This is a genomic window from Burkholderia sp. ABCPW 11 (assembly GCF_001523445.1).
In the GTDB taxonomy this organism is placed as follows: Bacteria; Pseudomonadota; Gammaproteobacteria; order Burkholderiales; family Burkholderiaceae; genus Burkholderia.
Genome location: NZ_LOVM01000073.1, coordinates 1 through 56,772, shown reverse-complemented (window position 1 = coordinate 56,772; position 56,772 = coordinate 1). Strand labels below are relative to the sequence as shown.

The 56,772-nt window shown below is 66.4% G+C and carries 50 protein-coding genes and 1 pseudogene; 35 read left to right on the top strand and 16 right to left on the bottom strand.

Features of this window, described 5'->3' with window-relative positions; all coding sequences use genetic code 11:
- Positions 1–92: 92 nt before the first annotated feature.
- The 5 genes from WS61_RS24170 to WS61_RS24150 all read left to right on the top strand — a co-directional run bounded on the left by WS61_RS24170 (position 93) and on the right by WS61_RS24150 (position 8,347).
- A complete protein-coding gene (locus WS61_RS24170) occupies positions 93–1,406 on the top strand; it encodes a TolC family protein (RefSeq protein ID WP_059504181.1) in 1,314 nt (437 codons plus the stop codon).
- 26 nt (positions 1,407–1,432) lie between these two features.
- Complete coding sequence (locus tag WS61_RS24165) at positions 1,433–2,902, top strand: efflux RND transporter periplasmic adaptor subunit (RefSeq protein WP_059504179.1); 1,470 nt, start codon at positions 1,433–1,435, stop codon at positions 2,900–2,902.
- Positions 2,903–3,030: 128 nt separating this feature from the next.
- On the top strand, positions 3,031–6,243 hold the full coding sequence (locus WS61_RS24160) for an efflux RND transporter permease subunit (protein WP_059504177.1): 3,213 nt from the start codon (positions 3,031–3,033) through the stop codon (positions 6,241–6,243).
- Entirely contained in the window at positions 6,243–6,926 is a 684-nt protein-coding gene (gene irlR / locus WS61_RS24155) for a heavy metal response regulator transcription factor IrlR (RefSeq protein ID WP_034205392.1), read from the top strand. Before WS61_RS24160 ends, irlR begins: the two co-directional genes overlap by 1 nt.
- Positions 6,923–8,347, top strand: coding sequence for a heavy metal sensor histidine kinase (locus tag WS61_RS24150; protein ID WP_059504174.1), 1,425 nt, complete (start codon positions 6,923–6,925; stop codon positions 8,345–8,347). Before irlR ends, WS61_RS24150 begins: the two co-directional genes overlap by 4 nt.
- Before the next feature lie 79 nt (positions 8,348–8,426).
- Here the strand turns inward: WS61_RS24150 and WS61_RS24145 are convergent, their stop codons facing one another.
- Positions 8,427–8,714 carry a DUF4148 domain-containing protein gene (locus tag WS61_RS24145; protein ID WP_059504172.1) on the bottom strand — a complete coding sequence of 96 codons (288 nt, stop codon included), beginning with the start codon at positions 8,712–8,714 and terminating at the stop codon, positions 8,427–8,429.
- Positions 8,715–8,854: 140 nt separating this feature from the next.
- Here WS61_RS24145 and WS61_RS24140 point away from each other — a divergent pair, with 140 nt between their 5' ends.
- From WS61_RS24140 to WS61_RS24130, 3 genes are all read left to right on the top strand, one after another.
- Positions 8,855–9,253: a hypothetical protein gene (locus WS61_RS24140; protein ID WP_257127356.1), complete on the top strand. Its 399-nt coding sequence runs from the start codon at positions 8,855–8,857 to the stop codon at positions 9,251–9,253.
- Between the two features lie 289 nt (positions 9,254–9,542).
- On the top strand, positions 9,543–9,818 hold the full coding sequence (locus WS61_RS24135; RefSeq protein WP_059504170.1) for a DUF4148 domain-containing protein: 276 nt from the start codon (positions 9,543–9,545) through the stop codon (positions 9,816–9,818).
- 22 nt (positions 9,819–9,840) lie between these two features.
- Complete coding sequence (locus WS61_RS24130) at positions 9,841–10,344, top strand: hypothetical protein (RefSeq protein ID WP_059504167.1); 504 nt, start codon at positions 9,841–9,843, stop codon at positions 10,342–10,344.
- Between the two features lie 30 nt (positions 10,345–10,374).
- On the opposite strand, the gene WS61_RS24125 is transcribed toward WS61_RS24130, so the two are convergent.
- Both WS61_RS24125 and WS61_RS24120 read right to left on the bottom strand, forming a co-directional pair.
- A complete protein-coding gene (locus WS61_RS24125; protein ID WP_059504166.1) occupies positions 10,375–11,100 on the bottom strand; it encodes a hypothetical protein in 726 nt (241 codons plus the stop codon).
- 162 nt (positions 11,101–11,262) lie between these two features.
- On the bottom strand, positions 11,263–12,558 hold the full coding sequence (locus WS61_RS24120) for an O-acetylhomoserine aminocarboxypropyltransferase/cysteine synthase family protein (protein ID WP_059504164.1): 1,296 nt from the start codon (positions 12,556–12,558) through the stop codon (positions 11,263–11,265).
- A gap of 146 nt (positions 12,559–12,704) precedes the next feature.
- Between WS61_RS24120 and WS61_RS24115 the strand changes: the two genes are divergently transcribed.
- Positions 12,705–13,376, top strand: coding sequence for an O-methyltransferase (locus WS61_RS24115; RefSeq protein WP_059504163.1), 672 nt, complete (start codon positions 12,705–12,707; stop codon positions 13,374–13,376).
- Positions 13,377–13,385: 9 nt separating this feature from the next.
- Here the strand turns inward: WS61_RS24115 and WS61_RS24110 are convergent, their stop codons facing one another.
- The 3 genes from WS61_RS24110 to WS61_RS24100 form a co-directional block, all read right to left on the bottom strand.
- Positions 13,386–14,537: a DUF1176 domain-containing protein gene (locus tag WS61_RS24110; RefSeq protein WP_179949703.1), complete on the bottom strand. Its 1,152-nt coding sequence runs from the start codon at positions 14,535–14,537 to the stop codon at positions 13,386–13,388.
- A gap of 326 nt (positions 14,538–14,863) precedes the next feature.
- Positions 14,864–15,616 carry a bifunctional 2-polyprenyl-6-hydroxyphenol methylase/3-demethylubiquinol 3-O-methyltransferase UbiG gene (locus WS61_RS24105; RefSeq protein WP_059504158.1) on the bottom strand — a complete coding sequence of 251 codons (753 nt, stop codon included), beginning with the start codon at positions 15,614–15,616 and terminating at the stop codon, positions 14,864–14,866.
- Between the two features lie 13 nt (positions 15,617–15,629).
- Complete coding sequence (locus tag WS61_RS24100) at positions 15,630–16,256, bottom strand: LysE family translocator (RefSeq protein ID WP_059504156.1); 627 nt, start codon at positions 16,254–16,256, stop codon at positions 15,630–15,632.
- A 165-nt stretch (positions 16,257–16,421) separates the two neighbouring features.
- On the opposite strand from WS61_RS24100, the gene WS61_RS24095 reads away from it, so the two are divergent.
- The 3 genes from WS61_RS24095 (at position 16,422) to WS61_RS24085 (ending at position 18,865) form a co-directional block, all read left to right on the top strand.
- Positions 16,422–17,222, top strand: a complete 801-nt coding sequence (locus WS61_RS24095) for a helix-turn-helix domain-containing protein (RefSeq protein ID WP_059504154.1) — start codon at positions 16,422–16,424, stop codon at positions 17,220–17,222.
- 120 nt (positions 17,223–17,342) lie between these two features.
- On the top strand, positions 17,343–17,762 hold the full coding sequence (locus WS61_RS24090; RefSeq protein WP_059504152.1) for a hypothetical protein: 420 nt from the start codon (positions 17,343–17,345) through the stop codon (positions 17,760–17,762).
- A gap of 101 nt (positions 17,763–17,863) precedes the next feature.
- The gene (locus tag WS61_RS24085; protein WP_059504150.1) at positions 17,864–18,865 is read left to right on the top strand and encodes a LysR family transcriptional regulator; all 1,002 of its coding nucleotides are present in this window, start codon (positions 17,864–17,866) and stop codon (positions 18,863–18,865) included.
- A gap of 261 nt (positions 18,866–19,126) precedes the next feature.
- Here WS61_RS24085 and argG read toward each other — a convergent pair whose 3' ends face one another.
- From argG to WS61_RS24070, 3 genes are all read right to left on the bottom strand, one after another.
- Positions 19,127–20,464, bottom strand: a complete 1,338-nt coding sequence (argG, locus tag WS61_RS24080; RefSeq protein ID WP_006496064.1) for an argininosuccinate synthase — start codon at positions 20,462–20,464, stop codon at positions 19,127–19,129.
- A gap of 317 nt (positions 20,465–20,781) precedes the next feature.
- Positions 20,782–21,852, bottom strand: a complete 1,071-nt coding sequence (locus WS61_RS24075; protein WP_059504148.1) for an FUSC family protein — start codon at positions 21,850–21,852, stop codon at positions 20,782–20,784.
- Between the two features lie 203 nt (positions 21,853–22,055).
- Positions 22,056–23,588: a sensor domain-containing diguanylate cyclase gene (locus WS61_RS24070; RefSeq protein WP_059504146.1), complete on the bottom strand. Its 1,533-nt coding sequence runs from the start codon at positions 23,586–23,588 to the stop codon at positions 22,056–22,058.
- A gap of 579 nt (positions 23,589–24,167) precedes the next feature.
- On the opposite strand from WS61_RS24070, the gene WS61_RS24065 reads away from it, so the two are divergent.
- The 4 genes from WS61_RS24065 to WS61_RS24050 all read left to right on the top strand — a co-directional run bounded on the left by WS61_RS24065 (position 24,168) and on the right by WS61_RS24050 (position 28,209).
- Positions 24,168–25,703 (top strand): amino acid permease, encoded by a 1,536-nt coding sequence (locus tag WS61_RS24065; RefSeq protein WP_059504144.1) that lies wholly within the window; start codon positions 24,168–24,170, stop codon positions 25,701–25,703.
- A 262-nt stretch (positions 25,704–25,965) separates the two neighbouring features.
- Positions 25,966–26,211 (top strand): DUF3717 domain-containing protein, encoded by a 246-nt coding sequence (locus WS61_RS24060; RefSeq protein ID WP_034205373.1) that lies wholly within the window; start codon positions 25,966–25,968, stop codon positions 26,209–26,211.
- A 167-nt stretch (positions 26,212–26,378) separates the two neighbouring features.
- Positions 26,379–27,296 carry a LysR family transcriptional regulator gene (locus WS61_RS24055; protein WP_059504142.1) on the top strand — a complete coding sequence of 306 codons (918 nt, stop codon included), beginning with the start codon at positions 26,379–26,381 and terminating at the stop codon, positions 27,294–27,296.
- 109 nt (positions 27,297–27,405) lie between these two features.
- Complete coding sequence (locus tag WS61_RS24050; protein ID WP_059504140.1) at positions 27,406–28,209, top strand: alpha/beta fold hydrolase; 804 nt, start codon at positions 27,406–27,408, stop codon at positions 28,207–28,209.
- Positions 28,210–28,249: 40 nt separating this feature from the next.
- Here WS61_RS24050 and WS61_RS24045 read toward each other — a convergent pair whose 3' ends face one another.
- The gene (locus WS61_RS24045; RefSeq protein WP_059504137.1) at positions 28,250–28,603 is read right to left on the bottom strand and encodes a hypothetical protein; all 354 of its coding nucleotides are present in this window, start codon (positions 28,601–28,603) and stop codon (positions 28,250–28,252) included.
- 276 nt (positions 28,604–28,879) lie between these two features.
- Positions 28,880–29,500, bottom strand: coding sequence for a TetR/AcrR family transcriptional regulator (locus tag WS61_RS24040; RefSeq protein WP_059504135.1), 621 nt, complete (start codon positions 29,498–29,500; stop codon positions 28,880–28,882).
- 95 nt (positions 29,501–29,595) lie between these two features.
- On the opposite strand from WS61_RS24040, the gene WS61_RS24035 reads away from it, so the two are divergent.
- Positions 29,596–30,837 (top strand): glycosyltransferase, encoded by a 1,242-nt coding sequence (locus WS61_RS24035; protein ID WP_059504132.1) that lies wholly within the window; start codon positions 29,596–29,598, stop codon positions 30,835–30,837.
- 15 nt (positions 30,838–30,852) lie between these two features.
- Here WS61_RS24035 and hutC read toward each other — a convergent pair whose 3' ends face one another.
- Positions 30,853–31,548 carry a histidine utilization repressor gene (hutC, locus tag WS61_RS24030; RefSeq protein ID WP_034205366.1) on the bottom strand — a complete coding sequence of 232 codons (696 nt, stop codon included), beginning with the start codon at positions 31,546–31,548 and terminating at the stop codon, positions 30,853–30,855.
- A 201-nt stretch (positions 31,549–31,749) separates the two neighbouring features.
- Positions 31,750–31,930 (bottom strand): annotated as a pseudogene (locus WS61_RS35795) (porin); the annotation flags it as partial.
- 425 nt (positions 31,931–32,355) lie between these two features.
- Between WS61_RS35795 and WS61_RS24020 the strand changes: the two are divergent.
- From WS61_RS24020 to WS61_RS24005, 4 genes are all read left to right on the top strand, one after another.
- On the top strand, positions 32,356–33,129 hold the full coding sequence (locus tag WS61_RS24020) for an ABC transporter substrate-binding protein (protein ID WP_059504128.1): 774 nt from the start codon (positions 32,356–32,358) through the stop codon (positions 33,127–33,129).
- Positions 33,130–33,302: 173 nt separating this feature from the next.
- On the top strand, positions 33,303–33,992 hold the full coding sequence (locus tag WS61_RS24015; RefSeq protein WP_059504127.1) for an ABC transporter permease: 690 nt from the start codon (positions 33,303–33,305) through the stop codon (positions 33,990–33,992).
- Positions 33,989–34,702 (top strand): ABC transporter permease, encoded by a 714-nt coding sequence (locus WS61_RS24010; protein WP_059504125.1) that lies wholly within the window; start codon positions 33,989–33,991, stop codon positions 34,700–34,702. The genes WS61_RS24015 and WS61_RS24010 overlap by 4 nt, the downstream gene beginning before the upstream one ends.
- A 33-nt stretch (positions 34,703–34,735) precedes the next feature.
- On the top strand, positions 34,736–35,503 hold the full coding sequence (locus WS61_RS24005) for an ABC transporter ATP-binding protein (RefSeq protein ID WP_059504123.1): 768 nt from the start codon (positions 34,736–34,738) through the stop codon (positions 35,501–35,503).
- A 70-nt stretch (positions 35,504–35,573) separates the two neighbouring features.
- Here WS61_RS24005 and WS61_RS24000 read toward each other — a convergent pair whose 3' ends face one another.
- Together WS61_RS24000 and WS61_RS23995 are read right to left on the bottom strand one after the other, a co-directional pair.
- Positions 35,574–37,895 carry a PA14 domain-containing protein gene (locus tag WS61_RS24000; RefSeq protein WP_059504121.1) on the bottom strand — a complete coding sequence of 774 codons (2,322 nt, stop codon included), beginning with the start codon at positions 37,893–37,895 and terminating at the stop codon, positions 35,574–35,576.
- Positions 37,896–38,277: 382 nt separating this feature from the next.
- Entirely contained in the window at positions 38,278–39,318 is a 1,041-nt protein-coding gene (locus WS61_RS23995) for a LacI family DNA-binding transcriptional regulator (protein ID WP_059504119.1), read from the bottom strand.
- A gap of 314 nt (positions 39,319–39,632) precedes the next feature.
- On the opposite strand from WS61_RS23995, the gene WS61_RS23990 reads away from it, so the two are divergent.
- The 8 genes from WS61_RS23990 to WS61_RS23960 all read left to right on the top strand — a co-directional run bounded on the left by WS61_RS23990 (position 39,633) and on the right by WS61_RS23960 (position 46,803).
- On the top strand, positions 39,633–40,550 hold the full coding sequence (locus WS61_RS23990) for an aldose 1-epimerase (RefSeq protein ID WP_059504117.1): 918 nt from the start codon (positions 39,633–39,635) through the stop codon (positions 40,548–40,550).
- A 133-nt stretch (positions 40,551–40,683) separates the two neighbouring features.
- Positions 40,684–41,712, top strand: coding sequence for an ABC transporter substrate-binding protein (locus WS61_RS23985; protein ID WP_080681277.1), 1,029 nt, complete (start codon positions 40,684–40,686; stop codon positions 41,710–41,712).
- A gap of 58 nt (positions 41,713–41,770) precedes the next feature.
- The gene (locus tag WS61_RS23980; RefSeq protein ID WP_059504115.1) at positions 41,771–43,327 is read left to right on the top strand and encodes a sugar ABC transporter ATP-binding protein; all 1,557 of its coding nucleotides are present in this window, start codon (positions 41,771–41,773) and stop codon (positions 43,325–43,327) included.
- 33 nt (positions 43,328–43,360) lie between these two features.
- Positions 43,361–44,338, top strand: a complete 978-nt coding sequence (locus tag WS61_RS23975; RefSeq protein WP_095211826.1) for an ABC transporter permease — start codon at positions 43,361–43,363, stop codon at positions 44,336–44,338.
- A 1-nt stretch (position 44,339) separates the two neighbouring features.
- Positions 44,340–45,335: an ABC transporter permease gene (locus WS61_RS23970; RefSeq protein ID WP_034205352.1), complete on the top strand. Its 996-nt coding sequence runs from the start codon at positions 44,340–44,342 to the stop codon at positions 45,333–45,335.
- Positions 45,336–45,414: 79 nt separating this feature from the next.
- Positions 45,415–45,849, top strand: coding sequence for a cupin domain-containing protein (locus WS61_RS23965; RefSeq protein ID WP_059504112.1), 435 nt, complete (start codon positions 45,415–45,417; stop codon positions 45,847–45,849).
- A gap of 292 nt (positions 45,850–46,141) precedes the next feature.
- A complete protein-coding gene (locus WS61_RS35300; RefSeq protein ID WP_175883728.1) occupies positions 46,142–46,279 on the top strand; it encodes an HHHH-motif protein in 138 nt (45 codons plus the stop codon).
- 62 nt (positions 46,280–46,341) lie between these two features.
- Entirely contained in the window at positions 46,342–46,803 is a 462-nt protein-coding gene (locus WS61_RS23960; RefSeq protein WP_059504110.1) for a DUF3761 domain-containing protein, read from the top strand.
- 107 nt (positions 46,804–46,910) lie between these two features.
- Here WS61_RS23960 and WS61_RS23955 read toward each other — a convergent pair whose 3' ends face one another.
- On the bottom strand, positions 46,911–48,266 hold the full coding sequence (locus tag WS61_RS23955; RefSeq protein ID WP_059504108.1) for a polyhydroxyalkanoate depolymerase: 1,356 nt from the start codon (positions 48,264–48,266) through the stop codon (positions 46,911–46,913).
- Positions 48,267–48,552: 286 nt separating this feature from the next.
- Here WS61_RS23955 and WS61_RS23950 point away from each other — a divergent pair, with 286 nt between their 5' ends.
- The 6 genes from WS61_RS23950 (at position 48,553) to WS61_RS35030 (ending at position 56,641) form a co-directional block, all read left to right on the top strand.
- A complete protein-coding gene (locus WS61_RS23950) occupies positions 48,553–49,215 on the top strand; it encodes a glutathione S-transferase family protein (protein ID WP_059504106.1) in 663 nt (220 codons plus the stop codon).
- 238 nt (positions 49,216–49,453) lie between these two features.
- A complete protein-coding gene (locus WS61_RS23945; RefSeq protein ID WP_059504104.1) occupies positions 49,454–50,701 on the top strand; it encodes a cyclic nucleotide-binding domain-containing protein in 1,248 nt (415 codons plus the stop codon).
- Between the two features lie 12 nt (positions 50,702–50,713).
- Positions 50,714–51,478 carry a flagellar motor protein gene (locus WS61_RS23940; protein WP_059504102.1) on the top strand — a complete coding sequence of 255 codons (765 nt, stop codon included), beginning with the start codon at positions 50,714–50,716 and terminating at the stop codon, positions 51,476–51,478.
- 68 nt (positions 51,479–51,546) lie between these two features.
- Entirely contained in the window at positions 51,547–52,215 is a 669-nt protein-coding gene (locus tag WS61_RS23935) for an OmpA family protein (protein ID WP_059504101.1), read from the top strand.
- Between the two features lie 171 nt (positions 52,216–52,386).
- Complete coding sequence (locus tag WS61_RS23930; RefSeq protein ID WP_059504099.1) at positions 52,387–54,249, top strand: methyl-accepting chemotaxis protein; 1,863 nt, start codon at positions 52,387–52,389, stop codon at positions 54,247–54,249.
- 520 nt (positions 54,250–54,769) lie between these two features.
- Entirely contained in the window at positions 54,770–56,641 is a 1,872-nt protein-coding gene (locus tag WS61_RS35030; RefSeq protein ID WP_157692782.1) for an ATP-binding protein, read from the top strand.
- Positions 56,642–56,772: the final 131 nt, after the last annotated feature.

The window sequence follows — 56,772 nt, the reverse complement described above, 5'->3', positions numbered from 1 at the left end:
CACCCGACATGACGGAAATATCATCTTCGCCTCATGTTCGCACTGCGGCCGGTCCGTAGCATCGGTCGCGAACCGTTACCGCAGAACCGAACATGCTCAAGCTCAACCTCGCCGCGGCCATCGTCTTCGCGATGGCCGCGACGGCTCATGCACAGCCGTCGCCGACGCCGGGGCCGGCCACGACCGCAGCCGGCAGCGCGACGCCGATCGGCGCACCGCCATCCGGCGCGCTTCCTGCGCCGTCATTGACGCTGTCCGATGCGCTCGCGGTCGCGGCGCGGAACAATCCGGCGCTGCGCGGCGCGCGCGCGGACGTCGATGCATCGGCCGGCGCGTTGATGCAGGCCGGCGCGCGCCCGAATCCCGAAGTGTCGTTCCTGCAGGAAGGCTTCAGCCGCGCCGAACGCACGTCCACCGCGATGATCGGCCAGGCCATCGAACTGGGCGGCAAGCGCCGCGCACGGCTCGATGTCGCGTCGTACGGCCGCGAGGCGGCGAGCGCCTCGCTCGACGAGCAGGGCGCCGCGGTGCGCGCCGACGTGATCGCCGCGTTCTACGGGCTGCTCGCCGCACAGCGCCAGCTACAGGTGACCGAGGAATCGGCCGCGATCGCCGCGCGCTCCGCGGATCTCGCGGCGCGCCGCGCGCAGGCCGGCAAGGTGTCGCCGGTCGAGGCGACCAAGGCGCAGGTCGCGGCGGCCGGCGTGCAGATCGAAGCGGTGACCGCGCGCGGCCGTGTCGAGGTTGCGCGCGAGAAGCTGAACGCCGTGATGGGCGAAGCGCGCAGCGACCGGCTCGCGGTGCGCGGCGACCTGGAAAACGTGCCGCCGGTCGAGCCGCTGTCCGCGTTGACCGCGCAGCTCGACGACGCACCGCTCGCGCGGGTCGCGCGCGCCGAGCTGCTGCGCGCGAATGCGGCCGTGTCGCTCGAACGCGCGCGCCGCGTTCCGGACGTGACGGTTAGCGCGGGCGTGAAGCGCGTGACCACAGGCGGCGTGCCCGACAACCAGGCCGTGGTCGGCATATCGATCCCGATTCCGCTGTTCAACACGAACCGGGGTGCGCTGCTCGAGGCGACGCACAAGGCCGAGCGCGCGAACGCCGATCTCGATCGCGAACGCACGCGCCTGCGGCTGGAGCTCGCGCAGGCGTACGCGAATTTCGAGGCCGCCGAGCAGGAAGCGCAGCGGCTGAAATCCGACATCCTGCCGGCCGCGCGTCTTGCGCTCGACGCGATGTCGCGCGGCTACGAGCTCGGGAAGTTCAGCTTCCTCGACGTGCTCGACGCGCAGCGCACGCTGTTCCTGGGGCAGTCGCAATACGTCCGTGCGCTCGCCGGCGCCCATGCGGCTCGCGCCGATATCGGCCGGCTCGTCGGCACGCCGCTCGCGGCCGTCGCGCGCTAAGCGCCGCTCTCACCGGAAGGATCATCATGTCACGCAGCAGAATCTTCGTTATGGCGGCCGCCGTGCTCGGTGGCGCAGGGATCGTGATCGGCGCGCTCGCCGTCGCGCGGGGCGGCAGCAGCGCATCGGCGCCGACGGCCGCCGAAGCCACGCAGCCGGCCGAGGGCGCCGGCGCGCGCGGCGGTGTCGTGCTCGAGCGCGGCAAGCTGTCGGTCGAGATCGTGATGACGGAAAAGCCCGGCGACGCGCGGCTCGTCGTCTATCCATTCGTCGACGGCAAGCCTGCGATCGACGGCGTGACCGTGTCCGGCACGCTGGTGCGGTACGACCGTACGCGCGAACCGTTGCGGTTCGACGCGGCCGGCCGGAAGTTCGTGTCGGCGCAGTCGATCGCGAAGCCGCACGTGTTCGATGCGACGATCGACGTGAAGGCTGGCAACGATGCGGCATCGTTCCCGTTCGCGCGCACCGACGGTGCGATCGCGCTGAGCGACGCGCAACTCGCGACGTCGAGGATCGCGCTTGCGAAGGCCGGCCCCGCGCAGATCGCGACGCCGTTCCAGTTGCCGGGCGAAATCAAGTTCAACGAGGATCGCACCGCGCACGTGGTGCCGCGCGTGGCCGGCATCGTCGAGCAGGTGTCGGTGTCGCTCGGGCAGAACGTCGCGAAGGGGCAGGTGCTCGCGGTGATCGCGAGCACCGATCTGGCCGACCGCCGCAGCGAGTTGCTGACGGCCGAGCGCCGTCTGGCAGGGGCGCGCGCGACCTACGAGCGCGAACGCACGTTGTGGCAGGAACGGATTTCGGCCGAACAGGATTACCAGCAGGCCCAGGTGCAGTTGCGCGAGGCCGAGATCGCCGTGCAGAACGCGCGGCAGAAGCTCGCCGCGCTGAACGCGCCAGTCGGCGCGGGCGCGCTGAACCGTTACGAACTGCGCGCGCCGTTCGCGGGCACGATCGTCGAGAAACATGCGACGCCCGGCGAGGCGATCGCCGCCGACGCGAGCATGTTCGTGATTTCCGACCTGTCCACCGTGTGGGCCGAGATGGCGGTGCCCGCGCAGCGGCTCGGCGACGTACGCGTCGGCCGCGACGCGACGGTGATCGCGACCGCGTTCGAATCGCGTTCGAGCGGCCCGATCGCGTACGTGGGGTCGCTGCTCGGCGAGCAGACGCGCACCGCGCCGGCGCGCGTCGTGCTGCCGAATCCGGACCGCGTGTGGCGCCCGGGGATGTTCGTGAACGTGTCGGTCGATGCGGGTGCGCAGGGCGTGCTGCTCGCGGTCGCGAGCGACGCGCTGCAGGACGTCGACGGTGTGCCGTCGGTGTTCGTGCGCTCGCCGAAAGGCTTCGTCGCGCAGGCCGTCGAGACGGGGCGGCGCGACGAACGCGCGACGGAAGTGCTGAAGGGGCTCCAGCCCGGCCAGGAATACGCGGCGTCGAACAGCTTCGTGCTGAAGGCGGAACTCGGCAAGGGGAGCGCGGAACATGAATGAGCGGCAATACGCATGCGCCGTGGCGAGGCTGGCGGCTCTTCATGCGGCTTGCTTTCCGAGCGGCCGGTCGACCGGCCGCTCGGCCCGTCCGGTGCGGGCCACCGTGCTCCGCTTCAAGGAATCCCGACATGTTTGAGCGTCTGATCCGCTTTGCGATTGCGCACCGCTGGCTCGTGATGCTGGCGATCGCGGCCGTGGCCGCGCTGGGCGTGTTCAGCTACCAGCGCCTGCCGATCGACGCGGTGCCCGACATCACCAACGTGCAGGTGCAGATCAACACGTCCGCGCCCGGCTACTCGCCGCTCGAGGCCGAGCAGCGCATCACCTATCCGGTCGAGACCGCGATGGCCGGGCTGCCGGGGCTGGAGCAGACGCGCTCGATCTCGCGCTACGGGCTGTCGCAGGTCACCGTGATCTTCAAGGACGGCACCGACATCTACTTCGCGCGGCAGCTCGTCAACGAGCGCATTCAGGAAGCGAAGGACAAGCTGCCGGCCGGCATCGCGCCCGCGATGGGGCCGACGTCGACGGGCCTCGGCGAGATCTACCTGTGGACCGTCGAGGCCGACGCCAACGCGCGCAAGCCCGACGGCACGCGCTATACGGCGGCCGACCTGCGCGAGCTGCAGGACTGGGTCGTGCGGCCGCAGTTGCGCAACGTGCGCGGCGTGACCGAGGTCAACTCGATCGGTGGCTACGTGAAGGAGTACCGCGTCGCGCCGAATCCGGCGAAGCTGATGTCGTACGGGCTGACGCTCGCCGACGTCGTGCGCGCGCTGGAGCGCAACAACGACAACGTCGGCGCCGGCTACATCGAAAAGCGCGGCGAGCAGTATCTCGTGCGCGTGCCGGGCCAGGCGCGCACCGTCGACGACATCGCGAACATCGTGCTGACCAACGTCGGCGGCGTGCCGGTGCGGATGAAGGACGTCGGCGCGGTCGACATCGGCCGCGAACTGCGCACCGGCGCCGCGACGTCGAACGGCGAGGAAGTCGTGCTCGGCACGGTGTTCATGCTGATGGGCGAGAACAGCCGGACGGTGTCGAAGGCCGTCGCTGCGAAGATGGAGGACGTGAACCGCACGCTGCCGGCCGGCGTGAGAGCGATTCCGGTGTACGACCGCACGGTGCTCGTCGAGAAGGCCGTCGCGACGGTGAAGAAGAACCTGCTCGAAGGCGCGGTGCTCGTGATAGCTGTGCTGTTCCTGTTCCTCGGCAACATCCGCGCGGCGCTGATCACCGCGCTCGTGATTCCGCTGTCGATGCTGATGACCTTCACCGGGATGGTCAACGCGAAGGTGAGCGCCAACCTGATGAGCCTCGGCGCGCTCGATTTCGGGATCATCGTAGACGGCGCGGTGGTGATCGTCGAGAACTGCGTGCGGCGGCTCGCGCATGCGCAGGCGGCGGCCGGGCGGCCGCTCACGCGCGCCGAGCGTTTTGCCGAAGTGTTCGGCGCCTCGCAGGAGGCGCGCCGCGCGCTGATCTTCGGGCAACTGATCATCATGGTGGTGTACCTGCCGATCTTCGCGCTGACCGGCGTTGAAGGCAAGATGTTCCACCCGATGGCGACGACCGTCGTGATGGCGCTCGCCGCCGCGATGGTGCTGACCGTCACGTTCATTCCGGCGGCCGTCGCATTGTTCATCGGCGAGCGGGTCGAGGAGAAGGAAAACCGGCTGATGGGCTGGGCGCGGCGCGCGTACGAACCGGTGCTCGCCGCGTTCATGACGCGCCCGGCGCGCGTGATGACCGGGGCGGGTGCGATCGTGCTGGTCACGCTGGGGCTGGCGACGCGCCTCGGCAGCGAGTTCATCCCGAGCCTGAACGAGGGCGATCTGGCCGTGTCCGCGCTGCGGATTCCCGGCACGAGCCTGTCGCAGTCGGTCGAGATGCAGAAGTCGATCGAGAAGACGCTGAAGGCACGCTTCCCCGAGATCGAGCGCGTGTTCGCACGCACCGGCACGGCCGAGATCGCGGCCGACCCGATGCCGCCGAACCTGTCGGACGGCTACATCATGCTGAAGCCGGCCGACACGTGGCCCGATCCGAAGAAGCCGCGCGACCGGCTCGTGCGCGAGATCGAGGACGCGCTCGCCGAGCTGCCGGGCAACGCGTACGAGTTCTCGCAGCCGATCCAGCTGCGCTTCAACGAGCTGATCTCGGGTGTGCGCAGCGACGTCGCCGTGAAGCTCTTCGGCGACGACATGGCCGTGTTGAACCGGACGGGCGAGCAGATCGCGGCTGCACTGCAGAAGGTGCCGGGCGCGTCGGAGGTGAAGGTCGAGCAGACCACGGGCCTGGCGGTGCTGACCGTCAACCTCGACCGCGACAAGCTCGCGCGCTACGGCGTGAGCGTCGCCGACCTGCAGGATTCGGTGGCCGCGGCCGTCGGCGGGCGGAAGGCCGGCACGCTGTTCCAGGGCGACCGCCGCTTCGACATCGTCGTGCGGTTGCCCGACGAGCTGCGCTCCGACATCGAGGCGATCAAGCGGCTGCCGATCGCGCTGCCCGCGCCGGCCGCGGGCGCCAGCGCGCCGCTCGCGGCGGCGCCGTACGTGCCGCTCGCGGAGCTCGCGACGATCGACGTGGCGCCGGGCCCGAACCAGATCAGCCGCGAGGACGGCAAGCGGCGGGTGGTGGTCAGCGCGAACGTGCGCGGCCGCGACGTCGGCTCGTTCGTCGCCGATGCGCGCGAGCAGTTGCAGCAGGATGTGCGTGTGCCGGCCGGGTACTGGGTGTCGTGGGGCGGGCAATTCGAGCAGCTGCAAAGCGCGAGCGAGCGCCTGAAGCTCGTCGTGCCGCTCGCGCTGTTCATGGTGTTCGTGTTGCTGTTCGTGATGTTCAACAACGTGAAGGACGGGCTGCTGGTGTTCACCGGCATTCCGTTCGCGCTGAGCGGGGGCGTCGTGTCGCTGTGGCTGCGCGGGATTCCGCTGTCGATCACGGCGGCGGTCGGTTTCATCGCGCTGTCCGGCGTGGCCGTGCTCAACGGGCTCGTGATGATCTCGTTCATCCGCAACCTGCGCGACGAAGGGATGCCGCTCGACGCAGCCGTGCGCGACGGCGCGCTCACGCGGCTGCGGCCCGTGCTGATGACCGCGCTGGTCGCATCGCTCGGCTTCTTGCCGATGGCGTTCGCGACCGGCACCGGCGCCGAGGTGCAGCGCCCGCTCGCGACGGTCGTGATCGGCGGTATCCTGTCGTCCACGGCGTTGACGCTGCTGGTGCTGCCGGTGCTGTACCGTGTCAGCCATGCGGTGTCGTGGCGCACGGCGTTGCGCGGCGGCGTCTGTGCCCGCGTGCTGAGCCGGCTGGGTTTCTTCAAGGGTAATGCGTGATGCGAATTCTGATTGTCGAGGATGAACCGAAGACGGGCGCATATCTGCGCAAGGGCCTGACCGAGGCCGGCTACGTCGTCGACTGGGTCGAGGACGGCATCACGGGCCAGCACCAGGCCGAAACGGAGGAGTACGACCTGCTCGTACTCGACGTGATGCTGCCCGGGCAGGACGGCTGGACGCTGCTGCAGAACCTGCGGCGCAGCAAGTCGACGCCCGTGCTGTTCCTCACCGCGCGCGACGACGTCGGCGATCGCGTGAAGGGGCTCGAACTCGGCGCGGACGACTATCTCGCGAAGCCGTTCGATTTCGTCGAGCTGACCGCGCGCATCAAGTCGATCCTGCGGCGCGGCCAGCCGCGCGACTCGAACACGCTGCGCGTGGCCGATCTCGAACTCGACCTGACGCGCCGCAAGGCCACGCGGCAGGGCGACACGATCCTGCTGACCGCGAAGGAGTTCGCGCTGCTGTGGCTGCTGATGCGCCGCGAAGGCGAGATCCTGCCGCGCGCGACCATCGCATCGCAGGTGTGGGACATGAACTTCAACAGCGACACGAACGTCGTCGATTCGGCGATTCGCCGGCTGCGCTCGAAGATCGACGACGCGTACGAACCGAAGCTGATCCACACGGTGCGCGGGATGGGCTACGTGCTCGAAACGCGCGGCGGCGCGGCCGCATGATCGCGCGCCTGCTGCCGCGCACGCTGCGCGGCCGCCTGACCGCGCTGATCATCCTGTCGACGTCGGTGATCCTCGCGTCGAGCGGCGTCGCACTGTACGAGGCGCTGAGCAACCGCGTCGAAGCCACGGCGGCCGAGCAGATGGCCGGCATTTCCGCCGCACTGGGGGCGCATCTGGCCGAGGCGCGCACGACGGCCGACGTCGCGCGCAACGCCGATATCTGGATCGACCAGTTGCACGGGCATCCGAACATGGATCTCGCGATCTTCGATGCCGGCGGTGCGCGCCTCGTCGGCACGCCGGGCTTCCGCCCGTATGCGCCGCTGCTGTCGACGAACGCCGGGCGCGTGCCGGTCGGCATCGCCGCGCCCGGCGTGCGGCACCGGTATCTGCTGACGGGCGTGCCGCTCGCCGGCGCCGGGGCGCCCGTGGTGCGCGTCGCCGTGCAATACGACCGCAGCGCCGACGTGCTGCTGTTGCGCACGCACGCTTATACGATCGTCGTGATCGAGGTGTTCGGCGTGGTGCTCGCGGCCGCGATCGCATACGGCGTCGCGGCGCTCGGGCTGAGCCCGCTGCGACGATTCGCGGCGCGCGCCGAGCAGATGTCGACGAGCCGGCTCGCGCATCCGCTGCCTGAACTCGATACGTCAGGCGAGCTGAAGGAACTCGAGCATGCGTTCAACGGGATGCTTGCGCGGCTGAACGAATCGTTCACGCGGCTGAGCCAGTTCTCGTCGAATCTTGCGCACGACATGCGCACGCCGCTGACGAACCTGCAGGCGGCCGCGCAGGTCGTGCTGTCGCAACCGCGCAGCGCGGACGAATACCGGAGCGTGATCGAGTCGAGCATCGACGAATACCAGCGGCTGTCGCGGATGATCGAGGACATGCTGTTTCTCGCGCGTTCGGAGCAGGCCGGCACGTCGATCGATGTGCGGCGCCTGAATGCGGCGGAGGAGGCCCAGCGGGTGGCCGGCTACTACGAGCCGCTTGCGGAAGACGAGGGCGTGACGGTGAAGGTCGACGGCCATGCGTGGGTCGATGCGGATCTGACGCTGTACCAGCGCGCGTTGAGCAACCTGCTGTCGAATGCGCTGACCTATGCGCCGCGCGGCAGCGTCGTGACGATCGATTGCGTCGAGCAAGGCGGCGCGACGACGATCGCCGTGTCGGACACGGGGCCCGGCATCGCGGCGGAGCACGTCGGGCGGATTTTCGAGCGCTTCTATCGCGTCGATCCGTCGCGGCACGATTCGGCGTCAGGCACGGGGCTCGGCCTCGCGATCGTCCGGTCGATCATGGACAATCACGGCGGCGAATGCGGCGTCGACAGCGAGCCGGGTCGCCGCACGACCTTCTGGCTGCGCTTTCCGCGACGGCCGGCCGCGCCTGAACGGCCGGCCGCCATCGGCACCTGACGGCGCGGGTGCACACGCCCGCGCGTTCGCCGCAAGGCAGCCGCGCGCGGCGCGTTGCCTGCGGCCGTGGGGCTGGGCGTCATTGCTTCGCGGTCAGGTCGTCGTGATTGTCGGTCTGCGGCTTCTTCTCGCCGCCATGCACCGAAATTCCGTGCAGTTCCTTGTTGCGTGCAACGATCTCGCCGGTCGGCGGGTACTGCGTCTTGCTCGTCGGCACGACTCCGTCGTGCTGCGCCTGCTTCAGTTCGTTGACGACCTGCGAGCGGGACTTGCCTTGCGTTTGCGTTTGGGCGAGCGCGGCCTGCGTGGCCATGCCGAGCGACAGCGTGGCGGTGACGAACCATGCTGCGAGTTTTGCGGTTTTCATCGATGCTCTCCTTGATCGCGGCCGCCGGGTGGCGAACCATGGACCCAGTATGCGAAAGCGGCCGTGCGCGATCGTGATCGCGAGATGAAAAATGCGTCAGATTGCGGCGCGCGCCAGTGCGCCGTGCGGACTCGTTCGACATGACGCAACCGTCATGTTCGCGTCATCGGTGCGATGAGCGGGAAGCGGAACATGAAGTCTGCCGTTGGCCGACCGAGCCGGCGGCGTTCGTGCCGGTCGCCACTGCAGTACCGATAGCGGGCGGCGCCATTCAAGCCTTCATTCCGGATCGAAAATTGCACCGTGCTGCCATTCGTCTCGCCTTGATCGCAGTCCTGATCGTTCCGTCGTTCGCGGGCTGCGCATCGTCGACACGCTCCAGTACCACGGCTACTGCGCCGGCCGCCATGCGCAAGCCGGTGCCGGCCGGCACGATGACTGGCGAGCAGATCGACTATGCGGGGCACCGCTGCGGCAATCCGAACCTGTATGTGAAAACGCATCCATGCCTGTACCCGCAGCGAAAATCCGCGCGGTGAATCGTCGGACACGCGTAAAAAACGGCCCGGCACTCGACGAGCCCGGGCCTAATGCGTGATCGTGCTGTACGGCAGCGACCCGTTGCGTGGATGGGAACGGGCAAGGCCCGCTACCGTTCCGATCGTAGCGGCGCGGCCCATCGCGAACCTGATCGGAACATGAAATTTTCGTCACGTGGCGCGCGTGGCGGAACGGTGACGAAACCGTCATGAAGCGATCACGAATCCGCACCGCCGCAGGATCAAAGTGAGCGCTCCCGTCACGGCATTCCAATAAGGAGCCATCCAGATGAACATTCCACGCCCGACGATCGCCGTCACCGTTGCCGCACTGTCGATCGTGGCCTTCTCGCAGGCCGTGGCCGCGCAGCCGAAGCGCCGTCAGGACGTGATTCAGGAGCTGGTGCGCGCGCGTCACGACGGCGTGATCCCGAGCCCGACTCGCGACTATCCGGCGAGCCCGGCCGCCGTCGCTCGCAATCGGGAGATTCATCGCGCGGCCGTTCATCGCGGCGAGAAGTCGCCGCTGGTCGATGCGCACGACAACCGCTTCGCGGGGCTTTGATCGTTCAGGAAAGGAGAGTGCGATGCGCAATGTCGCGAAAGGGATCGTGCTGGCCGCGTACCTGATGTCGACGGCCGCGATGGCGGCAGGCTGGCCGGAACGTGCGCTGTCGCACGCGCCGGCGCACGACGTCGGTCGCCGCGCGAGCGAGCGGATGCGCTGCGAGTTGGCGGCCGTGCCGGCCGGCGCGTGGACCGCGACGTTCGCGCGCGGACAATGCGAAGTCGCCGCTGGCTGGCTGACGTTCGTGCCGGCCGATGCCGGCGACGCGTCGACCGTCGCGGCGAAACGGATCGTGCTCGGCGACGTTCGTACCGTGTCGCATCAGTCGCGCAAGCTGAAGGAGCAATTGCAACTGACGACACGCGACGAAGTGATCGCGTTGAACGTGCTGACCGACGACGGCACCCGAAAATCGCGCGAACATGCGATCGACCTGTGGACCGCGCTGCGCAGCGAGGGTGTCACGCCGGTCAACGGCACGCGCATCGTCGATACCTGGCCGACCGGCGCGACGACGTGGTAGCCGTCACACCGTCACGCCGTCGCGCGCGGCCTACCCGGCCTTCACGGATCCCTCGATCAGGAAGAACGCGATGAAGCCGATGAAGAACGAGGCCGTCGCGAACGGCGTTTCGGGTACCTCGTGCGCTTCGACCAGCAGTTCTTCGACGACGAGGTACAACAGCGCGACGGTGCCCAGCCCCAGAAGCGCCGCATAGATATTCGCCGGCAGTCCCGCGAACGCCGCGTTGCCTGCAACGGCCGCGAGGCTCAGCAGCGCCGCGAGCGCGACCGGCACGACGATCGACGGCGTGCGGCCGGTGCCGGCCGCGGCCAGCGCCGCGCTGACCGACAGCGCGAGGAACAGCACCTCGAGCGTCAGCGCGACGGTCAGGATGATGCCGCTTGCGTCGCTCGCGGAAAAGGCGATGCCGAGCACCAGGCCGTCGACGACGAGGTCGATCGCCGTGACGACGATCAGGCTCACGGGCAAGCGCGCGTCCTCGAAGCGCGTCTCGATCGCACCCGACAGCGCGCGAATCGCCAGCATCAGCGCGATCCCGAGCACGAAGCCGACGACGACCGGAAACAGCGCATGCGCACGGTCTTGCGGCAGCAGTTCGAGCGCGGCGGCCGCGAACACGATGCCGCCGGTGAAATGCTGGATCACGCTCGACGTTTTCAGGCCGGGCGCGCGCCACGCGGCCGCGAGGGCGCCGAGACAGGCCGCCAGCACGGGCGGTAACGTGAGCAGCGCAAGCTTCGCGGTCGGTGTCATGAGGCCTCTCGGCGGTTGGCGTGTCGCAGCGGAGGCTGCGTGGCACGATCGTACGCGCCGGGCGTCGCTCCGGCATCAACCGGAGATTGAACACCTTGAAGCCGCTCCAGGGTCAAGCGGTTTGATGCGGGGCGCACCGGCAATCCGGCCCGCCCGTTCCGGTCAAAGCTGCGCGAGCGCCTGGTCGAGATCGGCGAGCAGGTCGTCGATATGCTCGATGCCGATCGACAGCCGCACCGTTTCTTCCTTCACGCCGGCCTTCGCGAGTTCGGCCGGCGACAGTTGACGGTGCGTGGTCGATGCCGGGTGCGTCGCGAGCGACTTCGTATCGCCGATGTTGACGAGCCGCGTGAACAGCTTCAGCGCATCCTGGAACTTCGCGCCGCCGTCGCGTCCGCCCTTCACGCCGAACGTCAGGATGCCCGGCGCACGGCCCGACAGGTAGCGCGCGACGAGCGGATGGTCGGGATGATCGGGCAGGCCCGCGTAGTTCACCCATTCGACGTGCTCGTGGCGCGCGAGGTGTTGCGCGATCTTCAGCGCGTTGTCGCTGATCCGCTCGACGCGCAGCGCGAGCGTCTCGATCCCCTGCAGGATCTGGAACGCATTGAACGGCGAGATCGCCGCGCCCATGTTGCGCAGCGGCACCACGCGGGCGCGGCCGATATAGGCTGCCGGCCCGAACGCATCGGTATAGACGACGCCGTGATAGCTGACGTCCGGCTCGTTGAGCCGCTTGAAGCGGTCTGCGTGCTCGGCCCACGGGAACTTGCCCGAATCGACGATCGCGCCGCCGAGGCTCGTGCCGTGCCCGCCGAGATATTTCGTCAGCGAGTGCACGACGATGTCCGCGCCGTGTTCGAACGGGCGCAGCAGGTATGGCGACGGCACCGTGTTGTCGACGATCAACGGGATGCCGTGGCGATGCGCGACCTCCGCGAGCGCGGCGATGTCGGTGACGTTGCCGAGCGGGTTGCCGACCGATTCCGCGAAGATCGCCTTCGTGCGCGCATCGATCAGCGGTGCGAACGAAGCGGGGTCGCGCGGATCGGCGAAGCGCGTGGCGATCCCGTATTGCGGCAGCGTATGTGCGAACAGGTTGTAGGTGCCGCCGTACAGCGAACTCGCGGACACGATGTTGTCGCCTGCTTCGGCGATCGTCTGGATCGCATACGTGACGGCGGCTTGCCCCGATGCGAGCGCGAGGGCGCCGATGCCGCCCTCGAGCGCGGCGATCCGCTGCTCGAGCACGTCCGTCGTCGGATTCATGATCCGCGTGTAGATGTTGCCCTGGACCTTCAGGTCGAACAGGTCGGCGCCGTGCTGCGTGTCGTCGAATGCGTACGCAACGGTCTGGTAGATCGGGACGGCGACCGCGCGCGTGGTCGGGTCGGGACGATAACCGCCGTGCACGGCGATGGTTTCGAGGCGCCAGTTCGAATTGGCCTGATCGGTCATGGGTGCTCCGTTTGTTGTTGTGAAGGTCGAGGGTCCTGCCGTCCGGCGATTATAGGAGCACGTGCGCGGCTGCCCTTAGAACGAATGGTGTGTTGCTTATCGGGCGCGGCGCATAGAATGTTTTTTCCGCAGACGAGAGGTGCGCGATGGATCAGGATCGATGGAACCAGGTGGATGCGTATTTGTCGGCGACGCTCGTGCCGTCCGACGCCGCGCTCGATGCCGCGCTGGCGGCGAGCGACGCGGCCGGGCTGCCCGCGATCAACGTCGCGCCGAATCAGGGCAAGCTGTTGCAACTGCTCGCGACGATCCGCGGCGCGCGGCGGATTCTCGAAGTCGGCACGCTCGGCGGCTACAGCACGATCTGGCTGGCGCGCGCGTTGCCGCCGGGCGGCTCGCTCGTGACGCTCGAGCTAAACCCGGCACACGCGAAGGTCGCGACGCAAAACATCGCGCGCGCCGGCTTGGCGGCGGTCGTGTCGGTGGTGGTCGGCAGTGCGAAGGACAGCCTGGCGCGGCTCGTCGAAGCCGGTGAGGCGCCGTTCGATTTCGTCTTCATCGATGCGGACAAGGACAACAACGCCGTTTATCTCGACGCGGCGCTGAAGCTGTCGCGGCCCGGCACGGTGATCGTCGTCGACAACGTCGTGCGAAACGGGCGCGTCGCCGATCCGGGCAATCGCGAGCCGGACGTGGTCGGCGTGCGCGACGGGTTCGCGCGCCTCGCGGCCGAGCCCGCACTCATGACGACCGCCGTGCAGACGGTCGGGCAGAAGGGCTGGGACGGATTCTCGATCTCGATCGTCGGCGCCGCGTGACGTGACGCGTCAGTGCGGGCTGCCGGCCGCGTCGGCCCGGCGATACAGGCGCGGCCATCGAGCCTCGAACAGGCCGTTGCAGGTGCTGTGCGTTGCGAGGCCGTCGAGCACGAAGCGCCGGCCGTCGAAGACCCACGATGCGGTCGAGCCGCAATCGCCGGCGCTGCGCAATCTGACCGTGCTCGACAGCGTCGCGCGGGCGGAATCGTAACTGGCGTCGGTCAGCTCGTTCGCGAACGACGCCGAATCGAGGCCCGCGCTCGCGTTCTCGCCGAAATTCATCGCGGCCGGCATGTACGGCGCGATGCGGCGCACGCGATACCACAGGTCGGTGTGGTTATACAGGCTGCTGGTCTGGCACGGGATCGCGACGAGCGCCTCGTCGGACGAGATCGCGACGGCGCGCGACGCTTTCCTGCGGTCGCTCGCCGACATTTCGTCGTCGACCTCGGCTGCACATTGCTTCACGTCGGCGCCGAATTTCGCGAGCACCGCATCGACGAGCGGCCGCTGTTCGGCGCTCGACAGGGTCGAGTCGGCCGGCGGCGCGGGCGTGACCGCGGGCGGCAACGCGGGCGCGGCCGGTACCGACGACGCAGGCCGGGCGCCGGGGCGCGACAGCGCCGTGACCGTGCCGACGCGGCCCTGCGTATCGTCGATCAGCAGCAACGCGGCATTCAATCCCGACAACGGCGTACGCGCGGTGGGCGCCGATGCCGGATCGCCGAGGCTCAGCAATTGGGCATTACGCGCCGCGGCCAGCCACGCGGCCACCGTGGCCGGATCGTTGGTCCGGATCCGGAACGGGCGGGCTTCGTCGTCGGTCTTGTCGCCGAACGTATGCCATTGCGCCGGCATCGCATCGAACGGTCGGCCGTCGACGCGGGCCGTGCGCAAGTCGATCGGCGCCGATGCGTAAAGGTCGAGCGACGGTTGCGCGTCCGGGCCGGCGTCGCGCGTCACGCGCAGGATCAGGCCGGCGCGTGCATCGTCGATATCGTCGGCGTGACTTTCCGCGATACAGCGATTGCCGTTGTCGCAGACGACCGACCAGCTTTTGAACTCGCGTTCGACCGGCGGCCGCGACAGCGGACGGGCGTGCGTGACGATCGGGGAAGCGGCGAGGAGGGCGGCGATGGCGAGCGAAAAACGGTGCGACATGGCGGTTCGGATCGACTGGGAGGAGGCGGGCGGATGATGCCGGACTGCAAGCGCATCGTCAGCAAGCGGTGCAGGTCGAGTGCAGTGGCGCGAACGGCATCCAGTATACCGCTGCAATGGGGAGGAACGATGTGACGAAACGGTGTGCGGGCACGCACGTGGCTGATCGACGCGCAAGCGGCGCGATGCCGGCAGGCACCGCGCCGTTCGTTTCGTCGACTGTCGGCCGCGCCGCGTCGGACGGTCGCGCCGCACGATCCGGGATGCGTATGCGATGAACACGCTGCCCTGCCCACCGCCGGCCGGCGCAATCGACGCACCCGCGCTCACGCGCGGCAGATCGCGATGATCTCCGCGCTGGCCGCTTCGTCGAACGGAGCGTGGTCCCAGTCGCCGCACCAGTCGGCCGACGCGAAACCGGCCGCCGCCACGCGCGCCTCCAATTCGGCGTGCGCGATGAAACGCAGCCGGCTCGTATTCGTCAGCACCGTATCGTCGCGACGGAAGCGGTAGTGCGTGTCGAACGTCACGATCGCGCCGTCGATCGCCCGCACCGCGTGATGGAGATCGACGATGCCGAATGCGTGCGATTCGACGCTGCGCGCCGACTGCGCGGGCGTCCATGCCCGCCACGGTTCGGTGCGCGAGTTGCGGGTCTCGAACAGGAAGCGGCCACCGTCGGCGAGTACGCGCCGCACGCCGCGCAGCGTCGCGTCGATGTCGTCGTCGGTCAGCAGGCACTGGAACGCGTGCCCGGTCATCACGACCGCATCGAACGGCGCACCGGGCGGCAGGCCGTCGAGCGCGCACGCGAACCAACGGACGGCATCGGCGCCCGGCTGGCGTCGCGCGTAATCGATCATCGCCGAAGCGGGATCGATCGCGACGACGTCATGCCCGGCTGCCGCCAGCCGTCGTGCGAACGTGCCGGTGCCGCAGCCGAGATCGAGGATGCGTTGCGGGGCGGCGCCGATCTCGGCGGCGTAGAACGCGAAGTCCCGATCGCCGGCGTTGAACAGGTCGTATACCGCGACGAGGCGCGGGTCGGTGTAGAGCAGGTCCGCGCCGGCGCGCGTCATGCGGCCGCGCGCATCAGCGCTGCTGCACGGCCACGCGCAGCCCGAGCGCGATGAAGATCGAACCGATGATCTTGCCCTGCCAGCGCGTGAGCCACGTGAGCCGCTTCACGATGCGGCCGAGCGGGCGGATCGAGCACGCGATCAGCGTCGTATAGAGCGAGCTGAGCACGACGAAGATCAGCCCGAGCACCGCGAATTGCACGAACGTCGAGCCGCGCTCCGGATGCACGAACTGCGGCATGAACGCGAGAAAGAACAGCGCCGTCTTCGGATTCAGCACTTCGGCGGGAATCGCCTGCAGGTACGCCTTGAGCGGCGTGACCGGCGATACTTGCGGCAGCGACGGATCGGCAGCTTTCTCCAGCAGCGCGCGCACGCCGAGATAGATCAGGTACGCTGCGCCGGCCAGCTTCACGACGTTGAACGCGAGCGCCGACGTCATCAGCAGCGCGGACAGCCCGACGGCCGCGAACAGCGTATGCACGAAGTCGCCGCTCGCGACGCCGAGGCCGGTCAGGATGCCGGTCTTGCGCCCGCCCTGCACGGTGCGGCTCAGCACGAGCAGCACGGCGGGGCCGGGAATCAGGAACAGGCCCAGGACGACGGCCGTGAAGGTGGTCAGCGTGGTCAGGTCGAACATGGCGGCTCCGGCAGGTTGGCGCAGCGACAGGGGATCGCCGCATTGTATTCGGTTCGTCGCGCGGCCGCAGACGCCTCGTCGAACGGCACGGCTGCGGCCGCGCCTTTCTGGTATAAGCACGAAAGGACGCGTCGGCGTCCGGCCTTTTCCACAGCCCGTCGTTCCATGCGCGACCTTCCACCGATTACCGATCCCGCCGCGGACGCCGACGTCTATCACGTGCCGCGTCCGCTCGTGGTGTTCGGCGGCTCGGTCGTCGAGCCCGAATGGCGGCTGGAGCGGCACAGCCATCGTCAGGCGCAACTGCTCTACACGCTGAGCGGCGTCGTCTATTGCGAGATCGACGGCGGCGTGTGGAGCGCGCCGCCGCAATGCACGGTCTGGATTCCGGGCGACGTCCCGCATGCGGCGCGCGGCTCGGCCGGCGCGACCTTCTACGCGGTCCTGGTCGAACCCGACGCGGCGCTCGACCTGCCCACGCGCTGCTGCACGCTGGCCATGTCGCCGTTGTTGCGCGAGTTGCTGCTGAAGGCGGCCAGCTTTCCGAACCTGTACGACGTCGACGGGCCGCAAGGGCGGCTGGTGGCGACGCTGCTCGACGAACTCGTCGCGGCGCCGGTCGAGGACTTGTACCTGCCGATGCCGGCCGATCGCCGGCTGCGCAAGCTGATCGACCATCTGCTCGACGATCCGGCCGACAAGTCGCCGCTGCCCGAACTCGCCCGGCGCGCGGGCATCAGCGAGCGCAGCCTCACGCGCCTCGCGACGAAGGAACTCGGGATGAGCCTCGGCGACTGGCGCCGGCGGCTGCACGTCGCGCTGTCGCTGCGGATGCTGACGACCGGCCGCCGCGTGCATCAGATCGCGATCGATCTCGGCTACGAGAGCGCGAGCAGCTTCGTCACGATGTTCCGCAAGGCGACCGGCAAGTCGCCGACGCAATTCCTGACCGACCGGCAGCGCTGAACGGCCGGACTGCGCGCCCGCGCACGTTTGGCCGGATTGAAAAAGCAGTTGGCCGGGATGAGAAATGACGCATGAGGCCCCGCTCCATAGAATGAGAATCGTTCTCATCTGGAGGCCGACATGCAAATCGTCACGACTGAATTCCCGTTTGTCTGGCTGCGTTACAGCGGCTCGCCACCGACCGATCCCGCCCGCCTGATTGCCGAACTCGACGCGCTGCTCGCGCGCCGCGAACGCTTCGTTCTTCTGACCGACGATGCACCGTCCGGCGACGATCGCGCCGACAACGATCACGAGATACGCAAGCAGCTCGCGAAATGGAGCAAGGCCAACCGCGCGCTGTCGCGCGAATGGATCCCCGGGATGATCGCGATCGAGCCCAACGCGGCGCGGCGCGTGGCGCTCAATGCTTTTTCGGGTGCCTTCGAGAAGGTCTGGGGGTATCCGCTGAATGCGGCGGCGAGCCGCGACGACGCGCTGGCGCTCGCGCAACGGCTGCTCGCCGAACCGGCGCGCAGCATCGCGGCGGCGAACGCCTGACGCGACGGCGGCGCGAGCCGCGCGGCTTGCGTCGACATCGACACGGAGGCACGGTGCGCGAACGCGCGCCGCGGCATATCGCAACCACGCAGAGGTGTTGGGTGGACAATCCGATCCGCGCGATGCGCATCTTCACGCGCATCGTCGAAATGAACAGCTTTACGCGCGCGGCGCAGGCGCTCGGCATTTCGCGCGCCACCGCGACGCGCACCGTGCAGGAGCTCGAAGCGGCGCTCGGCATGCCGTTGCTGGTGCGTACGACGCGCGCGTTGCGGGCGACGCCCGAAGGCGACGCGTACTACCGGCGCTGCGTCAGCATCACGGCGGACGTCGACGAACTCGAAGCCAGCATCCGCGGCGCCGCGCTGCATCCGAGCGGGCCGTTGCGCGTCGAGTTGCCGGCGTCGGTGGCGGGCGCGATCGTATTGCCGGCGCTCGGCGAATTCAACGCACGGCATCCCGATCTCGAACTGATGCTCGCCGTGGCCGGGCGCGCGGTCGATCGTATCGGCGACGCGATCGACTGCAGTATCCGACTCGGTGCGCTGCCCGATTCGTCGCTCGTCGCGCGCCGGCTCGGCTCGCTCGAGCGCGTGACGTGCGCGAGCCCCGCGTATCTCGACCGCTTCGGCGTGCCGCGCACGCCCGACGATCTGGGCGCGCATCGCGCGGTAGGCGCGTCGCACGTGTTCGGCCAGCGTCCGGCCGAGCTCGAGTTCGCGGTGGACGACGCCGTGCGCAAGGTGCGGCTCGACGGCATCGTCGGCGTGGACGACGAGCAGGCGTATCTCGCATGCGGCGTGCACGGCCTCGGGCTGATCCAGCCGACGCGCGTCGCCGCGCAGCCGCTGATCGAGGCCGGGCGATTGCGGGAGGTGCTGCCGCGTTGGCAGCCCGATGCGCTCGCCGTGTCGGCCGTCTACGTGAAGCGCCCGCATGTATCGCCCGGCGTGCGCGCGTTCGTCGACTGGATTGCGGAGCGTTTCGTGCAGGCCGTGAAGGAACACATGGGGCTGGCGGCGGCGGGGGCAGTGGGGTGGCGGCCGGCGCAGGCAGTCGTCGCTGCGTGCGACCGTTATGGCGGGCTGGTAGCGGTGGCCTGACGGCGGTATGGGGCCGGCAAGCCGTCAAACGGTTGCGAGGCGGAATGTACTGGCCATCCGATCCTGCTCCCGAGCCGACAGCTTGCCATGACCGGCGCGGCGATGCAGTGCCGGCGATGCGTCACGCGGCGGGATGCGAATGCGGAAGGAAGGGGAAAGGCGGGGGAGGCGGCAGGCTGCATGCGTAATGAGGCGCCACACGTGCAGCCTGCCCGACCGTGCCGCATGCAAGCGATGCGACACGGCGTCGAACGAAGCGACTTACTTGTCGCCGTCGCCCTTGATCTGCGGCAGTGCCGACGCTTCGCCCGGCGTCAGCAGCCCGACTTGCGAATACACGCGCAGCTTGTCGCGCGTATCGGTGATGTCGAGGTTGCGCATCGTCAGCTGGCCGATCCGGTCGCGCGGCGAGAACGTCGACGCAACCTTCTCCATCGACAGGCGCTCCGGCTGATACGTGAGGTTCGGCGACTTCGTGCTCAGGATCGAGTAGTCGTTGCCGCGGCGCAGTTCGATCTTCACTTCGCCGGTGATCGCGCGTGCGACCCAGCGTTGCGCGGTTTCGCGCAGCATGATCGCCTGCGGGTCGAACCAGCGGCCCTGGTACAGCAGGCGGCCGAGGCGGCGGCCGTTTTCGCGGTACTGCTCGATCGTGTCTTCGTTGTGGATGCCGGTGACGAGACGCTCGTACGCGATGTACAGCAGCGCGAGGCCCGGAGCTTCGTAGATGCCGCGGCTCTTCGCCTCGATGATGCGGTTCTCGATCTGGTCGCTCATGCCGAGGCCGTGGCGGCCGCCGATGCGGTTCGCCTCGAGCAGCAGCTCGACCTGATCCTTGAACTCGACGCCGTTCAGCGCGACCGGCTGGCCGGCTTCGAAGCGCACCGTCACTTCCTCGGCGGCGATCTTCACGTCGTCGCGCCAGAACGCGACGCCCATGATCGGGTTCACGATCTTGATGCCGCTTTCGAGGCTTTCCAGATCCTTCGCCTCGTGCGTCGCGCCGAGCAGGTTCGAATCGGTCGAATACGCCTTCTCGGCCGACATCTTGTACGCGAAGCCGGCCTGGTTCATGAATTCGGACATTTCGGCGCGGCCGCCGAGCTCGTCGATGAACGTCTGGTCGAGCCAGGGCTTGTAGATCTTCAGATCCGGATTCACGAGCAGGCCGTAGCGGTAGAAGCGCTCGATGTCGTTGCCCTTGTACGTGCTGCCGTCGCCCCAGATGTTGACGCCGTCTTCCTTCATCGCGGCGACGAGCATCGTGCCTGTCACGGCGCGGCCGATCGGCGTCGTGTTGAAGTACGTGACGCCGGCGGTCGTGATGTGGAACGCGCCGCTTTGCAGCGCCGCGATGCCTTCGGCGACGAGCTGCGCGCGGCAGTCGATCAGGCGGGCGCCGGCTGCGCCGTATTCGATCGCGCGTTTCGGGATCGCGTCGTAATCGTCTTCGTCGGGCTGGCCGAGGTTCGCCGTGTATGCGTACGGGACGGCGCCCTTCAGTTTCATCCAGTGCAGCGCGGCGCTGGTGTCCAGGCCGCCGGAGAAGGCGATACCGACCTTCTGGCCGGTCGGGAGGCTTTCGAGAATCGTGCTCATAGGAATTACCGTGGATTGAAGCCGGTGGGATCGTATTTCGCGGAATATGCGAGTATCGGCTGTCCGGGAAGATGGGGCAAGGGTTGATTTTGGTGCGGCACCGTCGTCGCGCCCGTCGCGGCGGGCCTGACGGGCGGTTAACCGGCTGGAGAACCGCCTGCGGAACGGCGTCGTAGCGCCGCCGAAACACGTGCGGACGAGCCACGGGCCGGCCGGATTTCCGGGGCCGGATCGGCCGTCGAGCCGGGCGCGGTTGCCAGCGCGTCGCCTTGCTGTGCTGAAAGGCATATGAAAGGCTGGCGCGTGAAACCGGGGCTTCAGATATTCCACGACCGCGCGGTATCGAGCAGCCGCTCCCGCAACTGGTCGACTTCGCCGGCCAGCTTGGCCGTGATCGACACGTAGCCGGACAACTGCGGCGGCACCGCGTCGTGCGGCGCGTCGGCCGGCCGGCGGCGCGGCGCGAGCCGGCTCGGCGTGCCGAACTTGAGCGCGCGGCTCGCGCCGACCAGCGTGTCGCGGATGCGCCGGTTCACCGTCTTCATCTCGACGCGCATGTATTCGCGGGCCGCCGCGTCGTCGTGGGCCGGCAGCGCGCTCGACAGGATCTCCAGATAGCCGATGCACAGGCGCAGGCTGCGCTGGATCGCCTCGAGTTGCGCCATCGACGTTTCGCATTCCTTCGCCACCGACGGCATCAGCGAGCGCAACTGCACGAGCAGCGCGCTCAGCGCGGCCATTTCCTTCAGGTGCGCGTCGTCGCTCACGTGGCGGTCGCCCGCGAGCCGCGCATGCACGGCCGCGCACGCGCGCAGCGCGTCGGCGAGCTTGTAGCGCCACGAATAGGTCGCGTAGAGCGGCAGCGCGAACGAGAACGCGAGCGCGATCGCGATGCCGGCCAGCACGTTCACCGCGCGCCACAGGCCGTCGACGATCTCGTTGTCGCCGTGCCCGGCGACGATCACCATCGTGATCGCCGACAGCAGCGCGATGTAGCCGGCCTTGCCGATCGCGTGATACGCGCAGACGCCGCACCCGACGGCCATCAGCAGGTAGATCGCGAACGGCGCGTGCAGGAACGAGTAGAGGAGGATCAGCCCGAGCCCCGCCAGTGCGCCGATCGATGTGCCGAGCGCGCGCTCGGCCGCCTTCTTGCGGATGTTGCCGTGGTGCTGCAGCCCGCCGACGACGATCAGCACGGTGATTGTCGACCATTCGCCATGCGGCACGTTCAACCCCGTGGACAGCGCGATCGACACGAGAATCGCGAGCGCGACGCGCGCCGCATGGATCAGCTTCGCATGCCGGTAGCGGCGATACGGGTCGAGCAGCGGGCGAAGCGCGTGGCGCACGAGCGGTGGCAGGCGGGTGGGGAGCGGGGCGGTCATGGCGGAGCTGAGGGTGGCCGGAACGCGCACGGCGGCTCGCGCGGGCCGGCGCCGCGCCGCATGCGCAGCTGACGTAACGCTAGCCGAACGCGCGCGGGCTGTCCACGGCGCGGCCGCCGAGCGGGGCGGCAGGCGGCCGCATCGGATCACGCGGCTGGTCGTATCGAGGCGAATCAAGGTGCATCGCGGCGCATCGAGGCGCGTCACGCGTCGGCTGCGCTCGACTGCGCATCCAGCACGCGGTTGCGGCCGCCTGACTTCGCGCGGTACAGCGCTTCGTCGGCGCGACGCAGCAGCGTCGCGGCGTTCATCCGGCCGTCGGCGGCGGTGGCCGTGCCGATGCTGGCCGTGACGCGCCCGTACGGACTTTTCACGTGTTCGATGTCGAGCCCCGCGATCGCGCGCCGGATGCCTTCCGCGACGGTCGCCGCGCCCGGCGCGTCGGTGTCGGGCAGCGTGACGACGAATTCCTCGCCGCCGTAGCGCGCAACGTGATCGCCGTCGCGGCGCAGGCAGCGCGACAGCGACTGCGCGACCTGGCGCAGCACGTCGTCGCCGGCCGGGTGGCCATAGTAGTCGTTGAACGCCTTGAAGTGATCGACGTCGACGAACAGCACGGACAACGGGCGGCCGCTGCGCGACGCGCGCTGCGCCTCCTTCGCGAGTACCGTGTCGAACGTGCCGCGGTTGTCGAGGCCTGTCAGCGAATCGGTGTGCGCGAGCCGGTACAGCTTCGATTCGGCCTCCTGCCGGCGCTTCAGCTCGCGCGACAGCGCGAGCGAGCCCCACGCGATGAACGCCGTGAACAGGCCCATCAGCACGACGGTCCAGATCGCGCGGTGGTACCACGACGCGTAGATGTCGATCTCGGCGGGCGCGACGTCGACGATCAGCGGCAGCCCGGCGAGATGCTTGTACACATAGATGCGCCGCACGCCGTCGATGGCGCCGACGCCGGCCAGCTCGCCGTTGCGGCTGCGCTGCGCGTCGATGAACAGCGGCGAGTCGTGCAGATCGAGGCCGACCACCCGCGAGTCGTACGGCAGGCGCGACACGAGCGTGCCGCTTTCCTCGACGATCGCCGCGCTGCCGTGCCGGCCGACCGCGAGGCCGTCGAGCAGTGCGCGGAAGTAGTCGATGCTGAGCGTGCCGACGACGACGCCGCCGAACCTGCCGTCGGGCCGGGTGATCCGGCGGCTCAGCGCGATCGTCAGCGCGCCGCCGCGCAGCCGCGACGCGTACGGCCGGCTGATGTAGAGGCCGGGGACGAGCCGGTCGCGATGCACGGTGAAATAGTCGCGGTCGGCGAAATTGCCTTGCCGTGCGGGCGATGCACTGGAATCGATCGCGATATTGCCGTGCGCATCCATCACGAAAATCGAGCCGAGATAGGCGCCGGTCGCCGCGCGGTCGAACAGCAGCCGGTGGCGTTGGCGCGGCGGCAATGTCGTCAATTCCGGATCGGCCACGCCGTCGACGACGTTTTGCAGCGACAAATCGTAGAGTTCGATATTGCGCGCAATATCGCGTTCGATCAGCAGCATCAGGTTGCGCGCATTTTCGACCGCATGGTCATACGCGTCGCGCCGTGCCTCGATCAAGAGCGACGTGGAAAGTCCCCAACTGAACATCAGCAGGACGATACCCGCCACGAGCACGCCGCGGGGCGACAGAATGCGTGCCACGATCGACGCGGTATGGCGGCGCAGCGTGGCGGGCAGCGGGAATGACTTCATCCTCGGGGGTGGCGGGCGGCGGGTACTCGCGTGGTTGGCGATTCCGTACGCTGATTATTTCGAATTAATCGTCATTATCCCGCGAATTCCTGAATTTCGTGGGCACATGCAAAACATGCATGCGAAGACGGCGATTCGAAACGGTTACGCATCATTACCGCTTTGTGCGCGGGCAATTTGATTTGAATCAATGACCAGTATCGGCTTTTTCGTCTGATTAATGGCGCGTCGATCGGTCGATTTTGCGTATTGACGCGGTATTTGGCGGATCGGGACAGGATCGGGTGCCGCCGACGAGAAATGAAAAATCGAATGACCCGGACGTAATCGGTTTTTGGGCGACGGCATGCGGCGGCCGAAGCGGCCAACCCGTCGATTCCGCGAAATCTCCGGCGTGGCGGCGCTCGGGGCGACCTTGGCTGTCCGCCTGTCGAATCAGGTAGAATCCGCGCTTCGCCGCAGGCGCCCGCCGCGCAACGCGTATCGGGGCCGCATCGAATGCATCGCAGGACGCGCACCGCGCTCCGATTCCGCATGCGCCGGCCACGGATGCCGGCCCGCTCAACGTTCGTCTCGTTTATGTCCGCCATTCCGAATTCCGACCCATCCGGTTCGCCCGCGAACCCACCCAAGCTTCATCGCGCGCTGAAGGCGCGCCACCTGACGATGATCGCCATCGGCGGCTCGATCGGCACGGGCCTGTTCGTCGCGTCCGGCGCCTCGATCTCGCAGGCCGGCCCCGGCGGCGCGATGGTCGCGTACATGCTGATCGGCCTGATGGTCTACTTCCTGATGACGAGCCTCGGCGAGATGGCCGCGTTCATGCCGGTGTCGGGCTCGTTCGCGACCTACGGCGCGAAATACGTGGACGAAGGCTTCGGCTTCGCGCTCGGCTGGAACTACTGGTACAACTGGGCGGTGACGATCGCGGTGGAGCTCGTCGCGGCGCAGCTCGTGATGCACTACTGGTTTCCGGACGTGCCGGGCGTGTGGTGGAGCGCGGCGTTCCTCGCCGTGATGTTCCTGCTCAATGCGCTCACCGTGCGCGGTTTCGGCGAAGCCGAATACTGGTTCGCGCTGATCAAGGTCGTCACCGTGGTCGCGTTCATCGGCGTCGGCCTGCTGATGATCTTCGGCATTCTGAAGGGCGCGCCGGCCAACGGCTGGGGCAACCTGACGATCGGCGACGCGCCGTTCGCCGGCGGCTTGCCGGCGCTGATGGGCGTCGCGATGATCGCGGGCTTCTCGTTTCAGGGCACCGAACTGATCGGCGTCGCGGCCGGCGAATCGGAAAACCCGCGCACGACGATTCCGCGCGCGGTGCGCCAGGTGTTCTGGCGGATCCTGCTGTTCTACGTGTTCGCGATCTTCGTGATCGGCGTGCTGATTCCGTATACCGACCCGAACCTGCTGAAGACGGACGTGACCGACATCGGCGTGAGTCCGTTTACGCTCGTGTTCCGCCACGCGGGCCTCGCGTTCGCGGCCGGCGTGATGAACGCGGTGATCCTGACGGCCGTGCTGTCGGCCGGCAACTCGGGCATGTACGCGTCGACGCGGATGCTCTACAACCTCGCCACCGAAGGCCGCGCGCCGAAGGTGTTCGCGAAGCTGTCGCCGGGCGGCGTGCCGCGCAATGCGCTGTATGCGACCACCGCCGTCGGCGCGCTGTGCTTCTTCACGTCGCTGTACGGCGACAAGACCGTCTACCTGTGGCTGCTGAACACGTCGGGGATGACGGGCTTCATCGCGTGGCTCGGCATCGCGGTCAGCCACTACCGGTTCCGCAAGGGCTACGTGAAGCAGGGTTATGCGCTCGACCAGTTGCCGTACCAGTCGAAGTGGTTTCCGTTCGGCCCGCTGTTCGCGTTCGTGCTGTGCCTCGTGATCGCGCTCGGCCAGGATTACCAGGCGTTCCTCGCGAACCGGATCGACTGGGCCGGTGTAGCCGCGACCTATGTCGGCATTCCGCTGTTCGTCGTCGTGTGGCTCGGCTACCGGTTCCTGAAGAAGAGCCGGTTCGTGCGCTACGAGGACATGGAGATCGCGCCGTGGGTCGCCGCGAATCGCGGCGCGCAGCGGCAGCCGGTGGCGAACCGCGAAACCGCGGGCTGACGCGCCGGCGCGGCAGCGGCCGCGCGACGGACGACGAAACGGGAAGCCGCGCGCTTCCCGTTTTTTTTGCCCGGCTTTTGCCTGCACGGGGTCAAAGCCGGTTATATTGCCCGACCCTACCGGGCCGCAGCCCGGCCGGCGCGACAGGCGTAGCGCGGATCGGCATCCGGCGCGCGCGGCGCGGCGGCCGGCGAACGGCCCGGCGTTTTCATCGTTCCATCCGGGCCGGCACGGCCCGCGAGCGCGCAACCCAGAGGAATTCATGAGTGCATCACCCGCCGAGCGGAAGGCCGGACCCGTTTCCATCGTGCGAATCGAAGCCGCGATCAACGCGTGGCGCGAAGTGTACCCGCCGGCGCCGGACGGCGAGGACGGCTACGCGCTCGACGCCGGCAGCAACTGCCTGGCCGAGCTGTACGGCACGATGATCTGCTATCGATTGCCCGACGTGCCGCTCGACTCGCTGAGCCACGAGCAGCGCGATGCGCTGTACGCGACCGAGGTGTGATGCGCGGTCGCGCCGCCGCCGCAAGGCGGCGATGAAACGACGGGAAGCGCGCAGGCTTCCCGTTTTGCTTTGGGCGGCGCACGTGGCGATCGGCCCTGCCTGCGGTATCGTGGCGGCATCATCCGGCCGGGGTTGGGCGCCGGATCGCTCGCCGGGAGGCATCGAACATGGAGTTGAGACACCTCCGCTACTTCGTCGCGGTGGCCGAAGAGCGGAATTTCACGCGGGCGGCGGAACGGCTGCATATCGCGCAACCGCCGCTGAGCCGGCAGATCCAGCAGCTCGAGGAAGCGCTCGGCGTATCGCTGTTCGAGCGCAACGCGCGGCCGCTGAAGCTGACCGACGCGGGGCGCTTCTTCTATTCGCACGCGGTGCAACTGCTCGCGCAGACCACCGAACTCGAATCGATGACGAAGCGGGTCGGCAAGATCGAGCGCAGCATGTCGGTCGGCTTCGTCGGCTCGACGCTGTACGGGATGCTGCCGAAGATCATCCGGCGGTTTCGCAGCGAATATCCGGCCGTCGAGCTGAGCCTGCACGAGATGTCGACGATGGACCAGATCAAGGCGCTGAAGGAAGGGCGCATCGACGTCGGGTTCGGGCGCATCCGCCACGAGGATCCGAGCGTGCGGCGCGTCGTGCTGCGCGAGGAACGGATGATCGTCGCGCTGCCGGTTGGCCACGTGCTCGACAGCGCGAAGCCCGTGCTGTCGCTGCACGATCTCGTGAACGACACGCTGATCATCTTTCCGAAGGCGCCGCGCCCGAGCTATGCGGACCAGGTGCTCGCGGCCTTCCACGATCGCGCGCTGCAACCGCGCAGAATCTACGAAACGCGCGAATTGCAGATCGCGCTCGGCCTCGTCGCGATGGGCGAGGGTGTGTCGGTCGTGCCGCATAGCGTGTACGGGCTGAAGCGCGACGACATCAGCTACAAGCCGCTCGACGATCCGAACCTCGTGTCGCCGATCATCATGAGCATGCGCGCGCTCGATGAATCCGAGGACATCCGCGCGATGCAGGCACTGATCTACCGGTTGTACGACGAAGCGCAGATGGAGTATCTGCCGCCGCAGCCCGAATGAGCGCGTGGGTGGCAGGGGCTTGCTTGACGCGGTGCGCGCCGGCAGGCCACCATGGCCGGATTCGATGCGGCCGCCGGCGGGCGGCCGCTTTCATGCAGACGACCGACACATGACCGATATCGTGACCGAGGAGACAACCGTCGAGACGCCACAAGGGCGGCTCTTTGCGAAACGCTGGCGAGCGGCTCCGGCTCCCGCGCGGCACACGGCTGAGCCGATCGTGCTGCTGCACGATTCGCTCGGCTGCGTCGACTTGTGGCGCGACTTTCCCGCCAAGCTCGCGCGCGTCACGCAGCGCGACGTGATCGCCTACGACCGCCTCGGTTTCGGCCGTTCGGATCGCCATCCGGGCAAGCTCGGCACGGCGTTCGTGCGCGACGAGGCCGACCGTGCATTCGCTGCGGTACTGGAACGGTTCGGCGTCGATGCGTTCGTCGCATTCGGCCACAGCGTCGGCGGCGGGATGGCGGTCGGTTGTGCGGCCGCGTATCCGGCGCGTTGCCGCGCGCTCGTGACGGTCGCTGTGCAGGCATTCGTCGAGGATCGCACGCTGGCCGGCATTCGCGACGCGGGGCGGCAGTTCGACGAGCCGGGGCAGCTCGACCGGCTCGCGCGCTATCACGGCGACAAGGCCGAATGGGTGCTGCACGCGTGGGTCGACACGTGGCTGTCGCCGGCGTTCCGCGACTGGACGCTCGACGACGACTTGCCGCGCGTGCAGTGCGCGACGCTCGCGATTCACGGCGAAGACGACGAATACGGGTCCGACGTGCATCCGAAGCGGATCGCCGCGCGCGTCGCCGGGCCGTCGTCGTTCCTGTTGCTCGCCCGCTGCGGACACATGCCGCACCGCGAGCGAACCGACGACGTGCTGGCCGCCGTCGCGACGTTCCTGCGCGACGCACCCGCCTGAGCGCGCTCGCCATTCCCGGCGGGTGTGCGCCCGCCGGCCGTCAGAACGAAAGCTGGATCGCGAGATCGATCGCCAGCAGCGCGATCGAGCAGCCGATGCCGAGGATCACGTTCGGCAAGCGGTGCTCGAAATCGCGATGATCCTTGCGCATCGCGGCGCCGAGCAGGAAGATCGCCTCGACGACGATCTGCAGCCCGACGAACAGCAGCATCAGCAGATACTCGTAGCCCATCTGCTTGAACGCGACGAATTGCATCCCGTGATCGCGGATCCACTGGCCGACGCGCAGCAGTTCGTAGACGAACAGCAACGCAGGGAACAGGTAACTGACGATGTAGGTCGGCGCGGTGGCGTGCCGTAGTTCGAGGTGGAAGTGCTGATGCGTGGTAGCCATCACAACCCTCCTTGCAACGCATGATTGCGGTCGCGACGGCGGCGCGATCGCATGCATACGTCGGGGTTTGCCCGATGCACAGTGCGCAGCCGTACGGCATCAGCATACTGCTGCGCGGGAAATTTCGCATGCGATGCGTGCGAGCGTCGTAAAAATGCCGATGCGGGGGCACACATTCGCACGATACGGCGTGTCGTCCGGCGGTGCGGCATGCGATCCACCTGGCCGCCGCCATGCCCGATACCGTTCCCGAATGCGTGGCGTGAACGCGATGCGTCAGCTTTTCGCTTCCGCGCCTTCGATGAACAGCTTCGCGACCGACTGAAACTCCCGTTTCAACGACAGCCCCGGCACGGTCAGCCAGCGCAGCATGGCGGCGAGATACAGATGATGGAACCAGGTTGCGAGCTGATCGGCCCGCAGCGTGCGGTTCAGTTCGCCGGCCTGCTGCCCGGCGACGATCAGTTGCTGCCACACCGATGCGATATCGCTGCCGTTCTCTCCCGCACGCTCCGGTTCGGCTGCGCCGATGCTCAGGAAGCGGTGTCGAAGGTATGCGAGCAGGTACGCCGGATGTCCCTCGCACCATTCGGCTGACGCGTCGAGCACGCAGCCGATGCGCGACGCGAAGGTCTTGCGCCGCGCGACGTCGTGCTGCAGATGCGCGAGATCGCGCGCGAGTTCGCCTTCGAGCCAGTGCGCGAGCACGGCTTCCTTCGTCGGAAAGTGGTTGTACAGCGTGCGCTTCGCGACATCGGCCTGCGCGGCGATCTGCTCCATCGTGACGGCGTCGTAGCCGTGCGCATCGAACAGGCGCGCGCCGGTCGCGGCGAGATGCGCGAGCATCTGGATGCGTTTGCGTGCGCGGCGGCCCGGATCGTCGGTCGGAATCGTCATGGCAGGGGATTGACTGAAAGTGTGCGGATTGCATTAGTATACGACGTGCACTTTTTTGAATCCAACCTTTTCCGTCGTGCACGAGGAGCTTCCGCATGAAACTCGTCATCGCCACCTACGGCACCGAAGGCGACACGCGTCCGCTCGCGGCGCTGGGCCGCGCGCTGCTGGATGCCGGTCATGACGTCCGGCTGCTGGCCGATGCGGCGACGCTCGGCTCGGCCGCCGCGCTCGGCGTGCCGTCGGCGCCGCTGTCCGGCGATATCCGTCGCGCGATTGCGCCGGACGGCGCGCTGGCCGATGCGGTGCGCGGGCGCGGCGGCTTCAACGATACGTCGAAGGCGCTCGCCGCGATCGCGAATGCGAACACGGCCGCATGGATGCGCGAAGTCGCGGACGCGTCGGCCGGGTGCGATGCGCTTCTCGTGTCGGGGCTCGCGTCGTTCGTCGGGTTGTCGGTCGCCGAGTATCGCCGCATACCGGCGATCGGCACGGGCATGATCCCGATCACGCCGACCGCCGAATTTGCGTCGCCGTTCCTGCCGCCGGGGAAGCTGCCGCGCTGGCTGAATCGCGCGAGCCATCGGCTCGTGAATGCGTTGCTGTGGCACGCGTTCAGGAAGTCGACCAATGCCGCGCGCGCGAGCGTATGCGGATTGCCGCCGCGCAAGCACGTGTGGACCGATCATCCGATGCTGTATGGCGTATCGCCGGCGCTGCTGTCCGGCCCGGCGGACTGGCCGGCGAACGTGCATGCATGCGGCCAGTGGCGGATCGATGCACGTGCGTGGTCGCCGCCACCGGAACTGTCGGCGTTTCTCGACGCGGGCGAACCGCCTGTGTACGTCGGGTTCGGCAGCATGGCCGGCTTCGATCGTGCGGCGATGGCCGCGGCGCTCACGCAGGCGCTGGCCGGCCGACGCGCGCTGTTCTATCCGGGCTGGAGCGGCGTCGATGCAGCGCTGCTGCCGGCGCACGTTCGCGTGATCGGCGACATGCCGCACGACTGGCTGTTCCCGCGTGTCGCGATGGCGATTCATCACGGCGGGTCGGGCACCACGCACTCGGCCGCGCGCGCCGGCATTCCGTCGGTGGTCGTGCCGTTCGCGGGCGATCAGTTTTTCTGGGCGAACCGGCTGCAACGGCTCGGTGTCGCGGCTGCGCCGGTCGCGGGGCGGCGCGTGGACGCCGCCGCGCTGGCGCGCGCGATCGCATTTGCCGAACGGGGCGAGACGAAGACGCGTGCGACGCAACTCGGTGCGCGCCTCGCGCAAGAGGACGGGTTGAAGCGGGCCGTCAGTGCGATCGAACGCTGGGGGCAACCGCGCGCGACGTGAGCGCGCGCACTGGCATCAGAAATGCCCGGTGAACCGGTAGCGGCTGCCCGGATGCCACAGATTCGCGACCGACGCGACCATCCCCTGCGACCACGTGCGCCGATGCAGCAGCAGGCACGGCTCGCGATCGTCCATCGTCAGATGGCGGCGCGTTTCGGCGTCGGGCATCGCGGCCTCGATCCGGTATTCGACACGCTGCAGCGGCGCGACGCGCGTCAGGTACTGGTTCGGCGTCGTGGTCGTGAAGTCCTGCAGCGCGTATTCGGGCGCGCAGGCCGGATTGACCCAGCGTTCCTCGAGCTGCACGGGCGTGTCGTTCTCGAAATGCAGCACGCGCGAATGGAAGATCGGGCTGCCGGTGTCGAGCTGCAGCTCGTCGGCGAGTTTCGCATCGGCGACGGCCGCGCCGACCTGCAGCACCTGCGCGCGATAGCCGTGGCCGCGCGCGGCGACTTCGTCGGAGATGCTGCGGATCGCGACGAGCGTCGATTCGTATTTCGGCGACGCGACATAGGTGCCGGAGCCGCGCGTGCGCGTGAGTACCTGTTCGGCCGTCAGCTCGCGCAGCGCGCGGTTGACGGTCATGCGCGCGACGTTGAATTCGCGCGCGAGCTCGTTCTCCGACGGCACCTGGTCGCCTTCGGCCCATTCGCCGGCATGAATGCGCGCGAGGATGAAGTCCTTGATTTCCTGATAGATCGGTGTGGTCATGGGATCGCGATTTCAGAGTCGGCAGCGGGCCGCCGCCGGATGCCGATCCGGCGCGCGCCCGGCGCCGAGTGTACCGGTTTCGCGGACGCGCTGGCCCGGATGCCCCGAATGATCCCCGTTCGGCCGGCGCGCGTCCATGCGGGATTGCACAGGGCGGCCGGCCTGCGGCGGGCTGCTTGCGGTCGGAGCCGATGCCGGATGCCGATCGCCGGCATGCGCGCGGCGGCCGAACATCGTGTTTCGATAGGACTGCGTTACATTTTCAGGTTGAAGCCGCTTTCGACGCGAAACTGCGCATGCAGACCGCCACCAAGATCCTCATTGCCGCTGCTCAGCCCGAAGACCGTATTCGACAGAGGCCGCTGCCTTGCTGCCACGCGATCCGTCGCGCGTGTCCGTGCGGCAACGCGTATTCGAATCGACGGAAGCGGGGGAGTGCGTGACGCGTGTCACGCGCGGCGGCGGCGGACGCCGGCCAGGGCGGCAACCGGTCGGTGGGGAAATGTCGGTTCGGGTGGTGAAGTCTAGACAACCGACACACACCGTCCGGCCGCCTCCGTACGCCGCGGGAAAGCCGCCTTTCAGCCGGGTGTAATCAATAATTAATTGAAAATTAAGGAAAATCATGCCGGAGATCCTAATCCGCCGACAATTAGAGATAAACACGGATTGCCGGCCTCATCCGTGAAAAGGCAAAGTTGTATGTACAACTTGGAGAATCGCCGAAACAGGCGATTGCCGGTTGCAAGGGTTCACGGCGGCCAGCCCGACCGGAATCCGCCCCAGTTCGCCTTCGACAGGAACGCCATGAAGAAACTCGCGCTCAGTATTGCCCTCGCCTGCCTCGCGGTCGGTGCCCACGCCAAGGATTGGTCGACGATCCGCTTCGGCGTCGACGCCAGCTATCCGCCGTTCGAATCGAAGGACGCAAGCGGCAAGGTCGTCGGCTTCGACGTCGATCTCGGCAACGAGATCTGCGCCCGGCTGAAGGCGAAATGCGTGTGGATCGAGAACGACTTCGACGGGATGATTCCGGCGCTGAAGGCGAAGAAGTTCGACGGCGTGTTGTCGTCGATGTCGATGACGCCGGCGCGCGCCGAACAGATCGCGTTCTCCGACAAGCTGTTCAACACGCCGACGCGCCTCGTCGCGAAGAAGGGCGCCGGCCTGATGCCGACGGCCGAATCGCTGAAGGGCAAGTCGGTCGGCGTCGAGCAGGGCACCATCCAGGAAACCTACGCGAAGGCGTACTGGGCGCCGAAGGGCGTGCAGGTCGTGCCTTACCAGAACCAGGACGGCGTGTACCAGGACCTGATGTCGGGCCGCCTCGACGCGGCGCTGCAGGACGCGGTGCAGGCCGACATCGGCTTCCTGAAGACGCCGCGCGGCGCGAACTTCGACTTCGCCGGCAAGGATCTCGACGATCCGAAGACGCTCGGCAACGGCGCGGGCATCGGCCTGCGCAAGGACGACGCCGATCTGAAGGCGAAGATCGATCGCGCGATCGCCGACATCATCAAGGACGGCACGTACAAGAAGCTCGAGAAGAAGTACTTCGCGTTCGACGTCTACGGCGGCTGACCGCCCAGGCGGCGCGCGTCGCGTGCGGCGCGCCGCCTGCGTTGCCGGATGCCCGACCCTTCGCGGCAGGCATCCGGCTTGATGAGCAGACCGCATCACGTCGTGCGCAGAACTCGTTTGATGCACGGTTAATGGCTATCGACAATCCAGCCACATCGTTCTGGATCCCTCATATGATCTTCCAAGGATTTGGCCCGCTGCTGTGGGCCGGCACGGTCGAGACCGTGAAGCTCGCGGTGCTGTCGCTCGCCGCGTCGCTGATACTGGGCCTCGCGGGCGCGGCCGCGAAACTGTCGGCCAACCGCGGGCTCAAGGCGGTCGGCACGTTCTATACGACGCTGATCCGCGCGGTGCCCGATCTCGTGCTGATGCTGCTGCTGTTCTACGGGATCCAGATCCTGCTGAACGACGCGACCGACCTGCTCGGCTGGGACCAGATCGACATCGATCCGTTCGTGGCCGGCGTCGTGACGCTCGGCTTCATCTACGGCGCGTACTTCACCGAGACGTTCCGCGGCGCGTTCCTCGCGGTGCCGCGCGGCCAGCTCGAAGCCGGCTTCGCGTACGGGATGAGCGGCTGGCGCGTGTTTTACCGGATCCTGTTCCCGCAGATGATGCGCTTCGCGCTGCCGGGCATCGGCAACAACTGGCAGGTGCTCGTGAAGGCCACCGCACTCGTGTCGATCATCGGCCTCGCCGACGTCGTGAAGGCGTCGCAGGACGCCGGCAAGAGCACGCTCGATTTCTTCTTCTTCACGCTGGCCGCGGGTGCGATCTACCTCGCGATCACGACGGTGTCCAACGTCGTGCTGCATCACCTCGAGAAGCGTTATTCCGTCGGCGTCCGGAGGCTCGCACTGTGATCGAACTCGTTGGCCAGTACTGGCAAAGCTATCTCTATTCCGACGGCTACCACTTCAGCGGCCTCGCGATCACGCTGTGGCTGCTGGTCGTGTCGATCGCGTTCGGTTTCGCGCTCGCCGTGCCGCTCGCGATCGCGCGGGCGTCGTCGAACCGCTGGATCTCGGGGCCCGTATGGCTCTATACGTACGTGTTCCGCGGCACGCCGCTCTACGTGCAGCTGCTGATGTGCTACACGGGCATCTACAGCCTGCAGGTGGTGCACGACCACGTGCTGCTCGACACGTTCTTCCGCAATGCGATGAACTGCACGCTGCTCGCGTTCGTGCTGAACGAATGCGCATATGCGACGGAGATCTTCGCGGGCGCGATCAAGGCGACGTCGGCCGGCGAGATCGAGGCCGGGATGGCCTACGGGATGTCGCGCTTCAAGCTGTATACGCGGATCATCCTGCCGTCCGCGCTGCGCCGCTCGCTGCCGAGCTACAGCAACGAAGTGATCCTGATGCTGCACGCGACGACGCTCGCGTTCACCGCGACCGTGCCCGACATCCTGAAGGTCACGCGCGACGTCAATTCGGCCACCTACATGTCGTTCCAGGCCTACGGCATCGCGGCCGTGCTGTACGCCGTCGTCGTGTTCGCGCTCATCTGGGCGTTCCGCAAGCTCGAGACGCGCTGGCTCGCGTACCTCGCGCCGCGCAGCCATTGATGCATTCACAAGATCCGCAACGAAGGACCCAGCATGTACAAGCTTACCGTTGACAACCTGCACAAGAAGTTCGGCGACAACGAGGTGTTGAAGGGCGTGTCGATGAAGGCGAAGGCCGGCGACGTGATCAGCATCATCGGCTCGAGCGGCTCCGGCAAGAGCACGTTCCTGCGCTGCATCAACTTCCTCGAGCAGCCGTGCTCGGGGCAGATCACGATCGGCAGCGAGCCGATCCAGACCACGCGCGATCGCAACGGCTCGTTGCGCGTGGCCGACCAGAAGCAACTGCAGCGGATGCGCACGAAACTCGCGATGGTGTTCCAGCACTTCAACCTGTGGGCGCACATGACGGTGCTCGAGAACGTGATCGAAGCGCCGATGGCTGTGCTCGGCGTCGGCCGTGACGAGGCGATCGCGCGGGCGCGCAAGTATCTGGAGAAGGTCGGCCTCGCGCCGCGCGTCGAAGGCATGTATCCGTCGCACCTGTCGGGCGGCCAGCAGCAGCGTGTCGCGATTGCGCGCGCACTCGCGATGGAGCCGGAAGTGATGCTGTTCGACGAGCCGACGTCGGCCCTCGATCCGGAACTCGTGGGCGAAGTGCTGAAGGTGATGCAGAAGCTCGCCGAGGAAGGCCGCACGATGGTCGTCGTCACGCACGAGATGGGATTCGCGCGCAACGTGTCGAATCATGTGATCTTCCTGCATCAGGGGAAGATCGAGGAAGAGGGCGATCCTCAGCAGATCCTCGTCAATCCGAAGAGCGAGCGGCTCGGGCAGTTTCTGTCGGGGCGGCTGAAGTAAGCCGAGTCTGCGGGTTGCCGCGCAACGCCCGTGAAGCCGCGAAGGCGTCACGGGCGTTGACGAGTCATGCCTACTGCTGCGCGAGCGCGTCCGTCAACGGCCGCTGCGCGACACGCACGAGATTGTCGCGGCCCGCACTCGGGCTCGACCATTGCAGATGCATGCTGGCCGGCCCGCTCGCGTGCACGTACTCGACGCGGATCGGCACGTTCCGCTTTGGCGACAGGTGGATGCGGCCCTTCGCGGTCGCGAGCCCCGGCTGCTCCTTGTCGATCACCTGGCGGCCGTCGATCCATACGCGCGCGACGTTGTCGCTCGTCACGCTGAACGTGTAGTTGTCAGCCTTCGGAATGTCGAGCGCACCGGTCCAGCGGATCGCATAGTTCGTCGCATTCATCCCCTTCGACGCGTCAGGCGAGTCGGTGCCGCGTTCGGTATTCAGGTCGAAATCGACCAGCGGCGTGATCGACGAGAACACCGGCGTGGTGAAGGTCGTGTCGTTGTAGTACGTCGCGTTCAGCACGCGCAGCCGTGAGCTGAACGCGCTGGCGAGCGCCTGCACCTCGGCCGTGCTCCACGGGTGGCCGTCGGGGTAGAGCGTGCCCTGGAACGGCGTCGCCGGCTCGACGGTGGCGGGCGCGGAGGCAGTCTGCCCCCAGTGGAAACGGGTGTTCGTGCGGCCGATCATCAGCTCCCATACCAGGAAGCCCGTCTTGCCGCCGTAGGTGGACGCGATGCCGGCCATCGTCTGGCCTGCCTGGCCGCCCGGCCAGCCGCGCTGCAGCGTTTCCGAGTTCAGGCTGTCGAGCAGGCTCGGCGGCAGCGAGTAGTCGGGCGTCGTCGCATTGATCGCGTACGGGTGGAACGCATGGAAGTCGGAGAAGTAATCGCCTTCCGGCTCCTGCACGTTCGGCGAATTGATCGGCTGCGTCGCACCCGCGTTCAGGATCGCGATGCGCGCGTCGTTCATCATCCACGCGCGCGTCGGCTGCAGCGCGCCGTTGCCGCTGCAGCCGGGCTCGTTCATCGGTTCCCAGTACAGGATGCGCGGGTCGTTGCGATGCGCGGACACGAAATCGGCGATGTAGTGCTGCAGGTCCTGCTTGTACGTGGTCGACGCGCCCGCCGCGATCGGCTGCAGATACTGCTGCTCGACCGACTGCCCGGGCGACTGCACCCAGCGGCTGTTGTGCACGCCGAAGATCGGCGCCGGCTGCGGGCCGTACGCGGGATCGACGTGCCAGCAATCGTCGTAGAAGATTGGCGCGACCTTCAGCCCGTGGCGCGCGGCGATCTCGAGCAGGCTGTCGAATTTCGCGAGGAACGCGTCGCGGTCGTTGACCCAGTTCAGGTAGTGCAGGTACACGGTGATCGTGTTCATCCCGTAGGTCTGCGCGTAGTCGAGCTCGCGATCGACGATCGCCGGATCGTAGTTTTGCCAGAAATCGATCGCGTTGACGGCATTCCACGGGTTGTACACGGCACCCACCACGCGCGAGAAATCGTACGTTTTCGGCGCGACGTCCGGATAGCGGCTCACGGTCACGTTGCTGAACGCGACGCTCGCGCCGAAGCGGCGCAGCCCGAACGCGCCCGCGCGCAGCGCGGTCGTCAGGCCGCTCGTCGCGTCGTTGATGCTGATCACCTGCGTACCGTCGACGAACACGTCGATCGCGTTGTTGCGCGTGACGACCTTCAGGTGGTGCGTGCTGCCCGGCACGACCGCGGGCGCCGGGTAGTCGATGAAATCGGTCCAGTTGTTCTGCTCGCGGCCGACCTGCACCACGTGGCGCACCGCGTCGAGCCCGATGTAGTAGCCCGTCAGTGCATCGGTGCCGACCGACGGGTTCGTCACGTGCACGATGAAGCCCGCATTGGCGGTATTCGCGCCCGGCGCCGGCGCGCCGATCGTCACGTCCGCTTCGTACGACGCGTGGCCGTACGCCTGATGCTGCGCGTTGGTGACGAGCTTCGCGCCGTCCGTGCTCGTGCCGTCGATCCGGATCGTGTTCGTGCCGCCGCTCGTCCAGGCCGGCCCGTACGTATCGAAATCGGCGAGCGTCAGCGTTTGCGTGTCGGTCGCGACGGGCGGCGCCGGCGGCGCATACGGCGGCACGCCGCGCGACGACACGCGCAGCGCGGGCGTGGGCCCCGGCAGGCCGAGCGTGACGAGCTGGTTCGGGAAATGCGACGGGCCGCCGTGCCCCATGTTCATGAAATCGCCGGATGCGGCGGCGTTGGCCGTGGCGGCACTGTCGCTGGCTGCGGCATCGGCGGACGCACGCGCGGCGAGCGCCGATGCCGACGGGGCGGACGAATCATCGCCGCCGCACGAGGCGAGCAATACGACGACCGCGAGCGCGGCGGGCTTGAGACGAGACGTGATAGTCATTCTGGACTCCGGATCAATGGGGAGAAGCGGACGACTGGTGACTCGATGCGGATGAAGCGGTGCCCGGACGGCGAGCGTCGCGGCACGGTGTGCGTGTGATGTGCGGACGGCACGGAGCGGGCTGCGCGGCGGGTTCGCGCGCAGTCGCTTCCGGTCACCGTCTCGTCGTGTTGCTGTGTCGTGGCTCGGGGTTCTGCCCGATGCCGGTGCAAGTATAGAAATGCCTGGAAAATATTACTAATAATTTAGTGATGGTGTTTACCCTCGAATGTCCGGCAACGAGGGCGAGCAGAAGGGGGCGACGGCCGCGCGAACACGCTCGGGCGGCGAATGCGCCGCACCGCGTCGTGTGGTGTTCGGAAGGAAGGAGGCTGGGACGCGCTTACGCGCTCGCCGATTGCGCGGCCGTCTCGACGGTCCGCACCGACCCGCGCTCGACCAGCGGCCCGTCCAGCTTGATCGCGCGGCGGCGCACGGGCATCCCGACCGCACGGTTCTGTTCTTCCTGCAGCAGGATCTCGACCGCCCAGCGGCCCAGTTCGTAGTTCGGCAAGACGATCGTCGACAGCGGCGGGTGCGTGTGCCGTGCGATTTCCTGGTCGTCGTAGCCGAGCACCGAAATGTCGTCGGGCACGCGCATCCCGAGATGCTTGACGGCCTCGATCGCGCCGATCGCCATCAGGTCGTTCGCGCAGAAGATCGCGGTGGGCGGGTGCGGCTCGCGCAGCAACGACAGCGTTTGCTCGAAGCCGGTGTCGGAGCCCCAGTCGCCGTCGCGCACGAGTTCCGGCGCGAACGGGATGTCGGCCGTGGCGAGCGCGGTGCGATAGCCTTTCAGGCGATCCTTCGCGGCGTCCTGCCACGGTTCGCCGTTGACGTAGCCGATGCGCCGGTGGCCCGCGCGCAGCAGGTATTCGGTCGCCGCATGGCCGCCCGCGACTTCGGCCGGCACGATCGACGACAGCCCGCTGTCGGTCGTGTAACAGTTGAGCAGCACGGCAGGCACGCGCAGCAGTTCGGCCGGCGGCGCGACCTTGCGCGTGTAGACGGTCGCGTAGACGACGCCGAGCAGGTTCGGCATCGCGAGCACCGATTCGAGCACCTGGCGCTCGATGTCGACGTTGCCGTGGGTCGAGTACACGGCGAGCAGCTTGCCGTTCGCGTAGGCCGCGTCGCGCGCGCCGTCGATGTTGACGACCGGGTGCGGGCTCGTCGAGATTTCGTCGGCGAGATAGACGATCAGGTCGCGCTCGCCGCTGTGCGTCATCGTCACTTCGCGCGGCAGGAAGCGGTAGCCGAGCTCGTGCGCGATCTTCAGCACTTTTTCGCGCGTGGCGTCCGAGAATTTCGTGCCCGCCGCGTTGTTCAGCACGAGGGAGACGGTGGATTGCGACACGCCGGCAAGCTTGGCGATGTCGGTCATCGTGGGGCGACGTTGAGTAGAGCGTTTCACGGTAGGAGCGCGGTCCGGCCTCGGCAGGATGGGCAAATGAAATCGTTGAGGAACAGCGGGTCGGATCAATTCGACACGACGGTAACATCGGCCATTCGGGCCGGCAATCAAGCTTTACGCGGGTTGCGCCGGATGCGTGGATGTCCGGATAATAATATCAACAAATATTATTGACCACGCGGGCGGCGCCGTGCCATCCTTGGCCGCACATGCCCGCGGCCGAATGCTGCACGCCGGCCGGCGGGGTCGTCAGCTTCATCCCGGGATGATCGATGCCGATGGGAATGCCCCGCCACACCGACCTGATCGAACTCGCCAGCGGGTCGACCCGCGTACGCGTCGCGCCGCAGGCCGGCGGATCGATCGCCGCGTACTACGACGAAGCGCCGGACGGCCCGCAGCACTGGTTCCGCCCGACCACCGACGCGGCGCTCGCGAGCGGCGATCCGCTGCGCTTCGCGAGCTTTCCGCTGTTTCCTTACTGCAACCGCATCCGCGACGCGAAGTTCGAATTCGGCGGCCGTACGATCGACCTGTCCGGCCCGGACGACGCGTATCGCCATGCGCTGCACGGGCACGGCTGGCTGCGTCCGTGGCAGGTCGAGCGGCGTGACGACACGCAGGTCGACCTGCGCTTCGAACACCGCCCCGACGCGGGCCGCGCAGGCGACTGGCCGTTCCATTACGAGGCGCGCCAGTCGATCCGGCTGGACGGCCCCGTGCTGTCGATCACACTGTCCGCGCGCAACCTCGGCGCGCAGCCGATGCCGTTCGGCATGGGCCATCACCCGTATTACCTGCGCACGCCGCACACCGTCGTGAAGGCACACGTCGACGCGATGTGGCACGCCGACGCCGACGTGCTGCCCACCCACGTCGGCGATCATCCGGCCGTCGCCGCGCTGTGCAACGGGATGCCGGTCGATGCATTCGAGCTCGACAACAATTTCGTCGGCTGGCGTCGCGAGGCCGCGGTGATCTGGCCGGAGCGCGGCCGGCAGATCGTGCTGCAGGCCGAGCGGCCGTTCGATCAGCTCGTCGTGTACGCCCCGTCGGGCGCCGACGCGCTGTGCGTCGAGCCCGTCACGAACACGACGGACAGCTTCAATGCGGCGGAACCCGCGTCGCTCGTCGGCGGCTGCGTGCTGGCGCCGGGCGAGTCGCTGCAGGCGACGTTGCGGTGGACGCCGGGCCCCGCCTGACGGGTTCGGCGGTACGGGATTATCCCGAGTCGGGCAGGCGATAATATCGAGTAATAATATTAATTCGTGATGCCGCTGCCGCAGGTGTGCCACGGGGCGCGGGCCGATCACGACATCACAACACTTGGAGACGATGATGCCGAGCCGTGCAAAGCTGCAACGTATCGTGGTGACGATGGGGGTGACGCTCGGATGCGTCGCGATCGCGCATGCGCAGGACAATGCGCAGAAGGTCGGCGCCAGCTCCGCGCAGACCTGCACGAATCCGAAGCCGGGCAGCGTGAAGCTGACCGATCTCGTGGTCGGCTTCTCGCAATCGGAGAACGAACAGAATCCGTTCCGCGCGACCGAAACCGCGTCGGTGCGCGCCGCTGCGAAGGCGGCGGGCGTCAAGCGGCTGCTGTATACGAATGCGAACGCGAACCAGGCGAAGCAGGTCGCCGATATCGAAAGCATGATCAACCAGGGCGCGCAGGCGCTAATCGTCGCGCCGAACGATTCGACCGGCCTGCAGCCCGCGCTCGCGCAGGCGCGCGCGAAGGGCATCCCGGTCGTGACGATCGACCGCCAGACGGCCGGCACGCCGTGCCAGGATTTCATCACGTTCCTCGGTTCCGACTTCTTCCGGCAAGGGCAGCGCGCCGCGCAGGCGCTCGCCGATGCGACGGGCGGCAAGGCCACGATCGCCGAGATCCAGGGCGGCTACGGCAATACCGTCGAGAGCCAGCGCACCGACGGCTTCGCCGACGGCCTGAAGAAATTCCCGAACATGAAGATCGTCGCGTCGCAGACCGCGAACTGGTCGGCCACCGAAGCGCAGAAGGTGATGGAGCAGGTGCTCCTCGCGCATCCGGACGTGAACGCCGTCTACGCGCAGGCCGACACGATGGCGCTCGGCGCGATGACCGCGTTGCGGCAGGCCGGCAAGCAGCGCGGCGTGACGGTCGTGTCGATCGACGGCACCAAGGATTTCGTCACCGCGATCGCGAACGGCTCGGCCGCCGCGAGCGTCGAGACGAATCCGCGCTTCGGGCCGCTCGCATTCAAGTCGCTCGAAGCATGGTTCGCCGGCAAGCCGGTCGCGCAGAAGCAGATCATGGAGGACGCGCTGTACGACAAGGCGAACGCGAAGCATTCGCTCGAAGCGAACCTCGTCTACTGATCGGCCGGCAAACGATCGGCAACGGCTCAACCGCTCAACCGCGAACGCGAGGCGCGCGATGGACGCAACGCTTCCCGCCGGACCCGACGCCGGCACCGGCGCCGACGGCAAACCCGTCGTGCTCGAGACGCGCGGCGTCGGCAAGACGTTCGGCGTCGTGCGCGCGCTGACCGGCGTGTCGCTGTCGCTGCGCGCGGGCGAGGTGCACGGGCTGATGGGCGAGAACGGCGCCGGCAAGTCGACGCTGATCAAGATCCTCACCGGCTTTCACCAGCCCGATGCGGGCGAGATCCGTGTCGATGGCGTGCACGTGTCGTTCGACAGCCCGCGTGCCGCGCAGCGCGCGGGCATCTGCGCGGTCTACCAGGAAATCAACCTGATTCCCGAGCGCAGCGTGGCCGAGAACATCTTCCTCGGCCACGAGCCGCGCCGCTTCGGCCCGTGGATCGACCGCCGCGAGATGCGGGCGCGCACCCGCGAGATCGTCGAGCGTTACGGGCTCGACGTCGACCCGGCCGACAAGGTCGGGTCGCTCGGGCTCGGCCAGCAGCAGATGGTGTCGATCGCGCGCGGCGTGTCGCTCGGCGCGCGCGTGCTGATTCTCGACGAGCCGACCTCCGCGTTGAGCGGCGCGGAAGTCGAGGTGCTGTTCGGCGTCGTCGAGCAGTTGCGTGCAACCGGCATCGCGATCGTGCTGGTCAGCCATCGTCTGTCCGAGTGCTACCGGATGTGCGACCGGCTCACCGTGCTGCGCGACGGCGCGGTGGTGCGCAGCGAGTCGCCCGACCGGCTGCCGCGCATGGCGCTGATTTCGGCGATGCTCGGCCGCGAAGTCGGCGCGCACGGCCCGCGCGAACAGGCGGAGGCGGCTGCCGCCGATACGACGCGCGAGCCGGCGCTCGCCGTCGACGGGCTGCGCTGGGGCACGCGCCTGCGCGACGTGTCGTTCCGCGTCGCGCCGAAGGAGATCGTCGGGCTCGCGGGTTTGCTCGGCGCGGGCCGCACCGAGACGTTCAAGGCCGTGTTCGGCGCGCAGCAGCCGGACGGCGGCGCGGTGCGCGTCGGCGGCCGCGCGCTCGACGGTGCCGACCCGGCGCGGGCGATTCGCGCGGGGCTCGCGTTCCTGTCCGAGGATCGCCGCTCGGAAGGGATTTTCTCGAAGCTGTCGGTGCGCGAGAACATCGTCGTGTGCGTGCTGCCGCGCATCGCCCGCTTCGGCTTCATTTCCGTGCGCAAGCAGGAGGCGCTCGTCGAGCGCTACATCCGCGAGCTGGGCATCAAGACGTCGCATGCGGGCGCGCCGATCTCGACGCTGTCCGGCGGCAACCAGCAGAAGGCGCTGATCGCGCGCTGCCTGTCGACCGAGCCGTCGGTGCTGCTGCTCGACGATCCGACGCGCGGCATCGACGTCGGCGCGAAGGCGGAAGTGCACGATCTCGTCAAACGGCTCGCCGACGACGGGCTCGCGGTCGTCGCGACGTCGTCTGAGATGGAAGAGCTGCTCGAGCTGGCCGACCGGCTCGTGATCCTGCACGAAGGGGCGACGAGCGGCGAACTGCCGACGCGCGGCGCGAGCCCCGACGACGTGACCGCGTTGCTCGCGAACCAGACGTAACGCACCGCACATCGACCCGAGGATGAGGAAAGCGTGAATCTTGCCAACCTGATGAGCGAACCGGACCAGGCCCGCCGCACGTCGCGCCGCTCGCTGTTCGCGCAGGCGCGCGAGCACAGCGTGTATCTCGCGTTCGTCGCGCTCGCCACCTTCAACCTGATCGTCACGCCCGGGTTCTCGAATCCGCTCGCCGCGCGCAGTCTGCTGTTCCAGGCCGCGCCGATCGTGCTGATCGCACTCGGGCAGAACCTCGCGATCGCCACGCGCGGGATCGACCTGTCGGTCGGCTCGGTGATGGCGCTCTCCAGCGCGATCATCGCCATATGTTTGCCGTACGGCACCGGCGCGGCGTTCGCGGCGGCGATTGCGATCGGCCTCGCGGCCGGCCTGTTCAACGGCGGGCTCGTCGCGCGGCTCGGCATCGATCCGCTGATTTCCGGGCTGGCATTGCTGGTCGCCGCGCGCGGGCTGGCGCAGGCGTTGCTCGGCGGCTCGCGCGTGAGCCTGCCGCCGTCCGATGCGTTCGATTTCGTCGGCATCGGTACGTTGTTCGGGCTGCCTGTCGTGATGCTGATCGCGCTCGCGTGCGCGGCGATCGTGTTCTTCGTCGTGCGCAACACGACCTTCGGGCGCTACACGATACTCGTCGGCGCGAGCCGCGATGCCGCGCATCTCGCCGGCGTGCCCGTGCGGCGCACGCTGCTGGCCGTCTATGCGGCAAGCGGTGCATTGGCCGGGCTGGCCGGCCTCTTTGCCACCGCGCGGCTCGGCGCGGGCGATCCGAACTATGTCGGCGTGAACTTCGAACTCGATGCGATCGCCGCATCGGTGATCGGCGGCACGCCGCTGTCCGGCGGGCGCGTGTCGATCGTCGGCACCGTGTTCGGCGTACTGCTGCTGCAACTGCTCGATGCCAGCTTCATCATGAACAACATCAGCTACACGTATGCGCAGATTCTGAAGGCCGCGTTCATCCTCGGCGCGTTGTACCTGCAACGCTCGGGAGCCTGACATGTCGACCGCGCCGATCTCCCCGTCCACCGCGCACGATGCCGGCCGTGCGCGCCGCGCGCAGTTCGTCCGGCTCGTGCAGGCGCGCGGCGCGATCGCGATCCTCGTGCTCGTGTGCCTGATCGCCGGCCGCGTGTTTCCGCACTTCCTGAGCGCGCCGAACCTGCTCGACATCGTCGCGGCCGCCGCGTTCGTCGCGCTGATCACGATCGGGCAGAGCTTCGTGATCATCCTCGGCGGGTTCGACCTGTCGGTCGGCTCGCTCGTCGGGCTCGGCACCGTGATCGCCGCGTATGCGGCGCCATATGGCTGGGGCGCCGCGCTGGCCGCGCCCGTTGGCGTCGGCCTGATCGTCGGGCTCGTGAACGGCTGGCTGATCGCACGCGCGCGGATGGCGCCGTTCATCGTCACGCTCGCCGCGTTGCTCGGGTTGAAAGGGCTGTCGCTCGTGCTCGCGAGCCAGGACATGCTGATCGCGAACCCCGGCTTCTTCGCGACGATCGCGAACGGCTCGCTGTTCGGCATCGGCAATCTCGTGTGGATCGTGCTCGTCGCGTATCTCGTCGCCGCGTTCGTGCTGAATCACACGCGCTACGGCGCGGGCGTGTTCGCGATCGGCGGCAACGAGGAGGCGGCGCGCATGCTCGGCGTGAACGTCGAAGGGCTCAAGGTCGTCACGTACGGGTTGAGCGGCGCGCTGGCGGGGCTGGCCGGTGCGCTGCTTGCGTCGCGGCTTGATTCGGGGTTGCCGGGCGCCGGCAACAGCTACGAGCTGCAATCGATCGCGGCCGCGGTGATCGGCGGCGTGCTGCTGACGGGTGGCGTCGGCACGCTGTTCGGTCCGCTCGCGGGCGTGCTGCTGCTCGGCGTGATCGAGAACGTGATCAACCAGGTCGGCACGTTGAGCCCGTACTATCAGAACCTCGCGAGCGGTGCGTTCCTGCTGCTCGCGGTGATCGCGCAGACGCTGCTGACCGGCAAGCGGCGCAAGCGGTGACGCGCCCGGTTTCGTGCCGCCGCAAACTGGAACGCTAAATGCTTGTCTCGCGTCATCCTTTCGATGAAGGAGCACCGCGATGAGCACGCCGACCACCACCGCTTTTTCCCACGTGAAGCCGCAGGACACCGCCTATCGAGGCGAGGGCTTGCGCGACTTCTTCCTGTACCGCGATCTCGGCATCGCCGCCGCGACGAACGGCAAGGTCGTCGCGCAACTCGTCAGGGCCAATCATGCACCGACGGCGGGCACCGGATGGCACCGTCACGAGGCCGAATTCCATATCGTGATCATGCTGAAGGGCTGGGCGCGCTTCATGTACGGCGAACAGGAAACGCTGGTGGCGGCCGGCGACTGCGTGCACCAGGCGCCGGGGATCGTCCACTACCTGTTCGATTACTCGCCTGACATGGAGTACCTGGAGATTGTCGGGCCTGCCGACTTCAAATCGATCGACGTCGACGGCCCGTGCGCGGTGCCGGAGCCGACGCCGTGGGGCGAGGTCGGTGCGTAGCTTTCCGGTTGGGTGTGCGTTTTCGACGGACCGCCTGCATTCAGGCGGTTTTTACTGTCGCGCTGACCTTCGGAAACTGCTTTCCGCTTCGACACATTCCTTCGAATTCCAAACGATCGAGAAGCTGAAGAACCAGAAAGAAAAGAAAGACGTTCGTCAGCTTCGAGCGTCGACAGGCGATGCGATGTCAAAGATCGTCAATTGCACGCAGGTGCGGTGCACGGCGTGTCGACGCCCGGCGTTAAGGAGGTACGGCCGGACCACCGGCTGACCTATCCGGGAGAGTGTCACCATGAACCGCATCGCGAAGATCCTGACCGCCACCGCACTGGCTTGCGCCGTGCTCGCGCCGGCCCTGGCCGAAGCGCATTCGCACCGCGTGTGCCATTTCGATCATCACCACCATCGCGTGTGTCGCTGGGTGCGGTAACCGTCGCTGTTCCCGGGAATGCCCCGGACGCTTTCGTCATTCAGGCAAATCAGGAGAGGACCATGAAAAAAACGATGTTGATCGCCGCGCTGGTCGCCGGCATGGGTGTGTCGATCGGTGCGTTCGCGCAGGTTCCGGCCAGCGCGCCGGCCGGTACGACCGGTCTGTGCAAGGACGGCTCGTTCTACTCGGGCGCATCGAAGAAGGGCGCATGCGCGGGCCACAAGGGCGTGAAGGCGTGGTACGGCGCATCGGCCGCTGCCGCGGCGAGCGCACCGGCTGCGGCGCCGGCAACGGCGGCCTCCGCTGCGCCGGCATCGGGCGCAGCACCGGCGAAGAGCGCGGCCACGACGGCTGCGGCGCCGGGCGGCGGCGCCGGCAAGGTGTGGGTGAACGACAGCACGAAGGTCTATCACTGCTCGACCGACAAGTACTACGGCAAGACGAAGCACGGCAGCTACATGTCGGAAGCCGACGCGAAGGCGAAGGGCTACCACGCGTCGCACGGCAAGGCTTGCTCGTAACGAGCGAGCCCGGCGCGCGAACGGTTTCGCTCGTGCGCCGTCCGAATGCTGCAGCAACCATCGCCCCGCCGCTCCGGCGGGGCGATTCACTGTGGCGCCAACCGCGTTCAGTGCGCGTGATCCGATTGCGTTTCGGCCGCCGCGTCGGCTCCGGATGCACGTGCATCGAGCAACGCGCGCAGCGTGACGTAGTGCGCGCCGCTCGTGTCGCGCTGCGCATCCGCGGTGCGATCGTACGGCTCGTTGTCGTGGATCGTCGCCCGTACGATCGGATAGATCTGCGTTTCCCACCGGCTGCCGTTGAACACGCCGTAGTGCCCCACGCCCGTCTGTACATGGTGCGTCTTCAGGTACGACGGCAACCCCGAACACAGTTCCTGTGCCGCCACCGTCTGGCCCACGGCGCAGATATCGTCCTTTTCGCCTTCGATCGTCAACAGCGCGGTGCGATGAATCGCCGCCGGTTCGACGAGCGTGTCGCCCACCGACAGCTCGCCGCGCGCGAGCGCGTACTGCTGGAATACCTTCTCGACCGTTTCCAGATAGAACTCCGCGGTGAGATCGGCCGTCGCGAAGTATTCGTCGTAGAAGTGCCGCAACGTATCGGCTTTCGCGGGGTCGCCTTTCGCGCGTTCGTAGTACAGATCGGCGAACGACGCCGCATGCCGGTCCGGGTTCATCGACATGAACGCGCCGACCTGCACGAAGCCCGGATACACGCACCGCTGCGCGCCGACGAAACCCGCCGGTACCACGCTGATCAGGTTGCGCGCGAACCATTCGATCGGCCGGCTCGTCGCGAGCGCGTTGACCTTCGTCGGATTCACGCGGCAGTCGATCGGGCCGGCCATCAGCGTCAGGCTCGCCGGTTGCGCGGGATCGCCGCCGGCCGCCATCAGCGCGACGGCCGCCAGCGACGCGACGGTCGGCTGGCAGATCGCCAGCACGTGCGCGTCCGGGCCGATGTGGCGGATGAAGTCGATGACGTGCATGACGTACTCGTCGAAACCGAAGCGCCCGGCCGCCAGCGGGATGTCGCGCGGGTTGTGCCAGTCGGTGATGTACACGTCGTGGTCGGCCAGCATCGTGCGCACCGTGCCGCGCAGCAGCGTCGCGAAGTGCCCGGACATCGGCGCGACGATCAGCACGCGCGGCTGGCGCGCGACCGGCCGAGCCTTGCGGAAATGCAGCAGCGTCGCGAACGGCGTCGTTGTCGCCGCTTCCTCGACGATCGGCACCGTTTCGCCATCGACGACGACCGACGCGATCCCGAACGGCGGACGCCGGTGCGAGAACGCGCAGCATTCGAGCAGCTCGCACAATGCGTCGACCATGCGGCCCGTCGGTGTCGACGTCGCCGGCGGCCACAGCGACATCGTCGCGCGCGTGGCGGCGGCCCATGCACGCGCCGGGCGTAGGCATTCCGCAGACCATTGATAAAACGGATAGGCAAGCAGGTTCATGACCGTCGCTCGTGACGCCGCATTACAGGGAACGAGGCAAGCCGTATGCCAGCGTGACGCTGGCACGCGCGTTGCAGCGGTTCGGGAGCGCGGCGGCACGCGCGGGACGTGATGACGGAGGGGAAGGTCACGCGCTGCCTTGCCGGCCGGGCGTGCGACACGTGCCGCGATGCCGTGCGACGTTGCGCCGGTTCGGCGAACGGACCGCACAGACGTGGTGCGGCCGGTCATGCGGTGCGTCCGTTTACGGTGCAGGGGCACGAACGACATTCAGCAGGGGAGCGACATGGAATCCAACGCACGGACGACGCTGACCATCAGCAGCCGCAATTACTCGTCGTGGTCGATGCGCGGCTGGCTGCTCGCGAAGCTGAGCGGGCTCGCGTTCGAGACGATCAGCGTCCCGATCGACGCCACGTCGCGCGCGGAGCTGCTGCTGCTGTCGCCGTCGATCCTCGTGCCGTGCCTGACGCACGACGGCAATGCGGTGTGGGACACGCTCGCGATCGCCGAATACCTGAACGAGATCCGGCCGCAGGCGCGGCTGCTGCCCGACGACCGGCATGCACGCGCGCATTGCCGGTCGATCTGCGGCGAGATGCATTCCGGCTTCAGCGCGTTGCGATCCGCGCTGCCGATGAACCTGCGCGGGCATTTCCCCGGCTTCCGGATCTGGTCGCGCGCGCAGCACGACATCGAGCGGATCGTGACGATCTGGCGCGAGTGCTTGGCCGAGTACGGCGGCCCCTGGCTGTTCGGTGCGCAAATCGGCATCGCCGACGCGATGTATGCGCCGGTCGTCACGCGCTTCCTGACCTACGACGTGAAGCTCGAACCGGACGTCGCCGAGTACTGCATGCGCGTGCTCGCGCATCCGTTCGTCGCCGAGTGGATCGACGCGGCGAAGGCCGAGCACGAAGACATCGACGAACTCGACATGGAGTTCTGACCCGACGCGGGCGGCGGCGGGCTTTCAATTTCGCTACACGCGCGGTGGGCGAAACGAACGATCGATGCGCCTGCGCGATCCGCAAACGTTTTCCCTTGATTTCGGTTCGGAACGAGGACGAATTCCCTAAAGGATGTTGCGCCCGATGACGTAAACGAGTCACGGGGACGACTCGCGATCGCACGCTTCAGACTTGCGACGCGCAGTCCGCAACAACCAGCGCAGCAGGGGAATCGACTTGAATCGTCAGCAATCGTGGACGCGTACCGCGGCGCCCGGAGAAATCATTTACTCGGAGGGCTTCGCGGGCGAGCCCGTCATCTTCCTGATTACCGACGGCAAGGTCGAACTGTCCACGCGCTGCGACGACAAGCGCGTGATCGTCGCGACGCTCGGCCGCGGCGAGTTCTTCGGCGAATCGGCGCTGCTCGCCGCCGAACCGCGCGCGCATACCGCGAAGGCGCTTTCGTTCTGTCAGCTCACGGTCGTGCCCGCCGGCATGCTCGATGAAGAGATCGAGCGTGTGTCCGCGCTGCTGCGCCATATCGTGCGCACGATGATTCGCCGTGTGAAGCGCAAGGACGACCAGCTTGCGACCTACACCCATGCGGATTTCATGCCGGGCGTGCTGTCGTATGCACACGTGCTGTCGCTGATGGCCGGCGCCGACGCGCGCGAAGCCGGCGACACGTGGGCGCGCCGGCCGATGCAGGCGCATGCGGCCGAGACGTCCGTGCCGCTCGCCGACGTGATCCGCAAATGCCGCGCGATCGCCGGCCATTCGAGGCCGCACGTGCTTGCGATGCTGCGGCGCATGGAGAAGCTCAACCTCGTCACGATCGAAGCCGCGCAGGCCGACGGTGGCGGCGCGGCCGACTATGCGGCATCGTCGGATGCGCGCCAGGTCGTCACGTTCGACGCCGCACGTGTGATCGACCGCGCGCAGCAGGTCGCCGATCACGATCTCGACCTGTCGATCAACAGCGAACTCGAACTCATCGAACTGGCCGATCTCGAATCGCTGATCGGCGTCGACAAAACGCTGCTGCTCAACAAGCTGTCGAACGGCGAGATCGCGGAAGAAGTGTTCGCGTTTCGCAAATCGAAGGTGCTCAGCTACGTCGAACAAAAGGGCGTCGCGTATTTCTCGCGCCGCAACGCGCGCCGCGGCGGCGACGTGCGCGCGCTCGAAGATCTCGTGTGGATCGACCCGCGCACGCTGTTCGACGTGATCAGCGCGTTCGATACCTACGATCTCGCGAAGTTGATCGCGAACCTCGACGATCGCGCGGTGGCTGACAAGCTGTTTTCCGTGATGACCGAGGCACGACGCAACGAGGTGTCGTGGGTGATGCGCCGCGAACTCAAGCTCGATCCGGTCGAGATCGACGAGATCGAGCAGCGCGTGCTGGAGGCCGTCCGCGCTGCGAAGGCGCCGGTGACGAGTGCGGCGTCCGTCGCGTCGACTTCGTCGTCGGACGCTTGATACGGGGCGCGTATGGATCTCTTGACTCTGGTCGGTGTGGTGCTGGGCGGCGCGGCGATCGTGTTCGGGTTCGCGCTGGAAGGCGGACACTTCTCGATGCTGTTCCAGTTCGAGGCGCTCGTGATCGTGCTCGGCGGCACGCTCGGCGCGGTGATGATCCAGAACACGTGGGCGCGCTTCTTCGACGCGGTGGAGCAGTTGCGGCTCGCATTCGTGCGCGCACGCGAGGTCGATCGCAAGAACCTGTCCGACCTGCTCGAATGGGGCGACCGCGCAAAGCTCGACGGGCTGCTCGCGTTCGAATCGATGGACGTGAGCGGGATTCATCCGTTCGCGCGACGCGGGCTCGAACTACTGGCGAACGGCGTGTCGACCGCGGTGCTCGAGGATGCGTTGCAGCGCGAACTCGACGCGTACGAACGCAGCCGCCTCGCGGCCGTGCGCGTGTGGCAACAGGCCGGCGGCTATGCGCCGACCTTCGGCATTCTCGGCTCGGTGCTCGGGCTCGTGCAGGTGACGAGCCATATTCTCGAACCGGCTCAGCTCGGGCCGGGCATCGCGGTCGCGTTCCTCGCGACGCTGTACGGGCTCGCGTTTGCGAACCTCGTGTTTCTGCCGCTGTACGGCAAGCTGCGCGCGCAGATCGACAGCGAGATGCGATTCCGCAAGCTCTATCTCGACGGCTTGCTCGCGATTTCGCGCAAGGAGTCGCCGCATACGATCGAGACGCGGTTGACCGGCGATGTGCGCGGGCGGGCGGCGGATTCGCTCGCGTGATGTTCGTGCGCTTTGTGCTTGCGTGTATCTGCACCAGTACCGTATGACGAACCCGGATTCACGACAGCATGACTGCTAGAACCGATGGCGCATCCGCTGCCGATCGCGACGATGACGAACTCGAAGGCGCGCAGTCCGGCCGCTGGCTGATCTCGTACGCGGACCTCATCACGACGCTGATGGTGCTGTTTCTCGCGCTGTATGTGCTGCAGCTCGCGAAATACAACGCGCTCGATGCAAGGTATCAGACGCTTGCGCGGCAGGCCGGTGGTGCTTCTCATGCTACCGATGTTGCTACGCCCGCTCATGCGCCACCATGGCTCGCGTTGCTCGATTCGTTGAAGTCGAATGGACGCATTTCACTGGTGAAGGCGCCGCACGGCGTCGAGATCGGTATCGACGCGAAGATCCTGTTCAACGTCGGTGATGCGCGCTTGCTGCCCGATTCGTCGCCGGTGCTGAACCAGATCGCGCAGGCACTGAGCGCGCATGCAACCGGCGACATTCTCGTCGAAGGTCACACCGACAGCGTGCCGATCGCGAACGCGAAGTATGAATCGAACTGGGAGCTTTCGTCGGCGCGCGCGGGGAGTGTGGTGCGCTATCTGACCGAGTGCGGTGTTGCGCCGCATCGGCTGGCGGCGATCGGGCGGGCGGATACGCAACCGCTTGTTGCGGGGGATGATGCGGCTTCGAGGGCGCGAAACCGGCGCGTCACGATCTTCGTTGCGTATTGATCAGCGCGTCGTATTTGCGTTGCCTTCGTCTATATAGGCGGCCGCATATGCCCGCCCGTCAACGACATAACGAATCTCGAATGATCGCTATCTGAAATCAGCGATGCGTTTCTGCACCTGCCTGCCGATAACCCAATCTGGCTCAGACTGAGCGGTTATCGAGGGTTCCCCATGCATTTCTGGCGCAAGCTTTCCATTCAGAACAAGCTGATTCTCAGCATGACGAGTTGCCTGCTCGTGTTCGTCGCGATTTCGAGCGGGCTCAGCGTTCGCCTGATCGGCAACGCGGTGCGCGATCGCGTCGTCCGCGAAGAGTTGCCGACCGCCGTCAACGGCATCCGCGCCGACGTGCAGCGCCAGATGGCCGGCCCGATCGCCGCGTCGCGCATTCTGGCGCGCGATGCGTTCCTGCTGCAATGGGAAGCCGATGGCGAACCCGACGCCGGCACGCGCAACTGGATTCAGCTCGCGAAGAACGTGAAGGACGAGCAGAAGGCCGCGTCCGTGCAGTGGGTGTCGGTGAAGAGCGGCAACTACTACAACGAAGCCGGCCTGCAGCGGAAGGTGACCGACAAGGATCAGTGGCTGACCAGCTTCCTGTCGTCGGGCAAGGCGTACGACGTGAACATGGATCGCGAGGTGACCGTCGGCGGCTACATGATGTTCATCAACAGCCGCGTGGAACTCGACGGCGTGCCGATCGGCGCGGCGTGCATGAGCCTGTCCGTCGATGCGCTCGCGAAGGGCATCTCGGCTTACCGGATCGGCGAGACCGGGTTCGCGTATCTCGTGCGGCCCGACGGCGCGATCATGATGCATCGCGATACGTCGCTGATCGATGGCAAGCATTTCCTCAAAGATGAACCGGGGCTGCCGGGCGATGCGTCGTCCACGTTGCTTGCGGGCAAGCCGTATGCGTACCTCAGCTACGAGGGAGATGGCGGCGCGCGCTTCATCGCGACGTCGTTCATTCCAGAGTTGAATGCGTATGTGGTCGTTCAGGTGCCGCAGGCCGAACTGCTCGGGCCGGTGACGCGCGCGATTCGCAGCGCGGCGCTAGTCGCGGCGGTGGTGGGCCTCGGGGTTGCGCTGCTCGTAATCTGGCTGGTGGGGCGCGCGATTGCTGCGCCGATCAGACGTGCGGCTACGCTGTTGTCGGAGATCGCCAGCGGTCAGGGTGATTTGACACGCCGGATGACTGTCGAGAGCGAGGACGAGATCGGACAGTTGTCGGAGGCGTTCAACCGGTTCGTGTCGTCGCTGTCGACGCTCGTTCATCGGATTCGGGCGGCTTCGGCTTCGATTGCGACCGGGTCGGCGCAGATTGCTTCGGGGAATGCGGATTTGAGCGAGCGCACCGAAGGGCAGTCGAGCAACCTGGAGCGGACGGCTTCGTCGATGGAAGAGATCACGGCCGTGGTGCGTAACAACACCGAGACGGCGACGACGGCCGCGAAGATGATCAACGGCGCGGCGGATACGGCGGCGCGCGGCGGGCAGGTGGTGGGCGAGGTCGTGACGACGATGGAGCAGATCAGTGACGCTTCGCAAAGGATTTCCGAGATCATCGTGATGATCGACAGTATCTCGTTTCAGACGAATATTCTGGCGTTGAATGCTGCAGTGGAGGCGGCGCGGGCGGGGGAGCAGGGGCGTGGGTTTGCTGTTGTGGCTTCGGAGGTGCGGAATCTGGCGCAGCGCAGTGCGCAGGCGGCGAAGGAGATTAAGTCGCTGATCGAGCATAGCGCGGGGACGGTGGGTGCCGGGTCGCGGCTCGTTAGTGAGGCGGGGAAGGTGATGAGCGATGTTGTTTCGCAGGTTCAAGGCGTTAGCGCGATGATGAGCGAGATTGCAGAGGCTAGCCTGGAGCAGAGTGCCGGGATCGATCAGATCGGGGATGCGGTGCAGTCGCTCGATCAGATGACGCAGCAGAATGCTGCGCTGGTCGAGGAAAGTGCGGCTGCGGCGGAGAGTTTGAGGCAGCAGGCGGCGGAATTGACGAGGCTGGTTTCGGCTTTTAAGGTGGATGAGTAAGGGCTGACTTGAGGTTCGGGATTGGCGTTTCTGAGGACGGCTGCCGTGGGGGCACGGCAGCCGTTTTTTATATGTCGATTCGGGACTCGGAGACGCTTGTCAAAGGAAACACATTTCGAGGGTAAAGGTTGGAGCAGAGATGGCATAGCTCGTCGTCATTGCCACGGTGAGGGGGAAGGCTTTTGCGCAGGCGGGGTAACATGCAGAGTGTTGTTCCTGACGACGGGATGACGGACAGACAGGATGTGTTGTTCATGAGTTCGGATGATGGGGAGGTCGCTGTCATTCCTTGAGAATCGCTATAAGTTTAACTGGGGAATCTCGGCCAGGATATTTTGGGAGTTTCCCGCTGTGGCCCTTGCGATGCTAGATGCGCTGGCAGTAAAGTGTACTTTCAGTAAAATTTCAAATAGGAGGGGTGCGAGAGCGGCAATGTGATTCGTTTCGAATGGGCGGAGATTGGATTGCGCGTAGCCCTATGGGCAGTTGGCCAAAGTTTATTGTTATAAATGGATAAAAAGTGAAGCCATCGATTGAATTTAAGCATGTTCTCGGGGAATTGTCGGTAAATAGAAATGATCCATGCGAAGTCATACGGGAGCTTATCTCCAATTCTTATGACGCAAACGCGAAGAATTTATTCTATGCCGCCTTGCAAGATACAAATGGATTTATATTTTTCGATGATGGGGAGGGGCTTAGTACTGAAAAAAAGATAAATGGGATAACTCCGTGGGAAGCATTTTTTTCGATTGGGAAATCCACGAAAAAGAAGGGCGATGCGATTGGTTACAAGTGTCAGGGTTCGAAATTATGCTTCGCGTGTGCAAGAATCTTTGTGGCATCAAAAATATCAAAAAAATCCAATCAATGGAATTATAAGATTGTAGAGAATCCTAGAAACAATTTAGATGTGGATTACGATATCGATCCAACTAAAACATCTGATATATCAGAAGAGATTAGGGGCTTCATCGGGACCGTATCATCGGCTACATCCAAGGCGTTGGAGGCGCTTGAGAAATTTACTGCGTCGCCAGAAACGGGAACCGGAACTCTTATAATAATTGGTGGTCTTGATACTGAGAATTTCGGTAAATATTTCACCATGAATGCAAAGGCCCCGGAATCTTATTTGTATAATTACATTCGGTTCTATACGCGCCATGGTGACATTCGGAAGATAACTACTGATCAAGGCTTTACTGCTAATCAAATTGCGCAGATTGCGCAACCGGCAGCAGCCAATTTTAGTGTTTTCTCCAATAAAAAACTCTTCTCGATTCCGTTTGGTTATCCCTATCTTGATACGATGGATGCGGATGTTAATGTTAAGACACCGTCCCAGGTTTCGAGACTTCGAGATGGTCGATTTTCTAGTCGTTCAGCAAAATCATTTTCGGTTGGTGGTAATAAATACTCGATTGTGTTTTCCGTTGATGGAAACCGTCGAGCACATGAGGAATACGCGAATCTTGCAAGAAAGGGGCAGAGCAAGTCCGGTATTAAATTGAGTGACCATCGTGGGGTATTTGTATCGGTAAAGGGGATAAAGATATGCAAATATCTGGATCTTCTGTTGTCTCTGGAGGATTACTCGATTCTCTCCGAGGGGGATAGTCCTAGCCATTACGCTATCATCATCGACGGCGATTTTGATCTGGTCACAAATAGGAATGCATTAAGCAAGAAGGCTTACGATACGCTGTCCGATCCGGAATTTATTAAGAAGGTAAAGGAATTTCTGGATGCGCAAAGGACGAAGGACAAGATATTTTCAGAATTGGTTTCTCGGCTTCGAAGGGAGAGTTCTGAGAATCTCCTGAATGAGCAAATAGAAATTTTAAATGAGTCGAGGAATAATCTAAAACGCCGAGAGCGATTTAGAATCGAAGATCTTTCTGGGAAACGCCATCTGTTCTTGTCTCCACTCCCGGGCGAGGAGTATTTGGTTGGAGTGCTCTATGCGATGTTGGGTTATTTTGTTCCTGCGGATTCTGATTATCGGGAATATTGGAGGCAAATTATAACCTTCTCGACGCAGGGTATTGATAGTTTGGCTTATATCGATCCTGACTCAAATAATCCATTGAAGGCTGAAAATATTCAGGCAGTAGAGTATAAGTACGAATTTAATAATTTCGGCCCATTTAATCATGCGCTTGCTGTGGTTGATTGCATAGTTGCATGGGAGGTGAACGTTGATTTGAGTAATCCTATTCGGGATTCATTCACTTGCTTTGGTAAGATTAGGGAGACGGATATTCCATTTGTGTGGGAAATTCACGATATTGAAAACGATGAAGGGGGGGAGTACCCGACAGTGGTTCGAGTGATTGAGCTTAAGGAGCTTATACGCCAAACCTTCGGCACGGATTTCAAATCTCCCTGAATCCGGAGGCGGCGGAAGCTACGCGCTAGAACTGAAGATTTTGCTGGATTTAGTTGTATTAGCCGGGACTTGATCTGACAGGTAGTCGGGCCGACAAAGAACGAGTCATCAATGGGGGATGAGTTTCTCCT

What these genes read in the sequence shown, in the direction of transcription:
- WS61_RS24120 (WP_059504164.1), bottom strand. Translation starts at nt 12,558, where the DNA reads ATGACCGATCAGGCCAATTCGAACTGGCGCCTCGAAACCATCGCCGTG.
- WS61_RS24110 (WP_179949703.1), bottom strand. Translation starts at nt 14,537, where the DNA reads ATGTCGCACCGTTTTTCGCTCGCCATCGCCGCCCTCCTCGCCGCTTCC.
- argG (WP_006496064.1), bottom strand. Translation starts at nt 20,464, where the DNA reads ATGAGCACGATTCTCGAAAGCCTCCCGACCGGCCAGAAGGTCGGTATC.
- WS61_RS23965 (WP_059504112.1), top strand. Translation starts at nt 45,415, where the DNA reads ATGAGCACGCCGACCACCACCGCTTTTTCCCACGTGAAGCCGCAGGAC.
- WS61_RS24005 (WP_059504123.1), top strand. Translation starts at nt 34,736, where the DNA reads ATGTACAAGCTTACCGTTGACAACCTGCACAAGAAGTTCGGCGACAAC.
- WS61_RS24055 (WP_059504142.1), top strand. Translation starts at nt 26,379, where the DNA reads ATGGAGTTGAGACACCTCCGCTACTTCGTCGCGGTGGCCGAAGAGCGG.
- WS61_RS24160 (WP_059504177.1), top strand. Translation starts at nt 3,031, where the DNA reads ATGTTTGAGCGTCTGATCCGCTTTGCGATTGCGCACCGCTGGCTCGTG.
- WS61_RS23995 (WP_059504119.1), bottom strand. Translation starts at nt 39,318, where the DNA reads ATGACCGACATCGCCAAGCTTGCCGGCGTGTCGCAATCCACCGTCTCC.
- WS61_RS24045 (WP_059504137.1), bottom strand. Translation starts at nt 28,603, where the DNA reads ATGGCTACCACGCATCAGCACTTCCACCTCGAACTACGGCACGCCACC.
- WS61_RS23960 (WP_059504110.1), top strand. Translation starts at nt 46,342, where the DNA reads ATGAAAAAAACGATGTTGATCGCCGCGCTGGTCGCCGGCATGGGTGTG.
- WS61_RS23970 (WP_034205352.1), top strand. Translation starts at nt 44,340, where the DNA reads ATGTCGACCGCGCCGATCTCCCCGTCCACCGCGCACGATGCCGGCCGT.
- WS61_RS24105 (WP_059504158.1), bottom strand. Translation starts at nt 15,616, where the DNA reads ATGACGCGCGCCGGCGCGGACCTGCTCTACACCGACCCGCGCCTCGTC.
- WS61_RS35300 (WP_175883728.1), top strand. Translation starts at nt 46,142, where the DNA reads ATGAACCGCATCGCGAAGATCCTGACCGCCACCGCACTGGCTTGCGCC.
- WS61_RS24125 (WP_059504166.1), bottom strand. Translation starts at nt 11,100, where the DNA reads ATGACACCGACCGCGAAGCTTGCGCTGCTCACGTTACCGCCCGTGCTG.
- WS61_RS24060 (WP_034205373.1), top strand. Translation starts at nt 25,966, where the DNA reads ATGAGTGCATCACCCGCCGAGCGGAAGGCCGGACCCGTTTCCATCGTG.
- WS61_RS24095 (WP_059504154.1), top strand. Translation starts at nt 16,422, where the DNA reads ATGCGCGACCTTCCACCGATTACCGATCCCGCCGCGGACGCCGACGTC.
- WS61_RS24065 (WP_059504144.1), top strand. Translation starts at nt 24,168, where the DNA reads ATGTCCGCCATTCCGAATTCCGACCCATCCGGTTCGCCCGCGAACCCA.
- WS61_RS24170 (WP_059504181.1), top strand. Translation starts at nt 93, where the DNA reads ATGCTCAAGCTCAACCTCGCCGCGGCCATCGTCTTCGCGATGGCCGCG.
- WS61_RS23950 (WP_059504106.1), top strand. Translation starts at nt 48,553, where the DNA reads ATGGAATCCAACGCACGGACGACGCTGACCATCAGCAGCCGCAATTAC.
- WS61_RS24115 (WP_059504163.1), top strand. Translation starts at nt 12,705, where the DNA reads ATGGATCAGGATCGATGGAACCAGGTGGATGCGTATTTGTCGGCGACG.
- WS61_RS24035 (WP_059504132.1), top strand. Translation starts at nt 29,596, where the DNA reads ATGAAACTCGTCATCGCCACCTACGGCACCGAAGGCGACACGCGTCCG.
- WS61_RS23985 (WP_080681277.1), top strand. Translation starts at nt 40,684, where the DNA reads ATGATGCCGAGCCGTGCAAAGCTGCAACGTATCGTGGTGACGATGGGG.
- WS61_RS24145 (WP_059504172.1), bottom strand. Translation starts at nt 8,714, where the DNA reads ATGAAAACCGCAAAACTCGCAGCATGGTTCGTCACCGCCACGCTGTCG.
- WS61_RS24050 (WP_059504140.1), top strand. Translation starts at nt 27,406, where the DNA reads ATGACCGATATCGTGACCGAGGAGACAACCGTCGAGACGCCACAAGGG.
- WS61_RS24100 (WP_059504156.1), bottom strand. Translation starts at nt 16,256, where the DNA reads ATGTTCGACCTGACCACGCTGACCACCTTCACGGCCGTCGTCCTGGGC.
- WS61_RS24165 (WP_059504179.1), top strand. Translation starts at nt 1,433, where the DNA reads ATGTCACGCAGCAGAATCTTCGTTATGGCGGCCGCCGTGCTCGGTGGC.
- WS61_RS24000 (WP_059504121.1), bottom strand. Translation starts at nt 37,895, where the DNA reads ATGACTATCACGTCTCGTCTCAAGCCCGCCGCGCTCGCGGTCGTCGTA.
- WS61_RS23955 (WP_059504108.1), bottom strand. Translation starts at nt 48,266, where the DNA reads ATGAACCTGCTTGCCTATCCGTTTTATCAATGGTCTGCGGAATGCCTA.
- WS61_RS24070 (WP_059504146.1), bottom strand. Translation starts at nt 23,588, where the DNA reads ATGAAGTCATTCCCGCTGCCCGCCACGCTGCGCCGCCATACCGCGTCG.
- WS61_RS24150 (WP_059504174.1), top strand. Translation starts at nt 6,923, where the DNA reads ATGATCGCGCGCCTGCTGCCGCGCACGCTGCGCGGCCGCCTGACCGCG.
- WS61_RS23930 (WP_059504099.1), top strand. Translation starts at nt 52,387, where the DNA reads ATGCATTTCTGGCGCAAGCTTTCCATTCAGAACAAGCTGATTCTCAGC.
- WS61_RS23990 (WP_059504117.1), top strand. Translation starts at nt 39,633, where the DNA reads ATGCCCCGCCACACCGACCTGATCGAACTCGCCAGCGGGTCGACCCGC.
- irlR (WP_034205392.1), top strand. Translation starts at nt 6,243, where the DNA reads ATGCGAATTCTGATTGTCGAGGATGAACCGAAGACGGGCGCATATCTG.
- WS61_RS24090 (WP_059504152.1), top strand. Translation starts at nt 17,343, where the DNA reads ATGCAAATCGTCACGACTGAATTCCCGTTTGTCTGGCTGCGTTACAGC.
- WS61_RS24015 (WP_059504127.1), top strand. Translation starts at nt 33,303, where the DNA reads ATGATCTTCCAAGGATTTGGCCCGCTGCTGTGGGCCGGCACGGTCGAG.
- WS61_RS24020 (WP_059504128.1), top strand. Translation starts at nt 32,356, where the DNA reads ATGAAGAAACTCGCGCTCAGTATTGCCCTCGCCTGCCTCGCGGTCGGT.
- WS61_RS24140 (WP_257127356.1), top strand. Translation starts at nt 8,855, where the DNA reads ATGACGCAACCGTCATGTTCGCGTCATCGGTGCGATGAGCGGGAAGCG.
- WS61_RS24135 (WP_059504170.1), top strand. Translation starts at nt 9,543, where the DNA reads ATGAACATTCCACGCCCGACGATCGCCGTCACCGTTGCCGCACTGTCG.
- WS61_RS23940 (WP_059504102.1), top strand. Translation starts at nt 50,714, where the DNA reads ATGGATCTCTTGACTCTGGTCGGTGTGGTGCTGGGCGGCGCGGCGATC.
- WS61_RS24040 (WP_059504135.1), bottom strand. Translation starts at nt 29,500, where the DNA reads ATGACGATTCCGACCGACGATCCGGGCCGCCGCGCACGCAAACGCATC.
- WS61_RS24075 (WP_059504148.1), bottom strand. Translation starts at nt 21,852, where the DNA reads ATGACCGCCCCGCTCCCCACCCGCCTGCCACCGCTCGTGCGCCACGCG.
- WS61_RS23980 (WP_059504115.1), top strand. Translation starts at nt 41,771, where the DNA reads ATGGACGCAACGCTTCCCGCCGGACCCGACGCCGGCACCGGCGCCGAC.
- WS61_RS23935 (WP_059504101.1), top strand. Translation starts at nt 51,547, where the DNA reads ATGACTGCTAGAACCGATGGCGCATCCGCTGCCGATCGCGACGATGAC.
- hutC (WP_034205366.1), bottom strand. Translation starts at nt 31,548, where the DNA reads ATGACCACACCGATCTATCAGGAAATCAAGGACTTCATCCTCGCGCGC.
- WS61_RS24130 (WP_059504167.1), top strand. Translation starts at nt 9,841, where the DNA reads ATGCGCAATGTCGCGAAAGGGATCGTGCTGGCCGCGTACCTGATGTCG.